Genomic DNA, 57,671 nt, shown 5'->3' on the forward strand with positions numbered 1-57,671 from the left:
GGGACTGAGTGAGCCCCCTTGCATTGCGCCTTCCTTGCTGGGGTTGACGATGCCATTGATCATGACGCCGCTACGCAACATGTTTCCGACTAGGCGAAGTATCCGTTTGTCGGATATTTTCTCGCCCATTCGGGCTATCAGCCTGTCGTGATGGATTCTATCAAAAAACTTGGATAGATCTATATCCACCACGTAGGGCTTGCCACTGTTCACTATCTGTTGTGCCGCTTGTACCGCTTCGTGCTGGCTTCGCCCTGGGCGAAATCCATAGCTGTGCGGTGAAAAATGCGGATCAAAGACCGGTTCCAGCAGTAGCTTTAATGTTGTTTGTACCACTCGATCCCGTACCGTCGGTATGCCGAGTAGTCGTACACCTTTGCCTCCCGGCTTGGCTATTTCTACTCGACGGACTGGCGAGGGTTGATAAGTCCAGTTTGCGAGTTCCTCTTGCAACTGACTTAGCTCTTCGTCTAAACGAGTTTCAAAGTCTGCAATGGTTATTCCGTCTATGCCGGGTTTACCTTTGTTTTTCTTTACCTGTTTAAAAGCGACGCCCAAGTATAAGGTTGAGCATAACTGGTCGAAAAGTCTGGGTTCCTCTATAAATAGGTCGTGTTCGTTCATTTCACTTTTTTTCTTTCTTTTGCAATGGGCTTTCTTCAATCTCGCACAACCGATTCGTTCACTGTTTACGACGCGAATAGAGGGTTGTTCCTGTTAGGCTGATCTCAGTCCATCAGTTTATAATCAACGGCCATGGCCGCTTACGTGTTCCGCCCTTCACCTCCAACGTCCTGTTGCTGATTTGATGTTTTACCCTCCTTCATGTCACCATGAATTCATCGGCACCAAACTTTACGATTACTATGGCTTCATCTGAAAACCCTCGGTTCATAACGTCTACATTACTGTAGCGCTTAGGGCTTAAGGAGTCGCAGTTACTCCGACCCAAAGCCGACGGCTCTTCACTGGGTAAGATAGTCAACTATCTCTCGATCTACCTACCTTCAATACAACAACACGTTACGGTGAGAATATTGGACTTCGGTGGTCGCGGGCACCTTATCCCCTTGTTGCCGCCTTACGAAGGTTCACTTTCGTTTAGGTGATCGATTTGGCTAGAGCTTCCTTCAGATTCCGCATTGGCTCCCAATAACCGTGTTTCCCTGTTGGGTAGCTACCGGGAGTTTCTTTGGACACCCTTGCTTTCGCCTACTTTTTCCCTTCTCACAGGGCAAAGGCTGGACTTCCACCAGCTAGCTGACTATCATGCCAGTCACACCACTTAACGGTAGTAACACAAAGGAGGCATATCTTATAAATTAAGGCTTACGTCTATCAATACAGCAGGATTAAAATTACATAGTTATAATAAGGAAATTGAATAGCACAAAGAAACAAGCGTTATTAAAAGTGCCTGGCACCGGAAGCACTAAACATTCATTTAATTGATAAATCAGAAGGTATTTTTCATGTACAAGACAACCAGTTCCATCGCAATAGCGAGTTTAATATTTACTTTTTTGAGCATACCCGTATAAGCAAATATGTATATCTACCCAAGTAAGGGACAGAACGAACAACAGCAACAGAAAGACGAAGGGGCTTGCCATCAATGGGCTCAACAGCAGACCGGTGTCAATCCACAGCAGACCGCTGAACAGTCGCTCAGCCTTCAGTCTTACCAGCAACCACAAGGTGGCATGGGGCGTGCTTTGTTTGGTACTTCTGCCAAAGGGGCTGCCACTGGGTGCAGTCGGAGGCGCCATAGGTGGAGATGCTGGTAAAGGCGCAGCAATAGGCACCTCTGTCGGTGCCCTTGGAGGTTTTTTTCGTCAACGCCAGGCGGTCGCCGAGCAGCATAATTAGAACCAGGCGGTTGGTATGAAGGAAAAAGCAGCGCCGGACCAATTTCAACAAACCTATCAAACTTGTTTACGTGGCCGTGGGTATACAGTGAATTAAAAAACCGGCAACGTAATGAGCCACAGAAGCAAACTAAGCTTGCTTGACAAGAATTATTTAGCCCGACTCAGCCTGAAGAGATCAGCAAAGTAATTAGATAAAACCCCAATTGGGAAAAAGAGATATACGTTGATCAATATTTTATAGCTAAAAGGAATACCATGAACACTACACGATACACTATTCTTATTAATGCCTTTGTACTCGTAATCGGCGTTAGCCTACTAAGCGGCTGCAGTACCAAGAGTGATTCCATTGCGGCAGCTGAAATGGCGGACAAAAGGCTAGGGATTAACCTACCTGGCATCGAAGCAACCAAGGCTATTGCCGAGGAAGCTTTTATCTATGGCCTGCCTATCGTAATGAACTACGCGGTAATGTACGATTACGCAGTGGACAGAAATTCAGGACAGTTCAAGGCACCGTTCAATCAGATCAAGAACGAGTCGCACGTCTTTACCTACAAGGACACAGCTATCGTTACGCCTAACAGTGATACACCCTATTCCCTGGCGTGGTTAGACCTGCATGCCGAACCGGTGGTATTATCCGTCCCTACGGTGGAGAAAACTCGCTATTATTCGGTAATGCTTGAGGACGGCAATACCTTCATCTATGGCTATATCGGCAGTCGCGCTACCGGAACCGAGCCGGGTGACTATCTCGTGGTAGGCCCTGACTGGAAAGGCCAGACGCCCGCAGGTATCAAAAAGGTATTTCGATCCTCCACACGGTTCTCGCTTGCAGCCTATCGCACTCAGTTGTTTAACCCAGCTGACATGAAGAATGTCGAGAAAATACAGGCTGGCTATAAGGTGCAGACACTCTCTGCCTATCTGAACCAGCCTGCGCCGCCTGCCGCACCGGTGAAATTTCCCAAGATTGACAAAGAAATGGTCAAGAGCAACTTTTTTCAATATCTTGATTTTTCTTTGCAGTTCGCGCCACCAGGACCTGAAGAGCAATTAATCCGCGCTAAACTAGCAAGTATAGGCATCGGTGCTGGCAAGACTTTTGAATTTAAGGATCTCTCTCTCGCTCACAAGCTTGAAGTGGAGCTAGGTATGAAAGAGGGCGAAGCCAAAATCGAGAAATACCTTGGGACAGAACTAAAAACTATCAACGGTTGGAAGATGAGCTCACTTTTTGGCGACCGCGCATTTTTCGCTGGTGACTGGTTGAAGCGCGCCGCTGGCGCGAAAGCAGGCATCTACGGAAACGAAGCCGTTGAGGCGGCCTATCCATTAGCCACAACCCTCACAAACGGGCAGTTGCTTGATGGCAGTAAGCACAATTACACGCTCACCTTCGCCAACAGACAATACCCTCCGGTAAATGCATTCTGGTCTGCGACCATGTACGATGGGACAACACAACTGTTGATTAAGAACCCGATCAATCGTTACCTGATCAATTCGCCGATGCTACCGGATATGAAAAAAAACGCAGACGGCTCGTTGACGCTCTATATCCAGAAGGACTCTCCGGGCAAAGAGAAAGAAGCTAACTGGTTACCGGCACCTGACGGACCCATCTATCTAGTCATGCGCCTTTACTGGCCTAAGACGGAAGCACCCTCCATCCTTCCGGTAGGCAAGGGCACCTGGGCTCCACCTCCTATCGTTCAGGCTCAGTAAACAGCAAGAAGAACTATTGTTAGGGAGGCATGAGCACTTGGGGGCTTAAGTTTAGCCCCCATTACCCTTAAAAAAACCGGGGTCAGGTACGAATGGCACTTACTTAAGATATAAGCTACTGAAAATATTAAAAAAGGCAGGTTCGATGATAAACTGATTGCGACAAAACAACTTAGCCATCACCGAGAAACCTGCCTTAATGTTTATTAATAACAAATTTTTACGCTGCCAGCAACAAAGAATAAAAAAATGTGCAGAAAAGACAGATTCGTATCAATTTTTTAACCTGCTCACCTGCCCTGAACTGCTATCAAGAATTGACACCTTATTACCTGAACATCGAGAGCGACTTTATCCGCCCACAGAAACACTTTCAATTTTTTAGCACAAGCCTTGAGTGAAGATCGCTCCTGTCAAAAAGCGGTCAATGATGCAGCAATAAAACGTATCATTGGTGGCCTTGCACCTGTTAGTACCTCTACGGGTGGTTATTGTCGAGCAAGACAGCGTTTGCCATTAGCAATGGTTTCTGACCTAGTTTGCCAGACAGGTGAGCTCATTAACTGTCAAATCCCTGAGCAATGGCGCTGGCATGGAAGGCGTGTACATTTAATTGATGGAACCACTGTAACAATGCCCGACACCGTTGAAAATCAGGCAGTATATCCTCAGCAGAGTGGTCAAAAACCAGGACTTGGTTTTCCAATTTGTCGGTTGGTTGGCGTTATCTGCCTTTCAAGTGGGGCCGTTTTAAATGCGTCGATAGGACGGTTCAATGGAAAAGGCTCAGATGAGCAAAGTTTGCTTCGTAATATTATAGACACCTTTGATACGGGAGACCTTGTTCTTGGCGATGCTTTTTATGGTACCTATTTTTTGTTAGCTTCACTGCGTGAAAAAGGCATTGATGCCGTCTTTGAGCAAATGGGCGCGCGTAAACGGGTAACTGACTTTAGGAAAGGCAAACGAATAGGCACCAGAGATCACTTAATCGAACTAACCAAACCAAAGATCAAACCAGACTGGATGACACAAGCGCACTATGATGTTGCACCGAAAACGTTACTTATCCGTGAGTTAAGCACTCATGGCAAGATACTCATAACAACATTGCTATGCCCTAAAGAAGCATCGAAACCAGAACTCAGGGTTTTGTATAAAAAACACTGGCAGATTGAAGTTGATTTCCGGAACATAAAAACGACGATGGGCATGGAAACGCTCAGCTGTAAAACACCCGAAATGAGTGAAAAGGAAATATGGGTCTATTTTCTGGCCTATAATCTGATTCGACTATTGATGGCTCAAACGGCTTTATTAGCCGATATATTACCACGCCAGCTTAGCTTTAAGCATACACTACAATTGTGGTTGGCATGGACTCAACAGACGGCTCTTACTGGTACAGGAGTCATTGAAGAATCATTATTTGTATTAATTGCTCAGCAGCGGGTTGGAAATCGTTCTGGTCGAATAGAACCTCGTGCAGTAAAAAGAAGACCAAAGCCTTTTTCCTTGTTAATGAAACCTAGAGAAGAAGCAAGAGCAGTGATTAGAAAGAATGGACACCCGAAGAAAATAAAGTAACTCACTGTGATTTATGTGTTTTATTCTTAAGTAAGTGCCATTCGGGTCAGGTACCGAATTGCGAATTGATAAAAAACCGGGGTCTACTATAGAATTATGGAGAGAAATGACAAGTGAGTAATAGATATGATGTTTATAGGAAAAGTTATCTATATATTTATATCTACAAGTGCAAGCCGAATTTTTTGATTATTTGGCAACCAGGAATTCTCTTCAAAGCAAGTGGCGGGCATCTTGCCAGGGGTGTAAAATTGAACTTGGTGGGGGTGTGGCTCACGGGGTCCGTCGTACTTTAGGGTAACGGCTCGAACTTGAAATGCCGCCCCCGCCACTTGCGCCGTCCGAGACGTCTTTATTGGGATGGTGCCGAGTGATTTCATGTGGCTTTTTTTGGGGTCATTTGTGGCTCTACTAAGTAGACGAGACGCAGGATGGTGTTGTATCCACTGTTAACGTTGACCTATGGAGACCGTCATGAACATTCATAATTTAGCCCATTTACAAGTTGCAGTTGATATCGGTAGTCACGAGCATTATGTGGCTATTGGCCTTTCTGAGGGAGGGATTCTGGACGAATTTTCGATTACGCATACACCAGCAGGGTTTCAGTATTTTTTTAGCCGTATTGAGCGGCAAGAGCATTTATACAACCGACCTGTAGACGTTGCTATGGAAGGTTACAATGGCTGGGCTCGACCATTGGATAGCCAGATTCAGAGCCACGGCTATCAGCTTTACAACGTCAACAACCTCAAGCTCGCCCGGTTTAAAGAGATCTTTCCCGCACCCGCAAAATCTGATTTGGTTGATACTCACAAAATGCTTGAGTTGTTTCAACTTCAGGATCATTTGCCGCTCGCTAAAGGTGTTCTGCAGGCAGTGCTACCGGTACCCGATGCCAATCGTCGGTTAAAGCGTCTGACACGGCGGCGACGTCAGTTGATCAATGAAAAGGTTGCTCTGCAAAACCGTATACAGCCTGACCTGCAAGCCACCTGCCCGACGCTTTTGGATATGACAGGAAGTATTGATAATCTATGGTTTCTGCACTTTCTAACTTGTCGCGATGATTTGACAAAATTAATGCGACTACAAACCAAAAGCCTGCTTGCCATTCAAGGGGTTGGCCGGAAATATCTCAACCTCATTCTTGACTGGCAGAAACAGGCAGAATTTTCTAATGAAATCGAAGAAGTCGGCCCGATGATCCAAGAGGATGCACGCCGCTTGTTAGCCTTGATGGCATCAATTAAAACCATGGATGCAAAAATCGACTCACAGATTCAAAAGTCTGCATATGCTCAGCATATTGATTCGATTCCTGGCTTTGGTTTGGTCTGTAGTGCCGAATTGGCGGGTGAAATCGGTACTTTAGACCGCTTTCCGAAACAGAGTAGCTTTTCAATCTATATCGGCATGGCACCTCTGGACAAACAATCTGGAGGCTACCAAGGAACTAAATCACCTAAACACGTCAATACCCGAGCTCGTAAAGCGATGATGACCGCAGTTTGTCGTCACATGGCTTATGTGCCTGAATCTCGCGCTTACTATGATAAAAAACGTTCCGAAGGAAAGACGCACAACAACGCCGTTCGGGCATTGGGGCGACATATATCACGAGTCATCTGGTCTATGTTGCGTCATGACCGAGATTACATTGAACTTGCGAGTATAAATGAAAAGACGGCTTAACAGCTAATGAGAAGTGTTCACTTATGCTGACGTGTATGATAATGATGGATTGAATTCAGGTATATCTTTTTCTCTGATTTGTAGAGAGGCGGATAATTGCGTCAAATTTATGAGTTGATTTAGAAAAATAACTTGCAAATTCCAGAGGGATGTTCAGGTACCGAATTGCGAATTGATTGACAAATTAAGCTAAGAACTTTAGAGTCCATTTTAACATGCATATATTTTAGTTAAAATCTTACAATAACTTGAATAACCTAGGTCAGAGTAAACTTAAATTATTTACTTTTTCCTTCCGCCAACTTACAGGTCTTCCCCTTTTTTTGTCATCCTCCGCCCTTTCAAGCTCTCAATTTCAGCTGTATACCGTTCATTACCGAGAAAAAAAACTGGCTCTGGGGTAAAAAGGTTTTACAAAAATCATCTACATCACAAAATAATCGGGTTAAACTTGGCATTGGGCCGTCTTGGAAAAATAAATTCCTGATTGTTTCTATTTTTTCAGCTTTTTAGAAGACCACCCACCTTTTCTTATCCCGAACTCAGGTTATTTAAAATACCCCATGACACTCACTATGAATTTTGCATCCGATAATTGGGCCGGTGCACACCCTGCGATTGCACAACGGTTGCTGGAAGTTTCTGCAGGATTTTCAGCGCCTTATGGCGCAGGCACTCTTGATCACAAGATCGAACAAAAGTTTAACGAGCTATTTGAACGTGAAGTTGCGGTCTATTTTGTCAGCACCGGCACCGCGGCTAATTCGCTGGCACTAGCTGCCGTGAATCGTCCAGGTGGAGTATCCTTTTGTCACCGCGAAGCGCACATGCTGGAAGACGAATGTGGCGCACCGGAGTTTTTCACGCATGGTGCTCGTCTGGCACCAGTGGACGGGGAAAACGGTAAAATCGACCCGCTTAACCTCAAAGCCGAAATCGAACGTTTTCCACCTGATTTTGTACATGCGGGACAACCGATGGCCATTTCTATCACCCAGGCTACCGAAATTGGCACGCTGTATCAGCCTGATGAAATTGCCGGTATTGCGCAGATTGCCCAGGCTTACGGCTTACCCTTGCATATGGATGGCGCGCGGTTTGCAAATGCGCTGGTTGCGCTGGAACTAACACCTGCACAAATGACCTGGAAACAGGGTGTGGATATCGTCTCTTTCGGTGCAACCAAAAACGGTTGCTGGTGTGCCGATGCACTGGTATTCATGAGTCCGGAATTGGCCAAAGATTTACCGTATATCCGTAAACGCGCTGCGCAACTGCATTCTAAAAGCCGCTTCATCGCTGCACAATTTGATGCTTATTTATATGATGATCTTTGGTTAGATATGGCGCGTTATGCCAATGCTATGGCTGAACGTTTGCAAAAGGGTATCGTTAACTCTACACATGCACGATTAGCGTGGCATGCAGAAGCCAATGAAATATTTGCTATTGTGGATAAAGCGCACGCGAATAAACTCCAGGAAAAAGGTGCCGTTTTTTATCAGTGGAATCCGCCACGCGCAAAACCAGGCCTGTTAAGCCAGAACGAAGTGTTGGTGCGCCTGGTAACCTGCTTTGCGACGGAGGCTGATCAAGTAGATCGGTTTCTTGAGCTGTTAAGATGATGACCGATTACCGACTAAGGAAAACGAGGGTTCAAATCCCGAATTGCGAAACTATTGGCAAATCAACTACAAAAGAGATTCGTCAGGAATGCTCAGTATCAACGGCATACAGCACAGCATGTCGCTATTCAGTTAGTATACGCACTCGGTCTGTGATATCCGCCACATGCTTCAAGGCTTATTAATCAAGCTGGTTATCTGGCGATAAAGCCATTGCGTTGCTTTCAAGTGAGTTTTTTATTGAGCATGAAATGATCTTTATCTTCAACACCATGTATATAAAAACCTTGTTTAGCCAAGTCAATTCATAATACCGCTAGTGTTGTATTTTTAATATTTGCAGTATCATGATTTAAGATTTGCTTCATTGATATTTTGCTGTAATTTAGTAACTATCATTCTGGTGCCTTTGAGGCCGTTTGGAAAAGTGACTCGAACCATGCAGTTAGGTCTTTGATGTATTAGTGTGTATACTTCGCGCGGCCCATATGCGGTTTTCTAGCAACCGATTTTAACCGATAGCCGCTTGCGATGCGTCTATTTCAGCGCCTTACTCTCGACTAAAATCAGCGCTCTATACAACCGCACCCGTGACTGCACAAAGTATATTAGTGCCAGATTCCTAACAACGAATTTAACTAAAATGAATTGTGTAAAAAACAATATACCCTTCCTTTTTTATGGAGAACACTTAAATGTTTAGACTAAAACCTATTATCGTATTGCTTGCTATGCTGTCAGCGCTATTTGTTTTAAATGGTTGTGCCAGACCCGAAGGCAGCACCAAAGCTGATAAAATCAGTTATATTCATAAAATGAGATCTACAGACTTAGCCGAACTATATAAATTAGCACCAGGGGCAAAGACGCATATTGCCAGTGCCTATGGGTATGCCGTTTTTAATAACATGGGCATCAATGTATTTGTGGTATCAACAGGTCAGGGTTACGGTGTGGCACGCAATAATAAAACAGGCAAAGACACCTATATGAAAATGTTTTCTGCGGGTGTCGGCGTAGGACTGGGTGTTAAAGATTTTCGCGGTATATTTGTCTTTGCCAACAAAACGGTTTTTGATCGTTTTGTTGATATTGGCTGGAACGTACAAGGTCAGGCGGATGCGGCAGCAAAACTTGACAACAAAGGTGGTGCAGTTTCAGTCGCAATAGAAGTTGCACCGGGTATCTTCTTATATCAATTCACAAAAAGTGGCCTGGCTGCACAAGCGACCATTCAGGGTACAAAGTTCTGGAAGGATAAAGAGTTAAATTAATATTTATCTAGTTAGGCGCCGTGCGGCTTTAAATGATCCGGAAAAAAATGATCGCCTGCGCAGATTGACATGATAGGTGCTATATTAAATTTTTGATTGACCTGACATTACGTAAACGTATTATTTTCCTGGATAAAAAGGTGTACTTTTTGAGTATCGCGTTTGTTACAACTGACGTAACCAATATTGATCCCACAAGAACTCTTTATTTCACCCAAAGTCTATGTTAAAAATATTACAGTTTGTCTTCATTGCGACTGTGATAACCGGTGCTACGGCGTGGGGCGCTTGTGCGCTATATTTTGGCGATTCGCATACCGGGACGCTGCAAATTTTCCTCGCTGCTGGCTTTGCTGTGTCCGGCCTGGTCGCTCTTGTTGGGCTATACTTCCCTGCCGTGCGCTATCGGTTGTTAGCTATACACGGCGTGTTATTTATTGCTGTATTAAGCAATTGGTTAACTACAGCACCGAGGAATGACCGGCCGTGGCAACAAGATGTAGCTACGCTGGCGTATGCAACTTTTGATGATGATCGGGTGACAGTGCATAATATTCGTAACTTTTCTTATCGCAATGAGTTTGACTATCAACCGGCCTATTATCAGCAAAGTTATGATTTAAACAAGCTGGAAGGTGCGGATTTGTTCGCTATTTACTGGATGGGGCCGGCGATTGCACACACCATTATGAGCTTTCGGTTCAGTGATGGAAAGCATTTGGCCTTTTCCATTGAGGCGCGCAAGGAACAAAATGAAGCATACTCAACAATTAAAGGCTTTTTCCGCCAATACGAACTGATTTATATTGTCGCTGATGAGCGTGATGTTATTGGTTTGCGTACCACCTACCGACACGATCCACCAGAACAGGTTTATCTCTATCAGTTGCAAGGTAGCAAGGCTGAAGCGCTGCGTTTGTTAATGGCGTATTTGCATGAAATTAATAGCCTCAGTGAGCATCCTGTTTTTTATAATACAATGACTAATAATTGCACCACAGGTATCTGGATGCATTCACTTATCAATCCGGAACCTCTGCCTTTTTCCTGGAAAATTTTATTAAGCGGCTATGTACCACAGTATCTTTATGAGTCGGGGAAATTAGATCAGCGTATCAGTTTTGCTGAGTTACAACGGCGAGCACACATCAATACGCGCGCTAATGATGCAGACAATAGCGTGGACTTTTCTCAAAGAATACGTAAACCCCTGTAAGCTAATTATCTTTAATGGCATTGAATTATGCAGCCGAAAAAACTCAGTTTAAATGTTCTCAATTTAACACAATTGTTTTTTGTCACCTTACCCATGTCTCAGATCGCCGGATGTACTCGTTTTGGTAAGGGCATAGTTCAACCTGGAAACCGCAGTTGACCGCTATAAAACATTATAAGTGACTGAATATAAAATATAATGATTGTAAATGCTTGTCACCTGTTGGGTGACCATACACCATTTCACGGTTTTGTGGAGAAAAGCGCAGAATGAGATACCCGCGTATGCCAGATACGCGGTAGGCATTCGATGCATGGCAAACATCGCTGTTGAATAAGCATAAAAAAACCATGGCAGCAAAATATATCCAACAGCCTTGAGAGTATTAATGTTAGTAAATAACTTTAGCCTGTAACAACAAAGCCTTCGGGTTCATTAATCACAGGATTGGACAAGCTGCCAATATTTTCAATTTCAATTTTTACCACTTGCCCGGCCCTCATATAGCCCCGAGGTTGCATTTTTACGCCTACGCCACTTGGTGTACCTGTGGATATTACATCGCCAGGTTCTAAGGTCATTGCCTGACTTAAATAAGCGATCATTTGATAAATATTGAAAATCATATGACTGGTATTGGAAAACTGGCGTAACTCATCATCCACCCAGGTTTTCAAGCTTAAATTATGCGGGTCCATAATTTCATCTTTGGTCACTATCCACGGCCCCATGGGCCCATGTGTATCAAAGGATTTCCCTATCGTCCAGGTGGGTGTGCGAAACTGCCAGTCACGTACAGTAACATCATTAACGATAGTGTAACCTGCAATGACTTCATCAGCTTTTTCCAGGGGTACATGCCTGCAACGCTGACCAATAACAAAAGCAAGTTCAACTTCATAATCCAGTTTTTCTGAGACTGCAGGCAGATGTATTGCATCGCCATCAGCTATTACACAGCTACTTTGCTTGGTAAAAAACGTCGGATACTCAGGTTTTTCCTGAGCCGTTTCGGCAATATGATCGGCATAATTAAGACCGATACCTAAAAATTTCCCGGGCCTGGGAACGGGCGCGAGTAATTTAACTTCGTCTAAGGGAATACGTGCTTGACGTCTATCAATTAATTCCTGCAAAGCTGCCATAGCAACCGTGCCTGTTTCTAAAAATTCCAGCATGCTTTGCGGTATATTATTTCGCGCCAAACCGTCCACAACGACGTCATCAACAACCGCGCCTACTCGACTAATACCCTGGTGTTTAAATGTTACTAATTTCATTGTTTATCCTATATGCTGGAAAAAAACTGTTGAGCGCGGGCGTTCTCGTACCACTACCACTACCGGAACAAGACAGGCCTTTCTTGTTTTTCGCGCATTACGTAGTTCAATCACTTTTTTATGAGCGGACTAAAGTTCGCTCTACAGACAACTTATCCTTTATTTTTATTTATCCGAAATGCTGATGCACTGGATTTTAATTGTTCCAGTGTTACTCCTTCTGTTTGTTTCGCATAACGAATTTGTACGTAGAGTTGAGTTATATGATCAAAGCTATCGGCAATATCGGGTAGTTGAGCGCTCACTCGACGAGCAAAATCATTTGCTCCTTCATTAGCCTGTTTTATCAAACCGGTTTTTGCTAATTTTCGACAGGCTTTAGCGTAATAAATCTGCGCTTTATCTAATACGGGCGTTTGTTTACGCAACACATATATAGCTAAAAATATCGTGACTACGGCAACCAGTCCCATTAGCCAATAAAGCATGGATCTTAAGGTATCTATACCAAGCCCGGATAAAAAACTGAATTGCTGGCGGCGATCATAATTAATAATCCAGTGATGCCAGTTATAATCAACACTACTCCATAAGTTACGCGCCTGCCTTAATAAGGAAAGCGTTTGACTATCAAGCTGTATCGGGGCAAAGCTGACTGCGTTATTAGCTATCTGCTGTTCGATATTGACATCCTGTTCTATCCGTTCAGGCGCAATTGCGGTAGTTGGATCATATCTTACCCAGCCTTTATTTTGAATCCATACTTCCGACCAGGCATGGGCATTCGCTTGCCTGACTTCAATAAAATCACCTGTGGCATTAAATGTTCCGCCTTGATAACCACTGACAATCCGCGCAGGAATTCCGGCAACACGCATTAAATAAACAAAAGCTGACGCATAATGACCACAAAAACCCGCTCGAGTATCAAATAAAAAAGTTTCTATCGGCTTTTCATTCATCAAGGGCGGCATTAAGGTGTAATAAAATTCATTATTACGAAAATATGCGAATAGATTATTAATAAATATTTCAGGGGGTGCATTAAAGCCGCCTAACTGGGTAACTAGCTTTTCTACCCTGCTTTCAACCTGGTTTGGCAGTTGTAAATTATCACTCAGTTCTGTTTTGGTAATATAACCCGTATTATATTGAGCATAAGAGGTGATCTTGTACTCGGCTCTTTTTCCTGGCGGTTCAGAGCTAAGTAGCTGGTGATTACCATTTTCTTGTAACGGCCATTCATAAGTAGCTGGCATATCCAGGCCATATACCCAGTTTTTAGCTTGTGGTTCCATTAACAACTGGTACTGATAAGGCTTGCCAGTAAAACTGACTTTATCCAGATAACGTTTAAAATAAGTATTTCGAGTTTGCGTCCACTTTTTACCATCGGTATAAGAAAACACTGGCCCTCGCCAATAACGCTCTGCATTCGGAGGCAAATCTCCAATAAATTTTGCTCGAAACACCAGCTCACCCGATAAACCTAACTGACTAATAGAACCGGGTTCTAGAGTATCACTAAGTCCCGATTTCGCTTGATTTTCATTCTGTAAAAAAGACCATCTAGGTGCTTCTACCCGAGGGAAAAAAATAAACAGAATAATCATTAATGGCAGTGCCTGAAATAAAATCTTCCCTGCTGTTTTTAATGATGCCAAATTACTCTGATTAGCATTATTTATAATAATCAGCGTAACCAGTAGACTGACACAGACTAACAATATATAAGCCGCCATCAATATATTCTGCAAATACAAAAACTGCGTTGCTGCGACAATAAATGCAAGGTAGACAATTAAATAGACATCCCGCAGGGTTTTAATTTCCAGCAATTTCATAGCTAAGGCAACGAGAAAAACAGCGGTCCCTGCATCACGACCGAAGACACCTTGATGCATTATTACCAGTAAACTTATACCACTGAGTAATAATAAAAAAATCAGCAACTGATTTGGTAAATAGGCAGGATACCAGACGCAAACAAAACGCCAGACTAACAAGACTGAGAAAAATGCAAAAACAGGCAGAGGTACATGCAAGGCATGCGGAAGTGCTATTAATCCAATACAGATAAGTAGAAAAATAATGCTGCGCTGATTAATGGTCTGTTGCATAAACGATTATTCATCCTTTAATTGTTTTATACGGTAATAGCCTTGATTAGCTATCCCTAACTGCTCTGCCAGATAAGGTAAAGCTTTTTGCATTTCTGTCTTTAATGTCCAGGGAGGATTTATTACAATCATGCCGCTAGCTGTCATGCCGAGCGCCTGGCTATCAGCTAACTGACCCAGCTCAAAGAGCTGTACATTTTGCAAGCTGCTGGACAGTATTTTTTGCTCTAATTCATCGATACGCAGCCGTTCCACAACCGGGTACCAAAGCGCATAAATTCCCGTGGTAAAGCGTTTATATAGCTGCTCCAGTGTTTCTATAACCTGCTTATAATCCGTTTTCATTTCATAGGAAGGGTCTATAAGCACCAGGCCGCGGCGTTGCTGAGGGGGCATATTAGAAATGCAACGCTTAAATCCGTCTTCATGCGCTATCTGCACACGCTTATCTTTATTGACCGATTGGCGCAGTAGCTCGATCTCGGTATTGTGCAGCTCATATAAAAATAAACGATCCTGACTGCGCATTAAATGTCTGGCGATCATAGGGGAACCAGGGTAGCGAGTTAATTCATCCTGAGTATTAAATGCTTTGATCACATTCATGTAGTTAATAATGGCTGCAGGAGCATGATCTGCCTGTTCGGATTTTTGCCATAGCGCACCTATGCCTTGCTGGTATTCCTGCGTTTTCTCTGCCTGCTCACTCACTAATGAGTAATTTCCTGCACCGGCATGAGTGTCAACATAACAGAACGGTTTTTGTTTCTTGTTTAAATGCTCAAGGATATGAATTAATACGCTGTGTTTTAATACATCGGCAAAATTGCCTGCATGATATGAATGACGATAACTGAGCATAGGTTTTTTATTAAAGAGTGGAGTTAGTTAACTTACTGGCTGTCTATTGGGAAATCTAATGCTCTATGTTCTCGTTTAACGTCAAGAAATTCGCTCTACGCCAGAGCTAATGCTGTTAAACATTGTGTAGCATGTTGATTGCCCCGGTTTGGTTCTATTATAAGTCCCATTAACTTAAACCCATACTCCATCCCTGCCTTGTCTGCTTCTAACACCCAGCGGCACATCTGGCTTAAACGCTCTTCATGGTCTGAACCCTGAGTTTGCTCATAATCTAACCAGATTTCTGAACTCTGTACACCGCTATATTGTCGGGTAAATAAGCCTTGCCCCTTGGCATAGGCGCGCCAGTGAATATGTCGAATACCATCGCCCGACTGATAGCGCTGTAGCCCATAAAAATCATCCTGACCTTTTTCTGTATTGCCTTGCATACCCTGACTACTGTTATTTTCAGGCAAGGGGCAATCTTGCATACTTGGGCGTGGATAAACTAATGTTTTAATTTCTATATTTAAGCGGTGCCATGCGCGAAACAAGCCAAAAGGATAGCAACTAAAAATAACAGGCCGGCTAAGCACAAACCAACCGCGCTGGTTAACTTTTTGAGGCAGGCTGATGCGCATATTTTGCTGCGCGTTGATATCACAAAACTGCATACTTTCCTGTGCCAAGCCTAGTTGTATACTATAACGCTTGGTATTGCCGGGATTATCAATTATCAGACTGTTGGTGGCAAACTCACCTGCAAAGATGTCAGGGCACTGCGTTTTTTTTATAAGCAGGCCTTCCAGTGAATTGACGGTATGTAAAATGGTGATAAAAAACAGACTGGCAAGTAAAAAACACAGCAAATAAACCAGATTATTATTATAAATAAATGCGATTAGCAATAATATTGTAATCAGCAACACGAAGCCTAGTCCGCGCTTTGTAGGCAATATATAAATTCGCCTATAACTTAGGCGTATAGGTTGTGAAGATGGCGTGGATTTCATATCTAAAAAAACAACTCCTACACGAGAGAGTAAAGCATCCCCCTAAGGGATAGCAACATTCGCTAGCAAAGGGGCAACAATATTCTCTGAATTGCTGTATCCAGCGCGTAATCTATGCCCGGCAACAGGTCCCAGGACCATTTGCACATCTTCTGGTATCACTTCTTCTCGTTGCTGCATATAGGCCCATGCTTTTGCTGAATTCAGTAAAGCCAATCCTGCCCGGGGCGATAAGCCGGTATGATATTCTTCTGACTCGCGGGTGAATTTTATCAGAGCTTGTATATAGTCCAGTAAAGCAGGCGAAGCGTAAATGTCCTGTACTGCTTGTTGCATGTACAATAATTTTTCGGCAGGCAATTGTGCATCGAGTGTTGCAATTAATTTATAACGATTTTGCCCGGTCAATAATTCTCGTTCAGCATCATGATCAGGGTAGCCCAATTCTATACGCATTAAAAAACGGTCTAATTGCGATTCCGGCAAAGGAAATGTGCCTAGTTGATGGCTTGGGTTTTGAGTTGCAATGACAAAAAATGGCAGCGGCAAGCGATATGTTTGCCCTTCCACTGTAACTTGTCGCTCCTCCATCGCTTCCAATAAAGCACTTTGAGCTTTAGGCGTCGCACGATTGATTTCATCGGCTAAAACCATTTGTTTGAAAATCGCACCTTTATGAAATGTAAATTGATGCTGATCGGGATTATAAATGGTAGCGCCGATAATATCCGCGGGTAACAGGTCACTGGTAAACTGGATACGCTGATACTCCAGGCCCATTAACTTTGCCAGAGTATGCGCGAGAGTGGTTTTTCCGACTCCGGGTATATCTTCAATCAGTAAATGACCGCCCGTTAATAAACAACAGAGCGAAAGCCGAATTTGCTGTTCTTTGCCCAGTATAATATTGCTTGCTGATTGTATAACTCGACCGAGCGTCTGGTGCATGAAATATCCTTATTTTTTAATCTTACAATTATTTGGTTTACTACAGATAAGTGGTTTAAATGCTGTCATTCTCAGTCACTATTATTAAGGCAGATTTAGAGAAGCCAGCTATATTGGATGTGCTGACGTCAGGAAGCGCATCACTCGCGAAGACGTGCTTCGTACCCCAAGCACATCATATGCTTAACTTAAGAATGTAGGGGTTAATAAAATTCTATAGTTTTTAGCTAACGAAACCCAGCGTGAACACATTCTAATTATTTCAAATCCGCTTTATGCTAACTACTTACCCAAAATACCTTTCACTGCATGCAATAGGTCAGCAGGTAAAACCACCGTTTTAGAATTATCTGATTCAGATAATTCACGCATCGCCTCGATATATTTTTCGCCTAATAAATAGGTTGCCGGTAGCTCTTTATCTTTAAGTGCCGCAGTAATACTTTCTATCGCTTTACCACTCGCATCTGCTAACAAGATTTTTGCTTGTGCATCACGGCGTGATGCTTCCAAACGACCATCCGCTTCTAGAATAGCCGCTTGTTTTGCACCTTCTGCTCGCGTTACCGCAGCTCGACGCTGACGCTCAGCAGCACTTTGCTCTTCCATCGAAGCTTGCATTGTGGTTGACGGATTAATATCCTGGATTTCCACTGTTTTAAGGGTGATACCCCAATCAGCAATATCATCAGAGATACCATCTTTTAATTTTTGTTTAATATGGTCTCTGGAAGACAAGGCATCATCTAAAGACATTTCGCCAATAATCGCTCTTAATGAAGTTTGAATCAGCTTTTCTATAGCAAGCACAAAATTTTCTACACCATAGACTGCTTTTTCTGGCGAAATAATATTGATATAGGCTATGGCATTAGCAACTATAACTGCATTATCTTTGGTAATGACTTCCTGTGAGGGTATATCCAGCACGATGTCTTTGGTGGTTAACCTTTCAACAATTGAATCCACATAGGGAATGACAAAATTTAGTCCCGGGGTCAAAGTTGAATGATATTTCCCTAGTCGTTGTACGATATGCTTATAGCCCTGCGGGACTATTCTCACGCCTTTTATGACCGTAACAATAACCAGTACGACTAATACTCCAACAACAGATAAACCTTCCATACTCAATCCTCGTTTGTTATTTTGCTGAAACTATCAGCGTATTACCAGAAAATTCGCGCACAATCACGCGATCACCTAAAGCAACCATATCAGTACAAATAAATTGCCATTCATCATTACCAAGAATAGGTGCTGGAAAGCGCAAAGTGCCTCGTCCCTGATGTACTGAATTATATTCTATTACAGAGCCTATTTGCCCTATCATGCTTTCCCGAGCCATGCCTGAGAAGGTTTTATTTTTTAAATGTGGGGAAACCCACCTAAACCAGGCAAACACGATAAAAATAGATAAAACTATCCAGATCAATAATTGCAGGGTAAATGAAAAAGGAATGACCCATAATAATAAACCGACAATAATCGCACTTAAGCCAAACCATAATGCCACGAAGCTGACTAACATAATCTCCGCTAATGCGAGACATAGACCAAAAATCAACCAGTGCCAGTAGGCAATATTTGCATTTAACCACTCCATCCATTTAGCTCCATTTAAAAATTATTTTATTTCATGTCTAAATTAGTACAATATACCCTTATTATTTTAAGTAACAGGAAAAATCATGATTATCTGGGCGTTTAATCTTCTAATTTTAGCAATCGGTATTTTAGTGGTAGGTTTGCTTAAACCTAAATGGTTATTATTCTGGATGGATCAACCAAGCAGATATATCATTATTGGTGCTGCATCCGTATTATTAATGGCTGCCGCAATTATGTTTGGTGAAGGAAATAGACAAAACGCGCCATTATCAGAAGTAGTACAAAGCGAAAAACCTGCTGCTACTGAAAGCCCTACCGATTTAGTGAATGAAAAAAATAGTAATCGGATTCTTTAATCTTGATGCTCAGGGATTGCGGATTCCAAGTCCGCAATCCCAACACAAAAACTTCTGATGTGATCAATAGCGGACTAACGTCCTCTCTAGCTATTTACTTTCCTGAACAATTAATTCGTTTATTGCCTTGATCATGTCTTCATGTGAACCAGCTGTACGGCTATTAACCAGATACTTGCCGTTAACAACGACTGCTGGAACACCTGTTATCCCATAACGCGGCCCCATAGTTTTTGCCTGGCGCATTTTAGTATCAACGATAAATGAATTATAGGCATCATGAAAAGCAGCCTCATCGACACCATGGGCAACAAAGAATCTTGCCAGCTCATCTTCACTGGTTAATGGTTGCTTATCAACCTGTATGGCATGAAAAAAATCAGCATGCACCTTATCAACAACACCCAAAACTTCCGCAGTAAAGTAAGCTTTTGCATGTTTGCCCCATAGCTCGCTAAAGACTGCAGGTTGACGTATAAACGTTACATTGGCAGGTAAACTGGAGTGCCATTTTTCCAGAGAAGGCTCAAACTGATAACAGTGTGGACAACCGTACCAGAAAAACTCAATCACTTCGACTTTTGTTGGGTCCTGAGTTGGTTGAGGAGCAGACAGATCCTTATATCCTTTGCCCGCTGCAAAACCTGCACCGCTAAAAATAACTAAACTTAACAAGACTGTTTTAATGACATTTTTTAACATTTTGTATCTTCCTCTATTCTTAATCTCTAGCCGTTATTTCATCACTGAAACATAATAAGACATTGCTTTTATCTCTTCTTCAGTCATTTTTTTCGCAATCATATGCATCATATTGTCGGGGTTATTACTACGCACGTCCGTTTTAAAATCAGTTAAAGTTTTCATTAAATAATCAGCATGCTGTCCTCTTAAAGCTGGAAACGCAGCAGGTTCATTACCTTCCCCTTCTGGACCATGACAAGCTATACATGCTGATATTTCATTCTCCAGATCACCATTTCTGTATACATCATAACCCATTGCCACCCTGGCCTTCTGCTGATCTTGCAGGGCTTGCTTTGCAGCCGTTTTTTCATCTGCTGTTAGTGCATCGTTATCATCAATCTCATCCAGATCATCCGGATTAATTTGTGGTAATGCATTTTTTGAGACTTTCTGTGCAGAATAAAAAGCTGCAATATCCTGCATATCTTGATCAGATAGCCCTGAAACCATAGCCCCCATTGTGGGATCACTACGTGTACCATCTTTAAAAGCGTGCATTTGTCGCACCAGATAACCTACGTTTTGAGCAGCTAATTTTGGAAACAGCGGCATCATACTATTACCATTTTCACCATGACAGCTGGCACAAGTTCCACTTTTCGCTTTACCTGCTTTAATATCTCCCGCTGCCTGTGCAATACAAGACATATTAAGTAAAGCAAACGAAACTGAAACCGCCATTAAACTTTTCTTCATTAGATTCCCCTCTCGGAATAAGATAATCATAAGCTAATTTATGTACAATAGTGCTTAGAATTCTACTCTATTTTAATTAATCCCTCTACACGAGAAACGCATGAACCCTCTCTATCACCAGGCTAAATTTGTCCTTAGCGCACCTGATTTAAAATCTGCTCCTGCTGATGCAGGCAGAGAAGTCGCTTTCGCAGGCCGTTCTAACGCTGGAAAATCCAGTGCCTTGAATACTTTAACCCGGCAAAAATCTTTAGCCCGCACCAGTAAGACACCTGGCCGTACGCAATTACTAAATTTTTTTAACCTGAATGAGCAACAACGCTTTGTTGATCTCCCCGGTTACGGCTATGCAAAGGTTCCAGAGAAAGTTAAGCGACAATGGCATGCATTGATGGAAACCTATTTACATGAGCGTCAATCTTTATATGGGATAATTCTGGTCATGGATATCCGCCACCCACTAACTGAATTTGACTGGCAGATGATCGAATGGTGCGGCTATAGTAAAAAACCTTTGCATATTTTGTTAACCAAAGCCGATAAATTAAATCATGGTGCAGCCAAAAATACTTTGTTTAAAGTGCAACGAGAACTACAGGAGCAGGAACTTTCTGTATCGCTGCAATTATTTTCTGCGTTAAAGCGAAATGGTATAGACGATATTCATCAGTTATTAGATACCTGGTTTCAGGCGGAATAACCTGCCGACTCCACCTAAAGAACACTTTAGGCCACTAGTAACGCGGCATCAGCCAATTAATTGCCAAATCAAAGCGGACTAAAGTCCGCTCTCCACCCTATTAATGGGCTTCATCCCAGTTTATCCCTACGCCTATATCTACTAATAAGGGCACATCTAATTCAGCTGCCTCACTCATGAGTGTCCTGATCATGGCGCTGTAATCCTCAACTTTACTATCCGCTATTTCAAATACCAGTTCATCATGCACTTGCATAATCATTTTTGCATCAATGAGTTCATCTTGTAACCAGGTGTCCGCTGCAATCATTGCCAGTTTAATAATATCCGCTGCACTTCCTTGCATAGGCGCATTTATTGCGGTTCGTTCTGCATATTGCCTACGTGCTGCATTTTTAGAATGAATCTCAGGTAAATACAATCGCCGCCCCCATAACGTCTCAACATATCCCTGATCCTTCGCTAATTCACGAGTATCATCCATATACTGCTTAACCCCCGGGTAGCGAGAAAAATATATATCGATGTATTCCTGTGCCTGAGAACGTCCCAGGCTTAGCTGTTTTGCCAGACCAAAAGCTGACATTCCATAAATCAAGCCAAAGTTAATAGCTTTCGCCGAACGACGCAAATCTGCAGTCACTTGCTCCAGGCTAACACCAAATACTTCGGCAGCCGTCGCCTTATGTACATCTTCACCTTTGGAAAAGGCATCTAGCAAGCCTTTATCACCCGATAAATGGGCCATAATGCGTAATTCAATTTGTGAATAATCAGCTGCAACGATTTTATATCCTTCCGGTGCGATAAAAGCCTGACGAATTCTGCGCCCTTCTGCGCTACGCACCGGGATATTTTGCAAGTTAGGATTAGATGATGATAACCTGCCTGTCGCTGCAACGGCCTGATGATAAGAAGTATGTACACGGCCGGATTTCGCACTAATCTGTAGCGGTAATTTATCGGTATAAGTCGATTTCAGTTTACTCATACTCCGATGTTTTAAGATTAATGCTGGCAAAGGAAACTCTTCCGCTAATTCCTGTAACACTGATTCTGCTGTCGAGGGCTGACCTTTCGGGGTTTTCTTTAAAACAGGGAGCTGTAATTGATCATATAATATTTGTTGAATTTGTTTAGGTGAGGCGATATTAAAACTCTGTCCAGCGAGCTCGTGTGCTTGCTGTTCTATAGCCATAATATGATTCGCTAGCTCCATGCTTTGCTGCGCCAGCATATCACTATCAATTAACACGCCATTACATTCCATATGTGACAAAACACTTAAAACGGGTATTTCTATGTTTTGATACAAGTCGACTAGCGCTGGATGTTCTGCCAGTTTCGGAGCCAGGCAATGATGCAGGGCCAAAGTAATATCCGCATCTTCTGCTGCATACTGCGCAGCCTCCTCTAGCTGAACTTCAGAAAAACCAATCTGTTTCGCACCTTTACCTGTTACATCTTCATAATGAATAGTTGTCCGATGCAGATAGGTTTTTGCCAGATCATCCATATTATGTCTGGTTAGCGTGCTATTAAGTACATAAGATTCCAGCATGGTATCCTGCGCAATCCCTTGTAAAACTATAGCGTAATTGGCCAGCACATTGCTATCATATTTTAGATTTTGCCCCACTTTTGCCCGAGCGGGATCTTCTAAGATAGGTTTCAATTTTTGCAGTACCTCTGCGCGTGGTAGTTGCTGAGGAACACCCGGATAGTCATGTGCCAAGGGTATATATGCCGCTTCGCCCTCTGTAACTGCAAAGGATACACCAACAATTTCTGCCACACTGTAATCAAGACTGGTCGTTTCAGTATCAAACGCAAATAGTTCTGCAGCCATTAACTTATTTAACCAATGACCAAACTGCGCCCAGGTCAAAATCATTGTATATTCTGCTGCTTTTCTTTCAGTCTCAACCGATTCTCCAGAAACAGGAGTCACTACTTGCTGAGCAGCGGGTGCCTGCTGCAATATTTTTGACCATGCAGAAAAACCCAGGGCTGCAACGCGTTCTTGTAGTTCTACATTATCTGCCTGGCTACAGCGTAGATCTTCTATCTGATAGGGCAAATCAAGATCACATTTGATAGTCGTCAATTGCTTGGATAGAGGTAAATCAGCAATGCTTGCACGCAAGTTCTCACCCACTTTGCCTTTAATCTCATCTGCACAGGCTATCAAATTCTCTAGCGTTTGATACTGTACCAGCCATTTTGCTGCTGTTTTTGGTCCCACTTTTGGCACACCGGGGATATTATCAGCACTGTCACCCATTAAGGCTAAATAATCGACGATTTGTGCAGGGGTTACGCCAAACTTATCAATGACGCCTTGTATGTTCATAGTTGTATTGGACATGGTATTTTCTAAAGTAACTTGCTCGGTCACTAATTGCGCCATATCCTTATCACCTGTTGAGATAACAACATGGAAGCCTTCCTGCACGGCCATTTGAGCCAAGGCACCCAGCACGTCATCCGCTTCCACCCCGGTTTCCATTATCAGCGGAATACCCATCGCTATAATTAAGTCGTGTAAAGGCTGGATTTGCACGCGTAAATCATCCGGCATGGGAGGCCGGTGCGCTTTATATTCACTATAAAGTTCATTTCTAAAAGTACCACCGGGTGCATCAAACACCACAGCAAAATGATCCGTTTTATGATCGCTCATTAAACGCTTCAGCATATTTGCAACGCCAAAAATAGCATTGGTTGGCAATCCATCTGCATTACTTAAGGGGGGAATAGCATGATAGGCACGAAACAGAAAAGAGGAACCGTCAATCAGGATTAGTTTTTTTTGCATGGGTGTCAATGTTGTTTAATATTCTGTCACATTTTCATTTGCAGCCTGATTTTGCTGAGCAAAATAAGATCCACCGACAATAAATGCCATAAATAGTACAAAAATAATTGAAGTGATATATCTCACCTTTTTACTCGTTTTATACGCACTCATAAACTTTCCTAATATTTCAATATACATTCAAATTAACATTTTCTAAGCTGGGACTTTTTAAACTTTCCCAGTCTCAGGATAGAGTTACTAGCAAGGGAAAGTATATTATATTTAATTGCCAGTATTACGATACATAGCAGTATTCCCATCGCTACAGATCCTAATAAGCGTCGATATTTAGTTATCTTCCTTGCCAAAAAAAATCCTGTTAAAAATAAAATCATTAATCCAACAGCTAGAGATGTAGCATATACTTTAAAAGCCTGGCCGCCTTTAGCTTTATGTATTTACACAAAAAATCTATGCCAGCTGGTTTTTTTATCTTTAATTATGTCTCAAAAGGATTTCTAGTTGGCTCTAAAGTAATATTCAATTTAGCGCCTGCCCACTTAAAATCGTAGTATTACCCGCCTACTTTATTTTCGCCACCCAGGAAGGAATACCTAAGCTGAGTTTGCTTAATTCATTTTCAACTAGCCCAGTCAACCAAATTTGTTGTTATGCATTGACTACTTCAGCAGCAACCTGTGAGTTTACGTTGCATATGCGCCCTTTATCCCCCAGGTTAAAGCGCATCAGTGATAACAAACATCATTGCAACGGGCAAAATAAAAGCAGCTACAGCCATATGCGACTTTTCTAACAAAGAGCAATCAAAAATTATCATATAAACCGGCACCTCTATTCAATCATTAGCATCTGATTTTATCAGTTTAGATGCTACACTTGATGTTTTATTATTATTTTGACTCTGTTTATGAAAAAATTCTCAATATTACCTAAAACAGGACTGGAAGGCCTAAAAGAAAACTGGCGTAGTGACTTGCAAGCTGGTTTTTTAGTCTTTTTAATTGCCTTACCTCTATGTTTGGGTATCTCCGTAGCCTCCGGCTTTCCACCCTCCGCTGGTATTATTACCGCAATTGTTGGCGGCTTAATCGTCTCCTATACAAACGGCTCGCATATTGTCATCAACGGCCCTGGTGCCGGATTAATTGTAGTTATGCTAAGTGCGGTACAATCTTTAAGTGATGGCGATATGCTTTCAGGCTATCGCTATACACTGGCAGCTATTATGATTGCAGGTTTAATACAAGTAGTAATGGGACTTTATAAAGCGGGGGAATTCAGTTCATTTTTTCCTGCCGCTGTAGTACAAGGCATGTTATCGGCTATGGGCATCATTATTATCGGCAAACAAAGTCATGTCATGCTAGGTGCCGCACCAGAACCCGGGAGTTTGCTTTCCACGCTGATGCAAATCCCTAATAGTATAATGAACCCTAGCCCGGAGATTGCAATTATCGGCCTCAGTGGTCTTGCGATCTTAATAGTCTGGCCATTTCTAAAACAGACAAAACTAGGTAAAGTGCCTGCACCTATTCTCGTGTTATTAGTCGGCATGGGACTAGGACAGTTTTTTGGTTTGCAATATGAGCATTTTCATTTTGAGAATGTCGATATGCATAAGCATTTGATTGAGCCACAATTCTTGGTTGCCATTCCGGAAAATTTTATTGATTTTTTCTACTTCCCTGATTTTTCAAAAATTTTAACCTTTGAGTTCTGGGCTGTCGTTATCAGCATCTGTCTGGTTGCCAGCCTAGAAAGTCTTCTCAGCGCTACCGCTGCCGAAAAGTTAGACCCTTATAAGCGTCCTACTAATTTAGATCGAGATTTATCAGGCGTAGGTATTGGTAATGTTATTTCGGGCATGTTAGGCGGCTTACCAATGATTGCTGAATTAGTGCGTAGCTCGGCTAATGTCGAATATGGCGCTAAAACCAGCTGGTCAAATTTCTTTCATGGCCTGATTTTACTGGTCTTTGTTGTTTTGTTTCCTAAAATAATTCACAGTATCCCACTCGCTTCTTTAGCTGCGCTACTGGTTTATACAGGCTACCGTCTGGCATCCCCGAAATCCTTTCAACATGTGTTAGATATTGGTATTGAGCAGTTATTATTATTTGTTATTACCATTATGGGCGTTCTGGCAACTAACCTGCTAGCCGGCGTTTTAATCGGTGTAGGGGTAAAATTGCTTATTCACCTCTCCCGGGGTGTCTGGTGGAATAATATGTTTAAAATCCATTTTACTATCCAGCAAAAAGATTCTGATACTCTGGTAATCAAAATAATAGGCTCCGCCTTATTTTCAAATTTCATCCCGCTCAAAAAAGCATTAAATAATCTGGATCAGGGAAAAACACTTATCTTTGATTTTTCAGAAGGCTATCTGATTGACCATACTGTGTTAATTTTTATTGATGAATTCAGTACCCACTATACCAGGGAAGGTGGAATTTGCAGTCAGGTCGGTCATGCCCTGGAAAAATTTTCTGATCATGATCTAGCAGCTCGTTTGATGACGGCTGATGACAGAAAATAACAGGGTGGATAAACAAAGCACTGTTTCCCAGTTACAGGATTTAATTTCTGGCGCCAAACAGTGCTGTTCCAACTCGTACAATCGTTGAGCCTTCAGCAATTGCAGCCCTTAAGTCAGTGGTCATACCAAAGGAAAAAGTATCTAACTCAGCTCTATTTAATGCCTTTACGGCCTGATACAGCAGGTGATACGGCTTGCGTTGCTGCTCATACTCAGCGACGGGTTGTGGTATGGCCATTACTCCTCGTAATTTAAGATTAGCTAGTTTAGAAACCTGTTCAACTGAATCCGCTAGCTCATCGAGTTGAAACCCTGATTTACTTGATTCATTGCTTATATTGACCTGCAGGCATATATTCAATGGTGGCAATTTTTCTGGTCGCTGCTCACTCAGACGTTTGGCTATTTTTAATCGATCGATGCTGTGTACCCAGCTGAAATGCTCCGCAATTTGTCGAGTTTTGTTGGACTGTATCGGGCCAATAAAATGCCAGCAAATCTGATAACAGCTTAACTCTCTTTGTTTTAATAAAGCTTCTTGCAGATAACTTTCGCCAAACGCTCTCTGGCCTGCATGATAAGCTTTGATGATATCCTCAGCTGGCTTGTTTTTGCTGACTGCGAGCAGTTGTACTGAAAATGCAGGCCGCTGCACATCAAACTCCGCTCGGCGGATATCAGCATTGATCTTGTCTAATTTTATAGCAATAGAAGTCATTCGTAAGGTACGCAATCTTTATTGAGTTACCTTTATTAAACACTACTACTTTAAAAAATTAAAGACATAAGCTAAGGTATGACGGATAACTTTATAATTATTCCTTATTTCTGCCTGGAGTCTCAATGGATATTGCCGAATTACTCGCGTTTTCTGTTAAAAATGGTGCCTCGGATTTACATTTATCTTCGGGCCTTCCCCCGATGATACGAGTTGATGGCGATATTCGTCGCGTTAATATCGATGCTTTCGATCATAAACAGGTGCATGAGCTTATTTATGACATTATGAATGATAAGCAACGGCGTGATTATGAAGAGTTTTTTGAAACAGATTTCTCTTTTGCTTTACCCGGTTTAGCCAGGTTCCGTGTTAATGCCTTTAATCAGGAACGCGGCGCAGCTGCTGTATTTCGAACAATTCCTTCAGAAATCTCCTCTCTGGAAGATCTGGATGCACCGAAGTTTTTTACGACACTCACTGAAAAATCTCGTGGCCTAATTTTGGTTACTGGCCCAACAGGCTCAGGGAAATCAACGACTTTAGCGGCCATGATTAATCATATTAATCTTAACCGTTATGAGCATATTCTAACCATTGAAGACCCGATTGAATTTTTGCACACCAGCCAAAAATGTCTAATCAACCAACGAGAAGTGCATAGAGATACACAAAGTTTTAATGCTGCTTTAAGATCAGCACTGCGCGAAGATCCTGATATTATATTGGTCGGAGAGATGCGCGATATAGAAACAATACGTCTTGCACTAACTGCCGCCGAAACAGGCCATCTGGTTTTTGGCACTTTACATACCACATCGGCCGCAAAAACCATTGACCGTATTATTGACGTTTTTCCAGCTGCTGAAAAAGAAATGATTCGCTCGATGCTATCTGAGTCACTGCAAGCAGTTATCTCACAAACTTTATTAAAACGAATAGGTGGCGGACGTATCGCTGCCCATGAAATTATGGTCGGCACTCCTGCGATTCGAAATTTGATTCGTGAAGCCAAAGTCGCACAGATGTATTCCGCCATTCAGACAGGCCGCCGTGACGGAATGCAGACTCTGGATCAGAATCTAAAAGATTTAACTGATTCGGGAAAAATCACTTCTAAAGCAGCCATGTCTAAAGCCGTTAGTAAAGAAATGTTTCGTTAAACAAGGTGAACAATATGGATTTTGATAAGTTATTAGCATTAATGTGCACACAAAAAGCATCTGATTTATTTATTACTGCAGAGCGTCCCCCTGCTTTAAAAATTGACGGTAAAATTGTAGATGTCTCAAAAACACCACTAACTGAAGAACAATCTTTACAGATAGTAAAAAGTATCATGACGCAACGCCAACGCGATGATTTTGAAAATACCAAAGAATGCAATTTTGCTATCAGCCGCAAAGGACTAGGGCGCTTCAGGGTCAGTGCCTTCACCCAAAGAGACGCTGCTGGCATGGTTCTAAGGCGTATAGAAACTGAGATTCCAGACTCAGAAAGCTTACATCTTCCAGATACCTTAAAAGCTGTCATTATGGAAAATCGCGGCCTGGTTCTTTTTGTCGGTGCCACCGGTACCGGTAAATCGACATCATTAGCTTCTTTAATTAAGTACCGTAATCAGAACAGCTCCGGGCATATTATTACCATTGAGGATCCTATCGAATTTGTACACCCACATTTAGGCTGCATTGTTACTCAACGTGAAGTGGGCATGGACACTGAATCCTATGAGGTTGCCTTAAAAAACACCCTCCGTCAGGCTCCTAATGTTATTCTTATTGGTGAAATTCGTACCCGTGAAACCATGATGCATGCCTTAGCCTTTGCCGAGACTGGTCATTTATGCCTATCTACCTTACACGCAAATAATGCAAACCAGGCGATTGATCGCATTCTGCATTTTTTTCCTGAAGATATGCATAATCAGATTTTCATGGATCTATCTCTTAATTTAAAAGCAATTATCGCTCAACAACTGGTTGCGCGGGCAGATGGCAAAGGCCGCTATCCTGTCATGGAGATTCTGTTAGGTACACCACTAGTTTCTGACATTATACGCAAAGGTGAGGTACATAAATTAAAAGAACTGATGAAATCTTCCCGAGAGTTAGGTATGCAAACCTTTGATCAGGCTCTTTATGATTTATATACTCAAGGGAAAATTAGTTACGATGATGCGATTAATGCAGCTGATTCTAAAAATGAAGTCCGCTTGATGATTAAACTAGGGGCAGATAATGATTTCTCTGCTGGAGACGAGGAAATAAGCTTATCTAATATTGATGAGGAGGGTGGAAACCTTCGGTTTTAGGCAAAATATAAGCCTGTGAAGTGCTAAATTTCTTCAGTGATATGCTTGAATCTTGATTAGGATTGACAAAGCGGACCAAAGCCCGTTTTACGTATCAAACAAAACCTTGCTGACGCCATGCTTCATAGATTGTTACAGCCACAGTATTAGACAAATTCAGACTTCGGCTTTCCGGCAACATTGGTAAGCGAAGTCGTTGCTGCTCAGGTAAAGCATTTAAAATACTGTCAGGTAGACCTCGTGTCTCAGGACCAAACATCAAAACATCATCTGGAAGAAATGTAGCGTCAGCATAACATTGCTTAGCTTTAGTGGTCAGGGCATAAATTTTGGCATATTGCTCATGGTTTAAAAAAGCGTCAATATCTGCATGTACTTTTATATCAGCCCACTCATGATAGTCCAACCCAGCTCTGCGCAATTTCTTGTCGTCCAGTTCAAACCCTAAGGGTTGAATTAAATGTAATTTAGCACCTGTATTGGCACAAAGACGAATAATATTACCGGTATTGGCGGGTATTTCTGGCTCAAAAAGAACAATATTAAACATTTACAACCCATCTAAGCGACTAGTTTTCAGACAAAAAAGCCCAATGTATTGATTAAAATACATTGGGCTTAAATATGTAACCGAAGTAACTGTTATCTATTTAACAGCGATTGCCTGCAGATTCCAGATTTCATCGCTATAACTTTGAATAGTGCGGTCCGTGGAGAATTTACCACTATTAGCAGTATTCATAATACTCATACGCGTCCAGCGTTCTTTATCCTGATAAGCTTCTTCAACCAGCTTTTGAGCATCCACAAAACTACGAAAATCTGCAATAGTCATCCACAGGTCATCCGAACTCTTAATAGAACTAATGACATCATCAAAAATACCTGGCTCACATTGGTTAAAATGCCCACTCTCAAGCAAGTGCATGACACGTTGCAAATCTTCATCCTGCTCAATAATTCCCATTGGGTTGTACTGATGACGCATTTCTTCAACTTCAGATTCAGTTAAGCCAAATAAGAAGAAATTATCATCACCCACTTCTTCCCGAATTTCTATATTAGCACCATCCAGCGTACCAATAGTTATCGCGCCATTCATCATAAATTTCATATTACCGGTACCAGATGCCTCCTTACCTGCGGTAGAAATTTGTTCAGATAAATCGGCTCCAGGACATATTTTTTCCATTGCTGAAACACAATAATTCGGCATAAAAACTAACTTTAATTTTTCACCAACATCTGGATCAGCATTAATTATTTCAGCAACATTATTAATGAGCTTAATAATACGCTTCGCCATGTAATAACCAGGAGCAGCCTTACCACCAATCAACACACAACGATCTGTCCAGTTTGCAGTATCTCCGCGTTTGATACGGTCATACAGATGTATCACATGCAACACATTTAATAACTGACGTTTATATTCATGGAAGCGTTTTACCTGAACATCAAATAATGCATTTACATTAAGATCGAGATTATGCTCGGTTTTTTTGAAATTAATTAACTTTTGTTTGGAGCTTTGTTGTAATTCATACCATTTTTTACAAAATTTCTTATCGTCAAGAAAATTTTCTAATTTTTGCAATTCAGATAAGTCAGTAATCCATTTATCACCTATTGTCTCAGTAATAAACTCTGCCAGATCAGGATTACAAGCAGCCAACCAACGCCGGGGTGTTACTCCATTGGTTTTATTATTAAATTTTTCTGGCCATAATTCATAGAAATCTTTAAATAAACCTTCTTGCAATAACTTCGAATGTAACTCAGCTACACCATTAACAGAAAAACTACCCACAATCGCAAGATATGCCATTCTAACATGCTTGTTTCCATGCCCTTCTTCAATCAGGGACATACGAGCCAAACGGTCAGTATCTGCAGGCCAGCGTGTAGATACCTCAGCCAAGAAATGTGCATTTATTTCAAAAATAATTTCCATTACTCTCGGCAACAAACGCTCAAATAAACTAACTGACCATCTTTCTAATGCTTCAGGCAATAAAGTATGGTTTGTATAGGCCATAGTTTTTTGGGTTATAGCCCAGGCTTCAGACCATTTTAAATCATGATTATCAATCAACAGGCGCATTAATTCAGCTACCGCGACACTCGGGTGTGTATCATTTAATTGAAAACAATTTTTTTCGGCAAAGTGGGTAAAATCATTCCCATGACGCCCTACCCAGTTGGCAACGATATCTTGTAAACTTGCTGATGCCAATAGGTACTGCTGCTGTAAGCGTAATGCCTTACCATTTTCATTTGCGTCATTAGGATAAAGCACCATGCTAATATTTTCTGCGCTATTTTTTGCAGCAACAGATTCAGCGTACGCTCCAGCATTAAATTCATCTAATTTAAATTCTTCCGTAGCTGTAGCCTTCCATAAGCGCAAGGTATTTACCGTGCCATTTTGATAGCCAGGAATCGGCGTATCATATGGTACCGCCAATATATCGTGCGTATCAACGCACATCCTTTTCTTATTACCCTTGTCATCTATGACTTCTACTACCTTACCGCCAAACTGAATCCGGTTTGTGTATTCAGGCCGTTCTATTTCCCATACATTGCCATTTTTCAGCCAGTGATCAGGACGCTCAACCTGTTCGCCGTTAATGATAGCCTGCGTAAACATTCCGTATTCATAACGTAATCCATAACCGGTAACAGGCAGCTGTAGAGTAGCACAACTATCAATAAAGCATGCAGCCAGGCGCCCCAAACCCCCATTACCTAAACCAGCATCAGGCTCGCTTTCAATTAATTCTTCAATATTCAGACCTAAATCATACATGGCCTGCGTTACCTCATCAGTAACACCCAAATTTAACATGGCATTGCTAAGTGTACGCCCCATTAAAAATTCCATAGATAGATAGTAGGCTTTTTTACAATCTGTCTCTCTATAGGTATTGTATGTATCTTTCCAGCGCTCCACTAAACGATCACTTATTGCTAATGATAAAGCTTCATAAGCGTAATGCGGCGAACGACAATTCTGATCCCGACCTAAACGATGACTATAATAACGTTTAAAGTCAACAATAAAATCATTTTTTACTAACCCTAATTTTGGCAATTCAGTTATGCTAGAACAAGGGTTACTTTTTTTAAAAATATTATTTGGCATTATTTTGTACAGGATAAAATTTAATTTTTTAATGTTCTTTAGGGGAGTGCTTTTGGTAAACTGAAAATGCCATGAACTAGCGTTCATAGCAACGATTTTAACTAGCAAACTTTAGACCTTACAATTTACCATGACATTGCTTATATTTCTTCCCTGATCCACATGGGCATGGTTCATTACGACCTACTTTCCTATCTTCTCGAACAAATGGCGTTTCTATTTCATCCGACGGGTTTTGTTCGTGACCGTCTCCCTGACTGTCAACTGACTCTGCAATTCCACTATCCGCATCCGCATGTTCAAAATGCATTTCCTGAGGCGCTTGACGTTGCTCATCAATTGCATCTATATCTTCTTGTTTTGTCACTTTCACTTTAGCTAAAATGCTAACTACTTCATATTTAATTTGATCCAATAAACCAGAAAACATTGCAAAAGCTTCACGTTTATACTCCTGTTTCGGATCTTTTTGTGCGTAGCCTCTGAAATGAATCCCTTGTCGTAGACTATCCATGGCAGCCAAATGCTCTTTCCAGCTATTATCCAAGACTTGAAGCATGACTGATTTTTCAAAATGACGCATAACATCAACTGATATTTGCTCTTCCTTTTCTGCATACTCTTTGGCGATAATATCTATAATTGCCGTACGCAAAGACTCTTCATGTAAGCTTGTATCATCCTTTAGCATTTTAGCAACGGGTATTTCTACCTCAAATTCATCTTTTAAATGCGCTTCTAATCCCGTAATATTCCATTGTTCTTCCATTGTTTTTGGAGGAATATACTTAGTAATAACATCATTAATAACATCTTCGCGTATAACTTCAATAATATCGCTAATATCATCAGATGCCATTAATTCATCACGTTGCTTATAAACTACTTTCCGCTGATCGTTTGCGACATCATCATAAGCAAGGACTTCTTTACGTTGATCGAAGTTTCTTCCTTCAACTTTTTTCTGCGCGTTTTCGATTGATCGCGTTACCCATGGATGTTCAATCGCCTCACCCTCTTCCATACCGAGTTTTTTCATTAAACCCGCAACTCGATCGGAAGCAAAGATGCGCATTAAATCATCTTCTAATGATAAATAAAAACGTGTAGAACCAGCATCTCCCTGCCGACCTGAACGTCCACGCAATTGATTATCAATTCTTCGCGACTCATGTCGCTCTGAACCAATAACGTGCAATCCGCCACTTTCTTTTACTCGTTCATGTCGGTCTTGCCAGTCTTTTTTGACTTTATTAATTTCTGCTTCCGATGCATTTTCACCTAAGGCCATGATTTGAGCATCTAAATTACCACCCAGAACAATATCCGTTCCTCGACCCGCCATATTAGTCGCAATTGTTATCGCTCCGGGCATTCCTGCCTGCTCTATTATATGAGCTTCACGTTCATGCTGTTTTGCATTAAGTACTTCGTGCTTTATTTTAGCGTTATCCAGTATATTCGAGATTAATTCTGAATTTTCAACGGATGTTGTTCCAACTAATACTGGCTGTCCTCTTTTAACACAATCCTTAATATCTTCAGTAATTGCAAGATATTTTTCTTTAGCTGTCAAGTAAATCAAATCACCTTTATCATCTCTTAGCATAGGTCTGTGGGTTGGTATTACAACCACTTCAAGACCATATATTTTATTCAATTCAAATGATTCAGTGTCTGCAGTACCTGTCATCCCTGATAACTTTTCATATAATCTGAAATAGTTTTGAAAAGTGATAGATGCTAAAGTCTGGTTTTCATCTTGTATTTTTACACCTTCCTTAGCCTCCATAGCTTGATGCAGGCCTTCTGACCAACGACGTCCCGGCATAATTCGGCCAGTGTACTCATCAACAATGATTACTTCATTATTTTGTACTATATAATCCACATCACGGTGAAACAATGTATGCGCCCTTAATGACGCATTCAAATAGTGCATAAGCCTAATGTTGGCAGGCTCATATAAACTCGCACCCTCTGCTAATAAACCATGCTCTACCAGCAACTCCTCTATGTGCATATGACCAGCTTCAGTAAGATGCAACTGCCTGGATTTTTCATCAACGGTAAAATCACCAGAACCCTGCTCTTCTCCTTCTTTCTCGCCTTCTAGCCGTTCAACTTTTTTTAAAAAAGGAACGATTGCATTGGTTTTCTCATAGTTTTCTGTACTATCTTCAACAGGCCCTGAAATAATTAATGGCGTTCTTGCCTCGTCAATTAGAATCGAATCAACTTCATCAACTATGCCAAAATAAAGATCTCTTTGTACCTTTTGGTCAAGACTAAATGCCATATTATCGCGCAAATAATCAAATCCAAATTCGTTATTTGTACCGTATGTTATATCAGCTGCGTAAGCAGCTTTACGTTGCGCATGATCTAAATCACTAATGATGACGCCCGTAGTTAATCCAAGAAAAGAATACAATTGCCCCATCCAGGCTGAATCCCTTGCTGCCAGGTAATCATTTACTGTAACAACATGAACGCCTTTTCCAGGAAGCGCATTTAAATAGGCAGCCAAAGTTGCCATTAATGTCTTTCCTTCCCCGGTTTTCATCTCTGCAATCTTACCGTCGTTTAATACCATACCACCAATAAGTTGCACATCGAAATGGCGCATATCAAATACGCGAGATGAGGCTTCTCTGACAGTTGCAAATGCTTCCGGAATTAAACTATCTAACTTTTCGCCATCTCTTAAGCGAACTCTAAATTCTTTCGTTTTTGCTTGTAGCTCTGCATCTGTTAATTTTGCAAATTCTTCAGCTAATTTATTAACTGACGATACTAATTTTCTTTTCTTTTTAATTAAACGATCGTTACGACTACCAACAACAAATTTAACAAGCTTACCTAGCATCCTTTTTACCCAGTGTGTATTCTTAATGAGACTTATAACTTTGCAATTATAACCTGTTTATGCCATAGCGAACACAAACAATGCTTTTTTTAATCTGTTTTTTTATGTTTCACATCTTTTATCTGCCTTGAACAGAACATTGCAGACAAAAAAAAGCCCCTGTTACTTGCGTAACAGGGGCCTGTACTTCTAATTCCTACTTAGTATTAACCAAGTATTCTATTCATTAAATGAATGTTGGAATTAATGGAGCATCTACCATAATCATTTGACGGTTACCTTCTTCATCGAAGAAGAATAATAAGCCAGCAAAACGACTATCTGGATCATAGATCAAATCAGCTAAACGGTAAACTTCCCATGCTGCATCAGAAGCTGTTACTTCAACAGTTCTAGTCTCACCAGGAGCTAGAGGGCTGTTATCAGAAACAGTTAAGCCTTCTTCAGCTAAAAGATCATCAGGATAACCTGTTTCATCTTCTAATACATCAGGATCTAGGAAACGTACAGATGCAGTCATGAACTCACCTAAACGAACCGCAGAATCACCATTATTAGTAATAGTCAAAGTCATTTGCATAGCACGACCCGGAACACGGTAGCTTGCATCTTCAACGACTACAGATATAGAAGTCTCTGGTAATTCAACTGGAACCATACCTCGCATCAAACCCGCTTGCAAAGGAGTTGTAATAGGGTATTTCTCATTTGTAGTACCCATAGACATCATTACAAGACCCATAGTACCAACTGCAAATGCGATAGCAACTTTCTTATCACCAGAACTGATTAGCGTATCTGCTTTACCAGAAGTAATAGCGATGTGACGTGGAATAAACATAGGACGTTTAAACCAGAACAACAACCATGCTAAACCGATACCCATCCATAATGCATGCCAGAAATATACGTTATCTAAAGCGTAATCTTCAAGGTCAATTACATCACCAGTTAATGTAGTTAAAGGATTTGTGAAGTCACCCATAGAACCAGTAATAGTTACCCATTTACCTGGACCAATGATTGGACCACCGCCTTCAACATTCATCATAGTATGAACGTGCCAGTCACCTGGACGACGTGCTTTTAACAATACTTTAAAGTCATAAGTACTACCAAGTTCAAGTGAAACTGAACGAGGTACTAATTGACCACCGATCCAAGAACCTGCGCGAATAAATACAGGTCCAGGAATACCAATGTTCAAAAATGCTACATCTGGCTTATCAACAGTTTCAGGCCATCCAGCGAAAACGTGGAATTTACCAGAAATTATTACAGTTTCGTTAACCGCAACCTCATCTTTAGACCAGTTAAGGTCAAACCAGTGAATAGTACGCATACGCATAAACGCTGCTTGAGACTTTTCACCATGTGCAGATGCTGTAGGCGTGTAGAACATCGCAGATGTTACAGCCAAAAGCAATGCGACAAATGATAGTTTAGCTATCTTGTCTTTTATTGTTTTCATATATCTCCTCCAAACTAGAGAAATTGATTTTCGTTTATCAATAAATAAAATATTTATTGCATTTTTAGTTATTATTAAATCTGTGCAGGATCTACGAAGTCAGTTTTGTTAAACCAACGTCCGAAATAATGCCACAAGAAATATATGATAATACTAACGAAACCTGAGAAGAATGCAGATACTGGAGCAACATCTTTACCAAATGTTCTTAGTGTTCCTTTCTCTACCATTCTGATGTATTCAGGAGTACCAGTACGTACGTAATGGTAACCTTGTAAATCAGCTAAAGTAAACATCATACCGTTATATTCAACAGGTACGTGTAAAGGAGCAATAATTGGCCAGTTACCTGGGTAGAACAATAGTCCATATGCTAAACCACCAACTACAGCTGTTAAAATAAAGCTGCCAGAAAGCATTAACACAACATCAAGAACGATTGCGCCAGGAACTAGGTTAGATGGGAATACGAAATTTACTGGGAAATAAGTCCAACCCCAGAAGTTTAAATAACGGTTAATCCACTCACCAATCATAAGAGCCATAACAGCTACTACCGCACCAAAAGGTAGACGGTAACGATACCAAAGCATCGATTGAACAGCAGCAGGAAAAGTAATTGAAACGATCGGCGCTACAGTTACCCATAAACGTCTATCTTTCCAATCTGTCCAGAAATCCCAGTCACCACCAGTTAACATGTAGTGAATATGATATCCACCAAGTACAGCAGTGAACAGTGTAAATAGAATCATCCAGTCCAACGCACGTGAAACTTGTACAGCTTCAGCACGTGAACGTACAGCTGATTGAGATGCACTCATTAGCTTACCTCCAAAAAATTTATTTTTATTTTCATTATCTCTCTTCAACCCCGCCATCGCAAGATGGCGAGGTAAGGAGATAACAAGTTTTTTTACTACTATTATTTATAAAACTTACTTTATATTAAGCTAAGTCTTTTTTAAGTAGTTTAGTTAAAGCTTCTACTTCGGTGTTTACAACACCCATAATCGCTAAAGCTGCCCATCCGAAGAATACGAAGCCATAGTGAAGAGGTGCAACAAACAATTCTTCCATAAACCAGAAAGTATGACCCCATTCGTTTAATCCTACATTTGGTAGAATCATGAAAGGACCAATTACTGATACCATATACATGATAGATAGACCTTCTTGGTAAGCAGGTAATCTTGTTTTTGCATATAAGAAAGCAGAAACACCAGTAATGATGTATATAGGATATGACAAATAGAATTCAATGATGTGACTAGGCGTAAAGTCAGTATCACGAACAATAGTTTGATGCCATGTACCGTCTTGCTCTGTGAAGTATGAAGCACCCCAATAGATAGCCCAACCGTACATTACTAACCATATCCAATGAGTGAAATGTCTTCTTAACTCTTCACGAGGTGTGATAGACATAACTTTACGATCACGTGATTTCCACAAGTAACCCCAAATAGTTGATGCAAGAATTACCTCAACAACTAATTCGATATACAACATGTTCATCCAATACGTTTCAAACTCAGGTGCAAATGAGTCTAAACCTGCAGACCATCCGTATACACCTTCATACCAACGTATAAATGAATAAAATACTAAATACAACATAAAACCTGCGATCAGGTTTGTTTTGTTTAGCAGTGGTGCTTCTGAAGCATCAGCTTTCACTGAATCAGTTGTAGCAGCCATTATTACCTCCTAAAAGTAAATATTTAAATCTTTCAACAAATATTGAAAGCGTTAATACATCCTGTAACATCATTAATTATGATGACACCATTCCATTTGAGTGTTGCTAAGTTTATCAACTTTAAACTCTATGTCAAGATAATCTACAATCGTATTAATACTGATTCGATACTATTAATTTAAGCTTATGATTTTCATAAATTTATAATAAGCACTTTTTTAAAAAAATTTTTAAAAACTATCCTTTAGCCCATTATTTGCAACTAGCACATACCTTAGCTATCAATTTATCCTACTAGCAATGATACGATCATTCCGCGCCATTTGCTCTTTACACCAGTTTCTTGTCAGCTATTTTACAGATCTTATATGTATATTTTTGTTCAAATGTAAAACATACTACGCTCAACATTATTAGGCTTTTTTTTGATTTTTAATTTGCAATGCATTGCACCTGAATCCCTCGGGCTCGCTTTCTAATCATTCCAATCCTGCAACTCCCTTTTTCAAGGTGAGCCAGGATTAGTTGATATTTTGTGTCATTACAATTACCTATTTTTGCTTCCTTACTGATTTTGCAAAGCGTATTTATATAAGCTATTGTTACTTTTAAAACTCAATAACTTCAGAGTTCAGATTGCTGCCCCAACATCTCATTGTCAGCATAACCCCAGGTTGTTTGCATTTTCTTCGCCTACAAGCGATCGAACACCTAGTCATTATTCGTGGCAGCACCACGCACTGCCTCTTTTGCTACGCTACTCCTACTCTCCTTGGCGGAAACCCTCAATATTATTCGCCTTGTCTTTGTATGTTTATGACTGTTTTTGCGTTAAATTAAAGTTTCAAGAAAACTTATCCTCCATTTATATTGGCTTTTTTATACATCAAACTTTTTGAAGGACCAACTTTCTTCTTTTCGCCTTACATTTTTCAATAGGTTTTGTATTTTTAACTAAATGTGAGGTTTAAATGTTTCTACAGGCCTACGTAACTCATCATGATTTTTCTGTTATAATTATGTACTATTAAATTTTTACTTTGTTTACAGACATGAAGAAAAAAACTCTTATTTTTATAGCTTGCCTCGTTGGCATACTTGCTTTTCAATACAAAGCTGTCATACCTTTTGCTGAAAAAGTCGCATCTTCCAGCCTTTTCTTAGAAGAAACTGGTGATGAAGGAAGCAGGCTTCCGTCTTCCACTCCGATGACAACGTATGCATTTAATCAGTGCAATATAGCAATAAGAGATGAAGTCGATAGCGATATTAACATTATCTTCCCTGCCGAGCCTTTAAAGTCATGGTCTCTTGGAAATTATCAATATATTATTAATGCTGAAATCGAACTGAGTTCAGAAACTGGCCCTGCATTTTTCAGAAAATATGCGTGTCAAATTAAATATGATGATGGCAAAGATCCGGAAGGGATCTTGGACTCTGATAATTGGACACTTTACGGCTTATCAGGAATCTCTGATTTATAAATCAATGCGGGTAAAACTTTACTTTACTCGCAAAGTTCATTGAGTGATATATAAGTCTCCAGCATATTTAAGCTTGTTGCAATTTGTTGATTTACTATTCTTGATTTATAAATATTTATTGCTTTAGAAACATTTGCTTGTGCGCAAATACCTGAAACTCCTTTATCAGCCAATAAATGAATATACATCAAAGTTTCTGCGCACAACGCCATGGTTGATGTTCTTGGATATGCCCCTGGCATATTAGTAACACAATAATGAGTCACACCATGCTTTAAATACACTGGACTATCATGCGTAGTCGCTCTTGATGTTTCTATACACCCGCCCTGATCTATACTAACATCGACTATAACCGTCCCTTTACGCATGGATTTAACCATTTCTTCAGTTACTATATAAGGCGCCTTGGCTCCTTTATTTAATACGGCCCCAATCACCAAATCAGCATCTATACAATTTTTTGCAATAGCTTTGGCTGTAGAAAAAAAATACTCTACACCCTCAAGCTCACCAGACAGCTGCATGCCGCTTTTAAGCTCGGACAATCCAGATTGAAAGACATTAGCCCCCATTCCATTTAAAGTATGTGCCGCATGGGATCCAACGACGCCATCTCCTATAACCAGCGCTTTGCCATGTCGAGTCCCTAACACCTTGCCTAGCTGCACACCATTGCCATTGTTATACTTAGCTAAATAATAAGCTCCAACTAATGCAGCCATATTTCCTGCAATCGCGCTCATTGGAGCCAATAAAGGCAAGCGTCCTTGCTCATCTTCTAATGTTTCATATGCTATCGCTGTGGTACCACTCGTTAATAAGCGACGAGTTAATTCTTTTTCCACCCCGGCCAGATGCAAGAATGTAAATAAAATTTGCCCCTGTAAATAGTGATACTCTGAGCTTAATGGCTCTTTAACCTTTACAACCAGTTGTGTAGCCCAGGCTTCTTTGGTAGAAACTATTTTTGCACCATTTTGCTCATATTCCTGATCTGTATAAGCTGAACCAACTCCTGCGCCCCGTTCTATCAAAACCTTATGACCAGCTCTTACAAGCTCAGCAACGCCTGAGGGAATGATTGCAACCCGGTATTCCTGTATTTTAATTTCCTTTGGCACCCCGATAATCATTCATTTATCCTATTTTGTACTTGATCCATATGAAGCAAATATCGATTTTTTCATAGCCTTACAATTTGAATTCAATAACATCATCAGCACAGACTAATCATTAGTATTTATCGTATGCCTTATAAAGCTTCACCTGCCCATCACTATCAAAAGCCATCACATTAAAGGGCGCTTGCTTATCTCCCATCTCCATACCCGGCGTACCAACCTCCATGCCAGGCACTGTCAAACCTTTAATTCCTGGCTTATCCCGTAACATGGTTTTAATATCATTTGCAGGCACATGCCCCTCCACAACATAACCATCGATAATGGCAGTATGACAAGAGGACAATGAACGACTTACCCCATATTTATCTTTGATCTGTTGTATATCCTCAACCACATTATCTTGCACATTAAATCCATGCGTCTTAAGATGCGCGAGCCATTTACTACAACAGCCACAAGTGGGGCTTCTGTATACCACTGCTTCAATTCGTTTGCCTTCTTGCACAATGATCGTCGGCTCATCCCAAACGCTTTCAGCATGGCTTATATTAAATTTAAATCCAAAAATACAGATTATCGATATTGCTATTGCTACTTTTTTCATCATCCCGCCTAACTATGATATGGCCCACTTAAGTCATGCACCGCATCGACCATTGCTTTAACATGTGCAGGATTAATATCAGGCAATATACCATGACCTAAATTAAATACGTGCCCAGAACCTTTTCCATATTTCTCAAGAATAGTCGCTACTTTTGACTTAATTACTTCAGGATTGGCATATAAAGTAATGGGATCCATATTCCCCTGCAAGGCAACACGATCACCCACTCTGGCACGCGCCAAGTGCATATCAGTTTGCCAATCTAGCCCCAGTGTATCATACCCCGTTTCAGCCATAGCCTCCAGCCATTGTCCCCCACCTTTGGTAAACAAAATTGTAGGTATTTGCTGACCATTTTGTGTCGTATTTAATAATGAGCGCACTTGCTGAGCATAATGTAACGAAAACTCTAAATACTCTTCAGTACCCAAGGCGCCACCCCAGGTATCAAAAAGCATAACGGCTTGAGCCCCTGCTGCAATTTGAGCATTCAGATAGACTGCAACTGATTGAGCCAGCTTATCCAACATTTTATGCATTAAATTCGGCTGCTCGAACATTAAGCCCTTAACCCTGGAAAAGGTTTTGCTGCTACCTCCTTCAACCATATACGTTGCCAGCGTCCAGGGACTGCCCGAAAAACCGATTAATGGTACGCGCCCTTGCAAGTTTTTTCTTATTAGGCGTACCGCATCTACGACATATTTCAATTCTATTTCAGGATCAGGAATGGGTAGCTTTTCTATATCTGCTGCAGTACGGACTGGATTTTCAAAACGAGGCCCTTCACCCTCAGTAAAATAAAGCCCCAGACCCATAGCATCTGGAATCGTTAAAATATCTGAGAACAAGATAGCTGCATCAAAATCAAACCGCTCCAAAGGTTGCAAAGTAACTTCACACGCTAGTTCAGGGTTGGTACATAGATTCATAAAACTACCTGCTTGTGCACGTATTTCCCGATATTCCGGTAAATACCTACCAGCCTGACGCATCATCCATACAGGCGTCTTATCCACGGGTTGTTTTAATAAAGCCTTAATGAATCTATCGTTTTTTAAATTACTCATGTTTTGTCTTAATCCTTGTACAATTTACTTATTCTTGTAGGTAACATTTTGTTGCTTGATTTCTCACTACTTCAGTCACTTTAATGTTAAAGCAATGCGCTAGAAATATTAGTTTTCACGTCCATAATTGTTTAATGCTTCAAGTAATACAGATTTTTCAACACTGACCGGCAAGCTGGCTTCACCTATTTTTTTAAGTAAAATCAGCCGTATATCACCATCAACATTTTTTTTATCTACTGCCATTAAGTTTATATACCCCTCTGCCAGTAAATCTGCTGGAGGCTCCGTTGGTAATCCTGCTTTCTTAAAAAGAGCCACTATTCTATTTACATCAGCATCATTTAGCCAACCCAAACGCCTTGACAAATCAGCGGCCTGACATGTTCCTATTGCAACAGCTTCACCATGTAAATAATGTCCATACCCCATTCCCGTCTCTATCGCATGACCAAAAGTATGACCTAAATTTAATATTGCTCGAATACCAGATTCACGCTCATCACTAGCAACAATTTCAGCTTTGTGTCCACAGGATTGCTCAACAATATAAGTTAATGCATTTTGATCTCTGGCTAATATGCTCTCAATATTAGCTTCTATCCAGGCAAAAAAATCAGCGCTTCGAATTAGTCCGTACTTAATAACTTCAGCCACTCCAGCTGCCAATTGCCGATCATCTAATGTCTGTAGTACATTGACATCAATAATTACACATTGTGGCTGATAAAATGCACCAATCATATTTTTACCTAGCGCATGGTTAACACCTGTCTTCCCGCCGACAGATGAATCAACTTGCGCTAATAAAGTAGTAGGAATCTGAATAAAAGGAACTCCGCGCTGATAACAAGCAGCTGCAAAGCCACTGATATCCCCAATCACACCGCCACCCAAGGCTATTATTGTTGCATTTCGGCTAAACTGTTTACTCAGCAAAGCAGCAAAAATGGTTTCCATAGTAGCTAAAGTCTTATATTGTTCACCATCAGGCAATACTACAACCTCAAGTTGATAGTTTTGTAAATGCGTGGTTACTTGCATTAAATACAAGGGTGCGATTGTTTCATTAGTCACAACGAGTACTTGTTTGGATTTTATATGTCTAGTTAATAATTCTGCATTATTCAGATTATCAGCACCCATATAAATTGGATAGCTCCTTTCCCCCAATTGAACCTGCATAGTATCTATCATTAATTGAGTCTACTCATATATTCTTTAAGAATTTCTTTTACTGCCACCTTACTTTGTATTTGACCACTATCAATCACCAGATCTGCACATGACTGGTACAAACACTCACGCTCATTTAATAAGGTTTGTATTTTTTCTCTGGGGCTATCCACATTTAGTAAGGGCCGTTGAGAATTTCGCGATGTACGATCGACGATTCTATCGACTGAGCACTGTAAATAAACAACAAATCCATTTTCTTTTAATCGCGCTCTATTTTCTGCATTTAAAATCACTCCACCGCCAGTTGCCAAGACTATATCCTCTAACTCAGTCAGCTCCTTAATCATTTTATTTTCTCTAATCCGAAAGCCTTTTTCCCCCTCAAATTCAAAGATAGTTGCTATATCAACACCTGTTATATCTTCAATAGCCTTATCACTATCATAAAATGGCACACTTAAGGACTTTGCCAGCAAGCGGCCTACCGTTGTTTTTCCGGCGCCCATCAAACCGATTAAATATATATTTTTTTTATTCATTAACATTTTTTATTCATAAAAAAAGGGGCATTATGCCCCTTTTTTTGTTGCAATTGAAGTTTACTAACGCATTTTCATCGAATCTTTAGTAATTTTAGGGGTAATAAAGACCAATAATTCTTTTTTAAAGTCATTTTTTGTGGTTTTTCTAAACATCCAGCCTATCAGAGGTAAATCAGCAAACCATGGGACTGAATTAACAATATTTACCGTATCACCTTCATATACTCCGCCTATCACGATGGTCTCACCATCTTCTACTCGAACACTGGCAGTAACCTGTCGTGTATTAATTGCTAAACCACCTGGAGTAGAGTCCCCAGGCGAATCTTTCGTAATATATAAGTCCATAATAACGCTACCACTCGGCGTAATTTGTGGTGTAACTTCAAGGATTATTGACGCATCCTGAAATTGCGTTTGTGTACCATTCTGACTAACTGTTTGGTAAGGGATTTGCTGTCCTTGTTCTATTTTAGCCAGACAACGGTCTGAAGTTAACACTTTAGGATTGGATACAAACTCTGCCTTTCTGTCATCCTGTAAAGCAGAGATTTCCAGATTCAATACGTAATTTGCACCACTCGCCAAAGTCATCCCTAAAGCACCATAAGGATTAGAGACCGCCAGATTAGACAATATCGGTGACACTATATCGCCCGGCGTGCCATTATTAGGATTACTCCCTGTAGTTGCTCCTACCGAACCATTCGGCCCCACATAGGCCGCACCAAATTTAACACCTAATTCTTGAGCAAAACCTTGTTCAGCAATGACAATTCTGGCTTCAATTAGAACCTGGCGTACCTGTCGGTCTAATTTCTGTATCATTTGCCTGATTTCTTCTTGGCTCTTAGCAGTATCCTTAACAATCAGAGTATTAGTGCGAGAATCAACTATCGCTGTCCCCCTATCTGACAAAAGAGAGTAATTTGCACCCTGCCCATTGTTTCCACGGTTACCTACGCTTCCAATACCACCTACGCTTCCGATAGCACTTCCGATACCGCCTCCAATACCGCCTCCAATACCACTTCCGGTACCATCGCTTGAGCCACCAACGCCGTTATTGCCAGCTCCTGTTGATACAGTACATCCATTCGCACTAAATGAAGAATAACCATTTAAAATATTTCTAAAATTCTCAGCTTTGGCATAATTAATCTGTATATATTCTGTTTTTAAAGGTTCTAATCGCTCAGACACTTGTTGCGATTTCAACTCTTCTTCTTCTAATTTAACAATTTCTTCATTCGGTGCTACGAGAATAACGTTTCCAGACTCTCTTTTTCCCAACCCTTTAGATTTCAAGATAATATCTAATGCCTGATCCCATGGCACATCATTCAAATTTAAGGTCAAACTCCCGGCAACTGCATCAGAAGCAATAATATTAAGATCAGTGAAATTCGCCAGAATCTGCAATACAGAACGAATGTCTATATCCTGAAAGTTTAATGATAAACGTTCACCGCTAAAGGGAAATTTATTCTTGCGTTTCTCTTCCTCTTCCGCTGTTGTAATAGCCCTTACTTCTACTGTTAACAAGCCATCCGATTGAAATGTAGAAAAATCAAAATCGCTATTTATCGGAGTAATTATTATATTTACTTCAGTTCCTACTTCTTTTGCCTCTATCATTGAAACCGGGGTGGCAAAATCAAGTACATCCATTTTTTTGGCATATACTTGGGGCAAATTAGTGTTTAAAAAGCTTAACTCAATCTTTCCTGATTTTTCCTGAGTATTTACGACTGTATTAGGGTTAGACAGGAATATTAATAAACGACCCTCACCATTCTTTCCACGGCGAAAATCAATTTTATTAATTACTTGCTCAGGTATTAACGCAGCAAATTGAGTTAAGGTTTTTTTGGTTAAATTTTCATGACTATCCCGAGCCATTCTACTAGAACTACGTAGCGCAACAATCACATGGTTTTCTTGGACTTTAACGTCGTAATGAACAAGTTTTACAAGATTAATAACTATCCTCAGCCGACCATTAGCCTCAATTGCAACATAACTGTCAATACCACCAGCATTTATTAAATTTTTCTTCTGTTTTAATGCACTTTTAACGCCTGCAAAATCTAATACAATTCGTGCCGGGTTATCTGTATGAAATACTTCCGGTTTTGCAACATCACCTGTCATTTCAAAGTTCAACTGCAAGTTATCGCCTGACAGTGCATTCAGGCTCACCGAACTTAGAGCAAGCTCTTGAGCTTCGACCAGAGAAACCTGCCCCAATAATAATGCGCTCATTGCAAAAATACGCAATAACGACCACTGCTTAAAAAAGCTCATACAAAAACCACCTTGCCTAATATTCATATTAATTTCCAGATCATTCAGATAGCGCGATTGATGCTTGATGTTCACGCCATGTCCCGGGCTGATCTGGAATAATTTCTATTATTTCAATTCTATCCTGCAAAATATGCAATATTCGTCCATAATTCATGCCTAAGTAATTTCCTTCATGCACACGATGAATTGTGCCATCACTGCCTTTAACCAGGCCCCATAAAACACTTTTCATTTTTACAGTTCCAACCATTCTTAAAGTATCCAATGAATAGTTTTCTAATTCTTCTTTATGGCGACTAAAATCCGGGTGTATTCCATTTGTAGAAACAGCTTGGGCCGCTGTTGCTTCGGCACCTTTCTCAATCGGCCTAAAAGGATCTCTTAAGCCCTCAGGGTCAAATAAGAAGCTTTCGACTGGAGGCATTGGCTCAATTGGACTAACCGCTATAGGCTTGATGTTTTTACGCATATCCATCAGTCTTTGTTCAAGCTCAGGATAAGAAACAATTACAGTACTTTTCTTTTTGCAACCTGGTACCATTAATCCATCATGATCAAGACAAACTAAAGCACTATTATCCAATACTTTAGCATCATTTTCTATTTGATTAACGCCTTCGCGGTAGGTTGTAATCATTGCATCCATTGCTAACAGAGGATTATTATTTGTGGGATTAATTTGAATGTTTTTAATGGTGACAATTCTTGGCAGTGTTGCAAGACCACTAATAAACAAGCCCAATTCACTGTACTCACCGATCACTTTTATATCAATAGGTAGCTCAATAACATCACCTTTGTCTACCGCTCCAATAGGTTTAAATAATTCAAACTCCAAACCGCTAGATAGGCCCGTTTGAGAAATATCTACCAATAAATTGGCAACCTCTGCTTTAGTCGGCATTAATTTCATCATTTCAGCCAGTGACGATTGTATTTGCTTATACTGCTTCTGATGCAATTCAAGGTTTTGTGCCATCCTCCATGCATATTGGTATTTAATCAGAGTATCCGCGACTTCTTTTTGCTCTATTTCTAATTGCGCTACTTTTTCACTGGTAAATTGGTAGTACCCAAAACACGTTATTATCAAGAACACTAGAACACCAGCACCTAGTTTAAGTGGTTTAGGCCAGGCACCTGCTTGATTAAGATCCCAATTAATTTCAGAAAGATTCATTACATATCCTCATCTTCTGTTTTACTTTTCCATTGCTTTGCATACAAAGTAAAATCACTTAACTGGCCCTGCTTATTTTTATTACTACCTATAATAATATTTAGCTCTGGATCAACTAGCCATTGATTAGCTTCAACATTCCTCATAAGTGCTGAAACACGTGCATTTGACTGTGTTTTACCTATTAATGTAACACGCGCATTATCCTGTCTCAACTTGGTAAGATACACGCCCTCAGGGGTTACTCTGGCAATTGCATCAATAAAATGAATGATTTCAGGTCGGCTTTTTTGTAATATTTGAATAGCACTTCTTTTATTTTGCAGAATTCCATTTTGCAGTTCAATATCTTTAATTTTTGCGGTGATCAAATTAACTTCTGCTACTTTCGCTTCTACTATACGTTTTTTATCTTGTTGTTCTGCAATCTGACCATCTAAATATGCCTGTATACCAAACAATAGTACTACAGCCAAAACAGCAACAAGCACCATACTAATAATAAATTCCTCTTGTTTTTTCTTGCGTAACTCATCACGCCAAGGCAATAAATTAATTCGAGTCATTAGTCAAAACTCCTCAGCGCCAAACCACACGCAATCATCATCGCTGCAGCATCATTACTTAAACTTTGTGGTTTTATTTTATTTGATAGAGCCATATTTATAAATGGGTTAGCAACAAACGCTGGAATACCCAACTCTTCTTCGATTAATTTATCAATTCCAGGAATTGATGCACAACCCCCAGCCAATATAACAGTATCAATACTTCTATTTGCACTAGATGAAATAAAAAACTGTAGTGATCTGGCAACTTGCTGTACTAATGCTCGTTTAAATGGCCCCAATACATCACTATTATAATTATCAGGAAGCCCCCCATGCCGTTTTGCAAGCCCGGCCTCTTCAAAGGAAAGACCATAACGTCGTTGAATTTCCTCAGTTAACTGCTTACCTCCAAAACCCTGTTCCCGAGTATAAATTGCTCGACCGTCTTGCAAAATATTTAAGGTTGTCATTGTTGCGCCAATATCAGCAATAGCAACGGTTTGCTCTGCATCATCCTCTGGTAGCTGATCCTTAAGTAAAGCATAAGAATTCTCCATGGCAAAAGACGCAACATCAACAATACTAGCGGTTAACCCAGCCATTTCCAAAACTTCTACACGCTCATCAACATTCTCTCTACGCGACGCAGCTAACAAAACATCCACCATTTCAGAGTTTGCTTCATTGATATGTTGCACTTCAAAATCCAGACGTACCTCATCCAGAGAATAAGGAATGTACTGATCAGCCTCAACCATAATCTGTTCTTCCATTTCATCTTCCGACAAGTGCGCAGACATAGTGATCACTTTAGTTATCACTGAAGAGCCAGATATTGCAACACAAGCATGCCGTGTTCGTGTCCCTGATTGCTTTAATGCGGCTTTGATAGCTTCTGCAATTATCTCTTCATTGAATATATGATTATCATCAATCACTGCATCATGAGTTAAGGGCGCAACAGCATAACTTTCAACTTTATATCTACTACCCGTCTTGCTTAGTTCTAATATCTTGACAGCAGCCGTACTAATATCGACTCCAAGAAGATGATCATGCTTACGATTGAACCATTTCATATAGAAACTCTTTTATTTTTTTCAATGACATCAGGGGATAATTTCGCAAAAAAACAATTATGTCCCAATTTAGTAAGAAGTATAGCCATGTTTTTATATTTTAATATTACCTTTAAAATCATTATGTTACATGCAAATCCACCAACTATTAATTTGCAAAAAAAATCGTAAAAATAATATTCCTTAAAAACTCGCTCTTAAACGAGCAGAATTTTAAAAAATCGAGTTGTCTCGGTCTAGCCTCCTTGTTCTCATGCTCTTTAAGTTGACCTCAAACATAAGCTCTAATTACAGCCTTGTTAGCATCCCCTATCGTTTCAACAAAGTAACTCTGAGTCCATAATTTTCCGTCCCCCAAAAATATTGCTTTTTGATCTCCAGAAAACACCGAAAAATTCTCTCGCAGAAATAGCTTTTATTATCGTCTACTTTTTCAATACCTTAGTAATGCAATAAGGTTTCTCTCAAACCAAGGAAAATTAGACAAATAAAAGGCTTGGCTTTTTTCTACACTTATTAAGGATACATAGCTTTATTATTTGCATCACTTCACTCGGGGACATCTTTGGCACCCCACGCACAACCGTATGCAAATCATCTAGGGGTATTTCTAATTCAACAATATCCATGCGTTATTAAAGTTACCTGATTACCCGCAAGCTTCAGTTTCTTTAAAAAACTTTTATCTAACAATCGCATGCTAACGAATACAGGCTATAAAGAAATTCCTGATAAGCCATAACCCACAGCTAAATTCAAAAGCATCAATAAATTTACAGAATTGTAAACCCCTGAGTAGCATATTGACATTCCCGATAAAAGAACTCGAAAATGAGCCGGCTAGCTGAAATATACTGTTTACCGCATTAACCAACAATAGCCGAAGCTTATACGTAATCAATTAAAGTTATGTGTAAGTATATGTCTTTAAACCATAACTTAATAGTTATAGTAAAGTAAACAATATAACGACATGTAATATAACACTAATTTTGATAAAAAGATTCTAAATTTCCCTACAATTTCCACTATAGCAAGTTTATATAGCGCTTGAACGGTCATAGTAAATAACCTTTAAAATCAATATACTAAGGTATAATCGTTCCTAAAAATAGATAGTCCATTGTTATATAATATATATTTATTCGGTTAAATTGGATTAGCAAGGGTGTGTCACCGTTACTGGAAACCGGGTAAATGGATATTTTTCCAATATCACCATTGATGATACCTCGTGTGATGATATTTGACTTATCCTGCTAGAATTGCAACACATTTATACAACCTAACCTTTAAAAGCAGCTGCTTTCAAAACCCTTCAAGAAGTAATTTCATAGAAGACCAAAAAAGTCAGTAAGGAAAGAGCTGCTGCAACTCCAAACAAAGACTTTCCTAGCATGGAACACAATGGCGTATTCTTGGCATTAGGCACCTTAGTGCGTACTTTAAAAGTGGCAAAAATATCTAAAGGGTATAATGCTGAATATTTTTCTAAAGGCAAAGCACCCTACACTAAGAGAAAATCAACCGTTAAAACAGTTTTCGGTATTATTAACCATATGCAAGGGTTTAGACAGTTTCACCTGGGGGCTTTAAATCCGTCTAAAGTATATGTAATGAGAATGCAGTAATTAAGCGCATAAAACAGATAAAGAGATAGTGCATTCACACAAAAAGTTAATTATTAGAAGATGACTTATCAACTTTTCATTTTTTAAAAATCTCAAATGTGACAGAAGCATCTAAATATATGATTTAATCCGACAGACTCCTAAGTAGCGGCCAATACGCTCATCAATCAGTTCGAGTCTTCGCTTTAATTTATCCTGAGTGTAATTTCTGTCACAGTTGTTGTCAGCTTTAAACTTGCTACCGTCAATAGCAACAAATGCTTCACTAAAAAGATTGAATGCGATTGAGATAACCATACGCGTAGAGCTTGAGCATTGATCAGGGTGATACCTTGCTCGTCCCGTGACAAATGAAAATTTCTATATAAAAACGCTTTGAAAATTGATTCGTAGAACGTTTAAACACTTACTCAACTGCAAGTTTCTACATTGTAAAAAGAAAGTGGGCAATTATTTTAGTGCATAATCATAGTCTATGATAAGAGGGGCATGGTCTGAAAAACGCTCCTCTTTATAAATTGAAGCTGATTGTACTTTTTCTTGTAAATGTTCACTTATCACTTGGTAATCAATGCGCCAACCTACATTTTTTGCCCATGCCTGACCTCGATTTGACCACCAGGTGTATTGATCTGCCTCTTGATTAATTGCTCTGAAGCCGTCGCTCCAGGGTTCCTTATGAAATAGTTGATCTAACCAGGCACGTTCCTCGGGTAAAAAACCTGAATTTTTCTGATTTGCCTTCCAGTTTTTTAAGTCAATTTCTTTATGTGCTATATTCCAGTCGCCACAGATAATATAATCACGTTCATTGTGTGCGCTTTTCTGTAAAATAGGCATATAACGATCCATCACACTATATTTGAAGGCTTGACGCTCCTCTTTAGATGAGCCGGAGGGCAGGTAGAGTGAGATAACACTGAGATTACCAAGCTGTATTTCTAGGTACCGTCCTTCGCTATCTATGTCATCAAAGCCCATACCTACTATCACTTTGTCGGGTTTGTGTTTAGTGTATACTGCAACACCGCTATAGCCTTTTTTTTCTGCGCTATGGTAGTAACAATAATAGCCGACAGGGCGAAATGCATCCGCTGTAAGTTGATCAGGGTGTGCTTTCGTTTCCTGTATGCAAACCACATCAGCGTCTTGCTGAGCTAACCAGGGGAAAAAGCCTTTACGCTCCGCAGCGCGAATGCCGTTGGTATTTATAGTAATGATACGCATATTTTTTATCTTGACTTGCAGATAGTTGAGTAAAGAAGTATTATACTCTGTTCAAAATTGTATGTTAGTCGATTTATTAGACGTGTAAAGGTCATTATGAAACCAGAAATTCACCCAGATTATAAACAAATAACCGTGACTTGCGGTTGTGGAAATGAGTTTGTTACAGGCTCAGTATTAGGTAAAGATTTGCATATTGAGGTATGTTCTTCTTGTCATCCGTTTTATACCGGGAAGCAGCGAGTAGTTGATACTGCTGGACGCGTAGATAAATTCCGTAAGCGCTATAGCAAGTAATCCTGTGAATCCGGTAGTTTAATTAAAACTTTAGGAAACATCATGGCACAAAACACATTGACCCTAAGAGATAACTCAACAGGAAAGGAAGCTGATTTTGCTATGCTTAGGGGAACTATCGGCACACCGGTTTTTGATGTAAGCTCTTTAAATAAGAAAATGGGGTTGTTTACCTATGACCCGGGGTTTATGTCAACGGCAAGCTGTAAAAGTGCGATCACTTATATAGATGGTGAAAAAGGTGTCTTGTTGTATCGAGGCTACCCTATTGACCAATTGGCTGAAAAGTGTACTTTTCTTGAAGTTGCCTATTTATTGATGAATGGTGAACTGGGAGATAAGCATGAGCAGGCTCAATTCGAACATGAGATAGGCCAGCATGCTATGTTGCATGAAGCTATGCGCGGTTTTATTGATGGTTTTCATTATGATGCGCATCCAATGGCTATGATGGTGGGAATTGTTGGTTCCTTGTCCGCATTTTATCATAGTGAGCTGAATATGGATGATCCGGAACATCGGCGTATTTCTGCGATGCGGATGTTAGCAAAAATGCCGGTAATTGCAGCCGCTTGTTATCGTCATTCGATTGGTTATCCTTATGTTTATCCACGATCTGATCTAAGCTATTGTGAAAACTTCCTTAATATGATGTTTTCTTTGCCGTCCCAGAAATATATTGATAAAGATAATTATATCGACCCGGTCGCTGTGAAGGCCTTGAACTTATTATTTATTCTGCATGCCGATCATGAGCAGAATGCCAGTACTTCGACTGTACGTCTGGCAAGCAGCACAGGCGCTAATCCTTATGCTTGTATTGCTGCAGGAATTGCAGCACTTTGGGGGCCTGCTCATGGCGGTGCCAATGAAGCCGTCCTAAGTATGCTGGGAGAAATTGGTACAGTTGATAGAATTCCTGAGTATATAGAAAAAGCAAAGGATAAAAATGATCCTTTCCGGTTAATGGGTTTTGGGCACAGGGTTTATAAGAATTTTGATCCTAGAGCGACAATTATTCGTAAAGCCTGTTACGAAGTCCTTGAAAGGACGTCAGCCAAAGACCCTATGTTTGATTTGGCTCTTGCACTGGAAGAGTATGCATTGAAAGATGAATATTTTATAGAGAAAAAACTGTATCCAAATGTAGACTTTTATTCTGGTATTATATATAAGGCTTTAAATATACCAGTTGATATGTTTACCGTAATGTTTACTATAGCTCGTACTGCAGGCTGGGTATCTCACTGGCTGGAGATGATGGCCGAACCAGGGCAACGTATCGGTCGACCCAGGCAGATTTATACAGGAAAAGATGTGCGTAACGTGTAGCACATATGCATTCATGATTAAAAAACAGCTTTTATAGCTGTTTTTTTATGTCTAAAAGGGATGTGTGCCCCCAGCTATGGACAGAAATTGAGTACACTAGTCTCATATTAAGACTGGACACGCCCTGGCATTAGTGGGTTGTCGCAATTTTTACATAAAGATGCTTCTTAAGTCTAGAATAATGCTTCAGGAATTACCTGAGCAGGAACGCTTTCTTCTCCAGTTAGTTCGCTCTCCGTTTCCGCATAAGAAGCGTGCCGAGCTGGAATAGATTCGTCAGTAAAATATTCCCAGATTCCTGTTGATGATCCTTTCCTTGCTAATAGACCCGTTTCTGGGTCTATTAGCATTTTGCTGATGCCTTCGGGCATGATTGGCTCGTGGTCTACTTTATCTTTAAGTGCATATCGCATAAATTCTATCCACATGGGTAGTGCTGCTTTGCCGCCGGTTTCCCAGCGACCAAGACTTTTGGAGTTATCTTTGCCTACCCAGGCTATGCCGACAATGTCAGGCGTAAAGCCATTGAACCAGGCATCTTTTTGATCATTGGTTGTGCCTGTCTTCCCAGCCAAGTCAGTGCGCTGAAGGGATTTAGCCTTAACCGCTGTACCGCGTTGAACGACGTCACGTAAAAGTGAGTTCATTAAAAAATTTATTTGTGGGGAAATAATCCTGGGCGCTGTACTGTTTTCGCATTCAGCACATGCAGTTTGTGGCTCTGCTTGAAATAGAATTTCCCCCGTACTGGATTCAATGCGTTCTATATAGTAAGGGTTAATTAAATATCCACCGTTAGCAAACACCGCATACATGCGAGCCATTTGCAACGGGGAAGCATCCCCGCTGCCTAATGCCAGGGACAGTTTGCTGGGTAATTGTTCCTGCTGGAAGCCAAAGCGCATGGCTGTGTCAATAACCGTTGTAATTCCGATTGCTCTTGTCAGACGTATGGCAATTAAGTTACGCGAATTGCGTAATCCAGTGCGGATGCTGGTTGGGCCATAAAACTTATGACTATAGTTTTCAGGTCGCCATGCACTTTCTTCTGTAGAGTCATACGTTCCCACTATGGGAGCATCATTGATTATGCTGGCTGCTGTGTAACCTGACTCAAGCGCACTCGTATATATAATAGGTTTGAAGCCTGAACCGGGCTGACGTTTTGCTTGAGTTGCACGATTGTATTTATTATTGAAATAAGCGTAGCCACCTGATAATGCTAAAACAGCACCCGTTTCAGGGGCTAAAGCAACAAAAGCGCCTTCTGCCTCCGGGACTTGAGCAAGTCGCCACTTATTATTGGTTTGTCTGACACGGATTGTATCGTGCAACTCAATTATGTCTAAGTATGAGTTAATACGAGATGTTTGCTGCGTGTCTGGATTATATTTTGTACTCCAGGGACTATCCTTCCAGAATAATTTGATCGCCGTACCATCCTTCAGTTCAGCAGTAAGTTGGTCATTATTAATTTGAGTGACATGTGCAGGGTATGTTGAGCCCATGTTATAGCTTGATTTGAGAGGGAGTTTTTGAGTTTTTTCGATACGGTAGCTGTGACGTTCATCAAATTGGTGCAGGTTTGCACGCAAAGCTTTTACTGCAGCATTTTGCAGGTCTGATTTTAGGGTGGTATAAACTTTAAGGCCTAATGTATATGCAGCATCTTCGCCATAGAGGTTGATAATATCATTGCGCACCATTTCGGCAATATATGGCGCATACAGCTCCCTTTGAGTGGTGTAGCTATTGGCAGTAATAGGCGAATTAATGGCAGCATCGTACTCTTGCTGCTCTATAAAGTTTAAATCTAACATGCGCTTTAATACATAGTTGCGTCTAAGTAACGCGCGTTCAGGATTACTAATTGGGTTATAACTAGATGGCGCTTTAGGCAAGCCAGCAATCATACTCAGCTCTGCAAGTCTCAGTTGTGCCAGAGGGCGATCGTAATAAATTTCAGAAGCAGCCGCTACACCGTAGGCGCGTTGCCCCAGATAAATTTTATTTAGATACAGTTCAAGGATTTCATTCTTGCTAAATTCTTGTTCAATTTGTAAGGCGAGAATAATTTCTTTAAGTTTTCGTGTGTAGGTTTTTTGATTACTCAACAGGAAGTTACGCGCTACTTGCATAGTAATAGTGCTACCTCCCTGTTTTTTTTGCCCGTTAGTACCAGTTGTATCACTGCACGAGCAAGTCCTTTAAAATCGACGCCAATATGAGAGAAAAAATTACCGTCTTCAGCAGCTATAAAAGCATTAACAAGTTGTTTGGGGGTGTTGGAGATGCTAATTGGGGTGCGTATTTTTTCACCAAACTGTTCGATTAATAGCCCATCCTGGCTATAGATATTTAACGGCTGCGTGTACTGAATGTCTCTTAATACCTGGATATCAGGAAGTTCTGCACTTAGGTGTTGATAAACAAAATAACCAAATATTAAACTTAGGGTAGAACAAGTGAGGAGTATGGTTAATAACCATTTTATTATTCTCATTAAAAATATCAGTATTTTGTTAAAAGTAAGCCATTCTAACTTATTGTATTCTGCATAACCCGCGTCACGTTGGATTTATTATACTGCGTATTAATTCATATGTGTTGCGATAAATCTTCTCAAAGATCAGTTTTGTTCTTCCCTAGCGGCGTATTATTACGCGAATTCAAGTAACTTGTTATTTGTTGAGTGCATTATCAGAGACTTGTCTGTCTGAATTATTTTTGTCTATATAGTACCTGAGTGGAAAGCCGTTTTTTAAAAAAAAGCACCTCTCCCAATTCATTGAAATTACTTAATTTTTTTTAAACTGAGAGTAAACTTCATCAAGTTTTACCCGCTTACTTGGTACCGTACTATTTTATTTCTTTTAGACAGACCAATCCCTCAGCAAGGTTCCTTTTTTAAAATAGTTAAGCGGCTTTCTTGTTTTCATTTGCCAATCATTGACTCTCCTTGTCTTGTTTAATTGCGCTCACTTTTGGTATATTCCTTCGCCCACCTAAATACGGCGTATTTTTTTACAACAACCTGTAAATGATTTGCATATAATTTTGCACTATCCCACTCTTTTACTGAATCTGCTGTATCCACAAAGACCATAATTAACCCGAGTGGATCAACCAAGATATAGCACTTTCGCCCTTGCAT

The 57,671-nt window shown here is 40.5% G+C and carries 45 protein-coding genes and 2 pseudogenes (1 of these 47 running past the window's edge); 16 read left to right on the forward strand and 31 right to left on the reverse strand.

The window, feature by feature from the left end; translation table 11 throughout:
- Positions 1-624: reverse transcriptase domain-containing protein (locus tag AU255_RS17555; RefSeq protein WP_269844835.1), on the reverse strand; the 624-nt coding region annotated here is incomplete at its 3' end.
- Positions 625-1,710: 1,086 nt separating this feature from the next.
- Here AU255_RS17555 and AU255_RS20195 point away from each other — a divergent pair.
- The 7 genes and pseudogenes from AU255_RS20195 (at position 1,711) to AU255_RS17590 (ending at position 10,999) form a co-directional block, all read left to right on the forward strand.
- The gene (locus AU255_RS20195; protein WP_233144736.1) at positions 1,711-1,869 is read left to right on the forward strand and encodes a glycine zipper family protein; all 159 of its coding nucleotides are present in this window, start codon (positions 1,711-1,713) and stop codon (positions 1,867-1,869) included.
- Between the two features lie 257 nt (positions 1,870-2,126).
- Positions 2,127-3,602, forward strand: coding sequence for a DUF1254 domain-containing protein (locus AU255_RS17560; protein WP_080524205.1), 1,476 nt, complete (start codon positions 2,127-2,129; stop codon positions 3,600-3,602).
- Positions 3,603-3,801: 199 nt separating this feature from the next.
- Positions 3,802-5,189, forward strand: a pseudogene (locus AU255_RS17565) (IS4 family transposase).
- Between the two features lie 474 nt (positions 5,190-5,663).
- Positions 5,664-6,884 carry an IS110 family RNA-guided transposase gene (locus tag AU255_RS17575; protein WP_080524207.1) on the forward strand — a complete coding sequence of 407 codons (1,221 nt, stop codon included), beginning with the start codon at positions 5,664-5,666 and terminating at the stop codon, positions 6,882-6,884.
- A gap of 575 nt (positions 6,885-7,459) precedes the next feature.
- Positions 7,460-8,509: a threonine aldolase family protein gene (locus AU255_RS17580; protein ID WP_080524208.1), complete on the forward strand. Its 1,050-nt coding sequence runs from the start codon at positions 7,460-7,462 to the stop codon at positions 8,507-8,509.
- A gap of 695 nt (positions 8,510-9,204) precedes the next feature.
- Positions 9,205-9,783: a lipid-binding SYLF domain-containing protein gene (locus tag AU255_RS17585; RefSeq protein WP_080524209.1), complete on the forward strand. Its 579-nt coding sequence runs from the start codon at positions 9,205-9,207 to the stop codon at positions 9,781-9,783.
- Between the two features lie 223 nt (positions 9,784-10,006).
- On the forward strand, positions 10,007-10,999 hold the full coding sequence (locus AU255_RS17590; RefSeq protein WP_080524210.1) for an Lnb N-terminal periplasmic domain-containing protein: 993 nt from the start codon (positions 10,007-10,009) through the stop codon (positions 10,997-10,999).
- Between the two features lie 404 nt (positions 11,000-11,403).
- On the opposite strand, the gene AU255_RS17595 is transcribed toward AU255_RS17590, so the two are convergent.
- The 7 genes from AU255_RS17595 to AU255_RS17625 form a co-directional block, all read right to left on the reverse strand.
- A complete protein-coding gene (locus AU255_RS17595) occupies positions 11,404-12,279 on the reverse strand; it encodes a fumarylacetoacetate hydrolase family protein (protein WP_080524211.1) in 876 nt (291 codons plus the stop codon).
- 152 nt (positions 12,280-12,431) lie between these two features.
- Positions 12,432-14,399, reverse strand: coding sequence for a transglutaminase TgpA family protein (locus tag AU255_RS17600; protein ID WP_080524212.1), 1,968 nt, complete (start codon positions 14,397-14,399; stop codon positions 12,432-12,434).
- Between the two features lie 6 nt (positions 14,400-14,405).
- On the reverse strand, positions 14,406-15,260 hold the full coding sequence (locus AU255_RS17605) for a 23S rRNA (adenine(2030)-N(6))-methyltransferase RlmJ (protein WP_080524213.1): 855 nt from the start codon (positions 15,258-15,260) through the stop codon (positions 14,406-14,408).
- 95 nt (positions 15,261-15,355) lie between these two features.
- Positions 15,356-16,201: a DUF58 domain-containing protein gene (locus AU255_RS17610; RefSeq protein ID WP_233144737.1), complete on the reverse strand. Its 846-nt coding sequence runs from the start codon at positions 16,199-16,201 to the stop codon at positions 15,356-15,358.
- A 99-nt stretch (positions 16,202-16,300) separates the two neighbouring features.
- The gene (locus tag AU255_RS17615; RefSeq protein ID WP_080524215.1) at positions 16,301-17,206 is read right to left on the reverse strand and encodes an AAA family ATPase; all 906 of its coding nucleotides are present in this window, start codon (positions 17,204-17,206) and stop codon (positions 16,301-16,303) included.
- A 282-nt stretch (positions 17,207-17,488) separates the two neighbouring features.
- On the reverse strand, positions 17,489-18,334 hold the full coding sequence (locus tag AU255_RS17620) for an SPFH domain-containing protein (protein ID WP_080524216.1): 846 nt from the start codon (positions 18,332-18,334) through the stop codon (positions 17,489-17,491).
- Positions 18,335-18,350: 16 nt separating this feature from the next.
- A complete protein-coding gene (locus tag AU255_RS17625) occupies positions 18,351-18,812 on the reverse strand; it encodes an NfeD family protein (RefSeq protein ID WP_080524217.1) in 462 nt (153 codons plus the stop codon).
- A gap of 85 nt (positions 18,813-18,897) precedes the next feature.
- On the opposite strand from AU255_RS17625, the gene AU255_RS17630 reads away from it, so the two are divergent.
- Positions 18,898-19,173, forward strand: coding sequence for a hypothetical protein (locus AU255_RS17630; RefSeq protein ID WP_080524218.1), 276 nt, complete (start codon positions 18,898-18,900; stop codon positions 19,171-19,173).
- Positions 19,174-19,263: 90 nt separating this feature from the next.
- Here the strand turns inward: AU255_RS17630 and AU255_RS17635 are convergent, their stop codons facing one another.
- Positions 19,264-19,875: a thiol:disulfide interchange protein DsbA/DsbL gene (locus tag AU255_RS17635; RefSeq protein ID WP_080524219.1), complete on the reverse strand. Its 612-nt coding sequence runs from the start codon at positions 19,873-19,875 to the stop codon at positions 19,264-19,266.
- Positions 19,876-19,908: 33 nt separating this feature from the next.
- Positions 19,909-20,616, reverse strand: coding sequence for a c-type cytochrome (locus AU255_RS17640; RefSeq protein WP_080524220.1), 708 nt, complete (start codon positions 20,614-20,616; stop codon positions 19,909-19,911).
- 100 nt (positions 20,617-20,716) lie between these two features.
- Between AU255_RS17640 and yihA the strand changes: the two genes are divergently transcribed.
- Complete coding sequence (yihA, locus tag AU255_RS17645; protein WP_080524221.1) at positions 20,717-21,316, forward strand: ribosome biogenesis GTP-binding protein YihA/YsxC; 600 nt, start codon at positions 20,717-20,719, stop codon at positions 21,314-21,316.
- Between the two features lie 100 nt (positions 21,317-21,416).
- Here the strand turns inward: yihA and polA are convergent, their stop codons facing one another.
- Positions 21,417-24,134 carry a DNA polymerase I gene (gene polA, locus AU255_RS17650; protein ID WP_080524222.1) on the reverse strand — a complete coding sequence of 906 codons (2,718 nt, stop codon included), beginning with the start codon at positions 24,132-24,134 and terminating at the stop codon, positions 21,417-21,419.
- A 910-nt stretch (positions 24,135-25,044) separates the two neighbouring features.
- On the opposite strand from polA, the gene AU255_RS17655 reads away from it, so the two are divergent.
- Entirely contained in the window at positions 25,045-26,676 is a 1,632-nt protein-coding gene (locus AU255_RS17655) for a SulP family inorganic anion transporter (protein WP_080524223.1), read from the forward strand.
- A 40-nt stretch (positions 26,677-26,716) separates the two neighbouring features.
- Here AU255_RS17655 and AU255_RS17660 read toward each other — a convergent pair whose 3' ends face one another.
- Positions 26,717-27,394, reverse strand: coding sequence for a YggS family pyridoxal phosphate-dependent enzyme (locus AU255_RS17660; RefSeq protein ID WP_080524224.1), 678 nt, complete (start codon positions 27,392-27,394; stop codon positions 26,717-26,719).
- A gap of 125 nt (positions 27,395-27,519) precedes the next feature.
- Here AU255_RS17660 and AU255_RS17665 point away from each other — a divergent pair, with 125 nt between their 5' ends.
- Positions 27,520-28,557: a type IV pilus twitching motility protein PilT gene (locus tag AU255_RS17665; RefSeq protein WP_080524225.1), complete on the forward strand. Its 1,038-nt coding sequence runs from the start codon at positions 27,520-27,522 to the stop codon at positions 28,555-28,557.
- Between the two features lie 14 nt (positions 28,558-28,571).
- Complete coding sequence (locus AU255_RS17670) at positions 28,572-29,708, forward strand: PilT/PilU family type 4a pilus ATPase (RefSeq protein WP_080524226.1); 1,137 nt, start codon at positions 28,572-28,574, stop codon at positions 29,706-29,708.
- 94 nt (positions 29,709-29,802) lie between these two features.
- On the opposite strand, the gene trmL is transcribed toward AU255_RS17670, so the two are convergent.
- From trmL to amoC, 6 genes are all read right to left on the reverse strand, one after another.
- Positions 29,803-30,258 (reverse strand): tRNA (uridine(34)/cytosine(34)/5-carboxymethylaminomethyluridine(34)-2'-O)-methyltransferase TrmL, encoded by a 456-nt coding sequence (gene trmL / locus AU255_RS17675; protein ID WP_080524227.1) that lies wholly within the window; start codon positions 30,256-30,258, stop codon positions 29,803-29,805.
- Positions 30,259-30,354: 96 nt separating this feature from the next.
- Entirely contained in the window at positions 30,355-32,856 is a 2,502-nt protein-coding gene (locus tag AU255_RS17680; RefSeq protein WP_080524228.1) for a glycogen/starch/alpha-glucan phosphorylase, read from the reverse strand.
- 118 nt (positions 32,857-32,974) lie between these two features.
- A complete protein-coding gene (secA, locus tag AU255_RS17685) occupies positions 32,975-35,725 on the reverse strand; it encodes a preprotein translocase subunit SecA (protein WP_080524229.1) in 2,751 nt (916 codons plus the stop codon).
- A 226-nt stretch (positions 35,726-35,951) separates the two neighbouring features.
- Entirely contained in the window at positions 35,952-37,196 is a 1,245-nt protein-coding gene (gene amoB / locus AU255_RS17690; RefSeq protein WP_080524230.1) for a bacterial ammonia monooxygenase, subunit AmoB, read from the reverse strand.
- A gap of 74 nt (positions 37,197-37,270) precedes the next feature.
- Complete coding sequence (gene amoA / locus AU255_RS17695; RefSeq protein ID WP_080524391.1) at positions 37,271-38,020, reverse strand: bacterial ammonia monooxygenase, subunit AmoA; 750 nt, start codon at positions 38,018-38,020, stop codon at positions 37,271-37,273.
- Positions 38,021-38,144: 124 nt separating this feature from the next.
- A complete protein-coding gene (gene amoC, locus AU255_RS17700; protein WP_080524231.1) occupies positions 38,145-38,897 on the reverse strand; it encodes a bacterial ammonia monooxygenase, subunit AmoC in 753 nt (250 codons plus the stop codon).
- A 1,053-nt stretch (positions 38,898-39,950) separates the two neighbouring features.
- Here amoC and AU255_RS17705 point away from each other — a divergent pair.
- Positions 39,951-40,385 carry a hypothetical protein gene (locus AU255_RS17705; protein ID WP_080524232.1) on the forward strand — a complete coding sequence of 145 codons (435 nt, stop codon included), beginning with the start codon at positions 39,951-39,953 and terminating at the stop codon, positions 40,383-40,385.
- A gap of 23 nt (positions 40,386-40,408) precedes the next feature.
- Here AU255_RS17705 and ald read toward each other — a convergent pair whose 3' ends face one another.
- The 10 genes from ald to AU255_RS21505 all read right to left on the reverse strand — a co-directional run bounded on the left by ald (position 40,409) and on the right by AU255_RS21505 (position 50,418).
- Positions 40,409-41,521 (reverse strand): alanine dehydrogenase, encoded by a 1,113-nt coding sequence (gene ald / locus AU255_RS17710; protein WP_080524233.1) that lies wholly within the window; start codon positions 41,519-41,521, stop codon positions 40,409-40,411.
- Positions 41,522-41,621: 100 nt separating this feature from the next.
- Positions 41,622-42,116, reverse strand: a complete 495-nt coding sequence (locus tag AU255_RS17715) for a DUF411 domain-containing protein (protein ID WP_080524234.1) — start codon at positions 42,114-42,116, stop codon at positions 41,622-41,624.
- Positions 42,117-42,124: 8 nt separating this feature from the next.
- The gene (hemE, locus tag AU255_RS17720) at positions 42,125-43,189 is read right to left on the reverse strand and encodes a uroporphyrinogen decarboxylase (RefSeq protein WP_080524235.1); all 1,065 of its coding nucleotides are present in this window, start codon (positions 43,187-43,189) and stop codon (positions 42,125-42,127) included.
- Between the two features lie 108 nt (positions 43,190-43,297).
- Positions 43,298-44,383, reverse strand: coding sequence for a 3-dehydroquinate synthase (gene aroB / locus AU255_RS17725; RefSeq protein WP_080524392.1), 1,086 nt, complete (start codon positions 44,381-44,383; stop codon positions 43,298-43,300).
- 2 nt (positions 44,384-44,385) lie between these two features.
- Positions 44,386-44,913 carry a shikimate kinase AroK gene (gene aroK, locus AU255_RS17730; protein ID WP_233144738.1) on the reverse strand — a complete coding sequence of 176 codons (528 nt, stop codon included), beginning with the start codon at positions 44,911-44,913 and terminating at the stop codon, positions 44,386-44,388.
- Between the two features lie 57 nt (positions 44,914-44,970).
- Entirely contained in the window at positions 44,971-47,175 is a 2,205-nt protein-coding gene (gene pilQ / locus AU255_RS17735; protein WP_233144739.1) for a type IV pilus secretin family protein, read from the reverse strand.
- Between the two features lie 82 nt (positions 47,176-47,257).
- The gene (locus AU255_RS20950) at positions 47,258-48,400 is read right to left on the reverse strand and encodes a pilus assembly protein PilP (RefSeq protein ID WP_233144740.1); all 1,143 of its coding nucleotides are present in this window, start codon (positions 48,398-48,400) and stop codon (positions 47,258-47,260) included.
- Positions 48,400-48,966, reverse strand: a complete 567-nt coding sequence (locus tag AU255_RS17750) for a PilN domain-containing protein (RefSeq protein ID WP_080524237.1) — start codon at positions 48,964-48,966, stop codon at positions 48,400-48,402. Before AU255_RS17750 ends, AU255_RS20950 begins: the two co-directional genes overlap by 1 nt.
- Entirely contained in the window at positions 48,966-50,030 is a 1,065-nt protein-coding gene (locus AU255_RS17755; protein ID WP_080524238.1) for a pilus assembly protein PilM, read from the reverse strand. The genes AU255_RS17750 and AU255_RS17755 overlap by 1 nt, the downstream gene beginning before the upstream one ends.
- 271 nt (positions 50,031-50,301) lie before the next feature.
- Entirely contained in the window at positions 50,302-50,418 is a 117-nt protein-coding gene (locus AU255_RS21505) for a transposase (RefSeq protein WP_198942687.1), read from the reverse strand.
- Positions 50,419-51,427: 1,009 nt separating this feature from the next.
- Between AU255_RS21505 and AU255_RS17770 the strand changes: the two genes are divergently transcribed.
- Complete coding sequence (locus AU255_RS17770; RefSeq protein ID WP_080524240.1) at positions 51,428-51,661, forward strand: hypothetical protein; 234 nt, start codon at positions 51,428-51,430, stop codon at positions 51,659-51,661.
- 450 nt (positions 51,662-52,111) lie between these two features.
- Here AU255_RS17770 and AU255_RS17780 read toward each other — a convergent pair whose 3' ends face one another.
- Positions 52,112-52,888 carry an exodeoxyribonuclease III gene (locus AU255_RS17780; RefSeq protein WP_080524242.1) on the reverse strand — a complete coding sequence of 259 codons (777 nt, stop codon included), beginning with the start codon at positions 52,886-52,888 and terminating at the stop codon, positions 52,112-52,114.
- 96 nt (positions 52,889-52,984) lie between these two features.
- Here AU255_RS17780 and rpmE point away from each other — a divergent pair, with 96 nt between their 5' ends.
- Together rpmE and AU255_RS17790 are read left to right on the forward strand one after the other, a co-directional pair.
- A complete protein-coding gene (gene rpmE / locus AU255_RS17785) occupies positions 52,985-53,185 on the forward strand; it encodes a 50S ribosomal protein L31 (RefSeq protein ID WP_080524243.1) in 201 nt (66 codons plus the stop codon).
- A gap of 42 nt (positions 53,186-53,227) precedes the next feature.
- Positions 53,228-54,517, forward strand: coding sequence for a citrate synthase (locus AU255_RS17790; RefSeq protein ID WP_080524244.1), 1,290 nt, complete (start codon positions 53,228-53,230; stop codon positions 54,515-54,517).
- A 173-nt stretch (positions 54,518-54,690) separates the two neighbouring features.
- Here AU255_RS17790 and AU255_RS17795 read toward each other — a convergent pair.
- Together AU255_RS17795 and AU255_RS17800 are read right to left on the reverse strand one after the other, a co-directional pair.
- Positions 54,691-57,020, reverse strand: a pseudogene (locus AU255_RS17795) (penicillin-binding protein 1A).
- A 465-nt stretch (positions 57,021-57,485) separates the two neighbouring features.
- Positions 57,486-57,671, reverse strand: the 3' portion of a protein-coding gene (locus AU255_RS17800; RefSeq protein ID WP_143736017.1) for a hypothetical protein. Its footprint extends 9 nt past the window's final position; 186 of the gene's 195 nt are visible here — the last part of the coding sequence; its start codon lies off the right edge, out of view; the stop codon is at positions 57,486-57,488.

The sequence above is a fragment of the Methyloprofundus sedimenti genome, assembly GCF_002072955.1.
Lineage (GTDB): Bacteria > Pseudomonadota > Gammaproteobacteria > Methylococcales > Methylomonadaceae > Methyloprofundus > Methyloprofundus sedimenti.

Excerpts from the sequence above, each read along its gene's own strand:
- AU255_RS17560 (WP_080524205.1), top strand. The coding sequence starts at position 2,127 with ATGAACACTACACGATACACTATTCTTATTAATGCCTTTGTACTCGTA.
- AU255_RS17575 (WP_080524207.1), top strand. The coding sequence starts at position 5,664 with ATGAACATTCATAATTTAGCCCATTTACAAGTTGCAGTTGATATCGGT.
- AU255_RS17580 (WP_080524208.1), top strand. The coding sequence starts at position 7,460 with ATGAATTTTGCATCCGATAATTGGGCCGGTGCACACCCTGCGATTGCA.
- AU255_RS17585 (WP_080524209.1), top strand. The coding sequence starts at position 9,205 with ATGTTTAGACTAAAACCTATTATCGTATTGCTTGCTATGCTGTCAGCG.
- AU255_RS17590 (WP_080524210.1), top strand. The coding sequence starts at position 10,007 with ATGTTAAAAATATTACAGTTTGTCTTCATTGCGACTGTGATAACCGGT.
- AU255_RS17595 (WP_080524211.1), bottom strand. The coding sequence starts at position 12,279 with ATGAAATTAGTAACATTTAAACACCAGGGTATTAGTCGAGTAGGCGCG.
- AU255_RS17600 (WP_080524212.1), bottom strand. The coding sequence starts at position 14,399 with ATGCAACAGACCATTAATCAGCGCAGCATTATTTTTCTACTTATCTGT.
- AU255_RS17605 (WP_080524213.1), bottom strand. The coding sequence starts at position 15,260 with ATGCTCAGTTATCGTCATTCATATCATGCAGGCAATTTTGCCGATGTA.
- AU255_RS17615 (WP_080524215.1), bottom strand. The coding sequence starts at position 17,206 with ATGCACCAGACGCTCGGTCGAGTTATACAATCAGCAAGCAATATTATA.
- AU255_RS17620 (WP_080524216.1), bottom strand. The coding sequence starts at position 18,334 with ATGGAAGGTTTATCTGTTGTTGGAGTATTAGTCGTACTGGTTATTGTT.
- AU255_RS17625 (WP_080524217.1), bottom strand. The coding sequence starts at position 18,812 with ATGGAGTGGTTAAATGCAAATATTGCCTACTGGCACTGGTTGATTTTT.
- AU255_RS17630 (WP_080524218.1), top strand. The coding sequence starts at position 18,898 with ATGATTATCTGGGCGTTTAATCTTCTAATTTTAGCAATCGGTATTTTA.
- AU255_RS17635 (WP_080524219.1), bottom strand. The coding sequence starts at position 19,875 with ATGTTAAAAAATGTCATTAAAACAGTCTTGTTAAGTTTAGTTATTTTT.
- AU255_RS17640 (WP_080524220.1), bottom strand. The coding sequence starts at position 20,616 with ATGAAGAAAAGTTTAATGGCGGTTTCAGTTTCGTTTGCTTTACTTAAT.
- yihA (WP_080524221.1), top strand. The coding sequence starts at position 20,717 with ATGAACCCTCTCTATCACCAGGCTAAATTTGTCCTTAGCGCACCTGAT.
- polA (WP_080524222.1), bottom strand. The coding sequence starts at position 24,134 with ATGCAAAAAAAACTAATCCTGATTGACGGTTCCTCTTTTCTGTTTCGT.
- AU255_RS17655 (WP_080524223.1), top strand. The coding sequence starts at position 25,045 with ATGAAAAAATTCTCAATATTACCTAAAACAGGACTGGAAGGCCTAAAA.
- AU255_RS17660 (WP_080524224.1), bottom strand. The coding sequence starts at position 27,394 with ATGACTTCTATTGCTATAAAATTAGACAAGATCAATGCTGATATCCGC.
- AU255_RS17665 (WP_080524225.1), top strand. The coding sequence starts at position 27,520 with ATGGATATTGCCGAATTACTCGCGTTTTCTGTTAAAAATGGTGCCTCG.
- AU255_RS17670 (WP_080524226.1), top strand. The coding sequence starts at position 28,572 with ATGGATTTTGATAAGTTATTAGCATTAATGTGCACACAAAAAGCATCT.
- trmL (WP_080524227.1), bottom strand. The coding sequence starts at position 30,258 with ATGTTTAATATTGTTCTTTTTGAGCCAGAAATACCCGCCAATACCGGT.
- AU255_RS17680 (WP_080524228.1), bottom strand. The coding sequence starts at position 32,856 with ATGCCAAATAATATTTTTAAAAAAAGTAACCCTTGTTCTAGCATAACT.
- secA (WP_080524229.1), bottom strand. The coding sequence starts at position 35,725 with ATGCTAGGTAAGCTTGTTAAATTTGTTGTTGGTAGTCGTAACGATCGT.
- amoB (WP_080524230.1), bottom strand. The coding sequence starts at position 37,196 with ATGAAAACAATAAAAGACAAGATAGCTAAACTATCATTTGTCGCATTG.
- amoA (WP_080524391.1), bottom strand. The coding sequence starts at position 38,020 with ATGAGTGCATCTCAATCAGCTGTACGTTCACGTGCTGAAGCTGTACAA.
- amoC (WP_080524231.1), bottom strand. The coding sequence starts at position 38,897 with ATGGCTGCTACAACTGATTCAGTGAAAGCTGATGCTTCAGAAGCACCA.
- AU255_RS17705 (WP_080524232.1), top strand. The coding sequence starts at position 39,951 with ATGAAGAAAAAAACTCTTATTTTTATAGCTTGCCTCGTTGGCATACTT.
- ald (WP_080524233.1), bottom strand. The coding sequence starts at position 41,521 with ATGATTATCGGGGTGCCAAAGGAAATTAAAATACAGGAATACCGGGTT.
- AU255_RS17715 (WP_080524234.1), bottom strand. The coding sequence starts at position 42,116 with ATGAAAAAAGTAGCAATAGCAATATCGATAATCTGTATTTTTGGATTT.
- hemE (WP_080524235.1), bottom strand. The coding sequence starts at position 43,189 with ATGAGTAATTTAAAAAACGATAGATTCATTAAGGCTTTATTAAAACAA.
- aroK (WP_233144738.1), bottom strand. The coding sequence starts at position 44,913 with ATGTTAATGAATAAAAAAAATATATATTTAATCGGTTTGATGGGCGCC.
- pilQ (WP_233144739.1), bottom strand. The coding sequence starts at position 47,175 with ATGAGCGCATTATTATTGGGGCAGGTTTCTCTGGTCGAAGCTCAAGAG.
- AU255_RS20950 (WP_233144740.1), bottom strand. The coding sequence starts at position 48,400 with ATGAATCTTTCTGAAATTAATTGGGATCTTAATCAAGCAGGTGCCTGG.
- AU255_RS17750 (WP_080524237.1), bottom strand. The coding sequence starts at position 48,966 with ATGACTCGAATTAATTTATTGCCTTGGCGTGATGAGTTACGCAAGAAA.
- AU255_RS17755 (WP_080524238.1), bottom strand. The coding sequence starts at position 50,030 with ATGAAATGGTTCAATCGTAAGCATGATCATCTTCTTGGAGTCGATATT.
- AU255_RS17770 (WP_080524240.1), top strand. The coding sequence starts at position 51,428 with ATGGAACACAATGGCGTATTCTTGGCATTAGGCACCTTAGTGCGTACT.
- AU255_RS17780 (WP_080524242.1), bottom strand. The coding sequence starts at position 52,888 with ATGCGTATCATTACTATAAATACCAACGGCATTCGCGCTGCGGAGCGT.
- rpmE (WP_080524243.1), top strand. The coding sequence starts at position 52,985 with ATGAAACCAGAAATTCACCCAGATTATAAACAAATAACCGTGACTTGC.
- AU255_RS17790 (WP_080524244.1), top strand. The coding sequence starts at position 53,228 with ATGGCACAAAACACATTGACCCTAAGAGATAACTCAACAGGAAAGGAA.